Origin of the sequence: Halomonas sp. B23F22_3 (genome assembly GCF_043496965.1) — a bacterium.
In the GTDB taxonomy this organism is placed as follows: domain Bacteria; phylum Pseudomonadota; class Gammaproteobacteria; order Pseudomonadales; family Halomonadaceae; genus Halomonas.
The window spans coordinates 335,739-390,687 of sequence record NZ_JBIEKG010000004.1 but is presented as its reverse complement, the minus strand read 5'-3'; the positions used below and the strand labels follow the sequence as shown (position 1 = coordinate 390,687).

At 67.8% G+C, this 54,949-nt stretch carries 54 protein-coding genes and 8 tRNA genes (1 of these 62 running past the window's edge); 27 read left to right on the top strand and 35 right to left on the bottom strand.

Annotation, left to right across the window (positions count from 1 at the left end; translation table 11 throughout):
* Positions 1-11 precede the first annotated feature (11 nt).
* The 10 genes from ACGTNG_RS11035 to ACGTNG_RS10990 form a co-directional block, all read right to left on the bottom strand.
* Entirely contained in the window at positions 12-467 is a 456-nt protein-coding gene (locus tag ACGTNG_RS11035) for a DUF3429 domain-containing protein (RefSeq protein WP_394577053.1), read from the bottom strand.
* Positions 468-546: 79 nt separating this feature from the next.
* The gene (locus tag ACGTNG_RS11030) at positions 547-1,947 is read right to left on the bottom strand and encodes a DASH family cryptochrome (RefSeq protein WP_394577052.1); all 1,401 of its coding nucleotides are present in this window, start codon (positions 1,945-1,947) and stop codon (positions 547-549) included.
* Positions 1,944-2,096, bottom strand: a complete 153-nt coding sequence (locus ACGTNG_RS11025) for a DUF2256 domain-containing protein (RefSeq protein WP_394577051.1) — start codon at positions 2,094-2,096, stop codon at positions 1,944-1,946. Before ACGTNG_RS11025 ends, ACGTNG_RS11030 begins: the two co-directional genes overlap by 4 nt.
* A 206-nt stretch (positions 2,097-2,302) precedes the next feature.
* Positions 2,303-2,707 (bottom strand): monovalent cation/H(+) antiporter subunit G, encoded by a 405-nt coding sequence (gene mnhG, locus ACGTNG_RS11020; protein WP_394577050.1) that lies wholly within the window; start codon positions 2,705-2,707, stop codon positions 2,303-2,305.
* Positions 2,700-2,969, bottom strand: coding sequence for a cation:proton antiporter (locus ACGTNG_RS11015; protein WP_394577049.1), 270 nt, complete (start codon positions 2,967-2,969; stop codon positions 2,700-2,702). Before ACGTNG_RS11015 ends, mnhG begins: the two co-directional genes overlap by 8 nt.
* A gap of 53 nt (positions 2,970-3,022) precedes the next feature.
* Positions 3,023-3,496: a Na+/H+ antiporter subunit E gene (locus tag ACGTNG_RS11010; protein WP_108445048.1), complete on the bottom strand. Its 474-nt coding sequence runs from the start codon at positions 3,494-3,496 to the stop codon at positions 3,023-3,025.
* Positions 3,493-5,010, bottom strand: a complete 1,518-nt coding sequence (locus tag ACGTNG_RS11005) for a Na+/H+ antiporter subunit D (protein ID WP_394577048.1) — start codon at positions 5,008-5,010, stop codon at positions 3,493-3,495. The genes ACGTNG_RS11010 and ACGTNG_RS11005 overlap by 4 nt, the downstream gene beginning before the upstream one ends.
* Positions 5,007-5,354 (bottom strand): Na+/H+ antiporter subunit C, encoded by a 348-nt coding sequence (locus tag ACGTNG_RS11000; protein ID WP_394577047.1) that lies wholly within the window; start codon positions 5,352-5,354, stop codon positions 5,007-5,009. The genes ACGTNG_RS11005 and ACGTNG_RS11000 overlap by 4 nt, the downstream gene beginning before the upstream one ends.
* Before the next feature lie 9 nt (positions 5,355-5,363).
* Complete coding sequence (locus ACGTNG_RS10995) at positions 5,364-5,798, bottom strand: Na+/H+ antiporter subunit B (RefSeq protein WP_394577046.1); 435 nt, start codon at positions 5,796-5,798, stop codon at positions 5,364-5,366.
* Positions 5,791-8,136, bottom strand: a complete 2,346-nt coding sequence (locus ACGTNG_RS10990) for a putative monovalent cation/H+ antiporter subunit A (protein ID WP_394577045.1) — start codon at positions 8,134-8,136, stop codon at positions 5,791-5,793. Before ACGTNG_RS10990 ends, ACGTNG_RS10995 begins: the two co-directional genes overlap by 8 nt.
* A gap of 264 nt (positions 8,137-8,400) precedes the next feature.
* Here ACGTNG_RS10990 and ACGTNG_RS10985 point away from each other — a divergent pair, with 264 nt between their 5' ends.
* The 6 genes from ACGTNG_RS10985 to ACGTNG_RS10960 are packed head-to-tail and all read left to right on the top strand — an operon-like array spanning position 8,401 to position 14,237.
* On the top strand, positions 8,401-11,229 hold the full coding sequence (locus ACGTNG_RS10985) for a monovalent cation/H+ antiporter subunit A (protein ID WP_394577044.1): 2,829 nt from the start codon (positions 8,401-8,403) through the stop codon (positions 11,227-11,229).
* Positions 11,229-11,567 carry a Na+/H+ antiporter subunit C gene (locus ACGTNG_RS10980; RefSeq protein ID WP_089847482.1) on the top strand — a complete coding sequence of 113 codons (339 nt, stop codon included), beginning with the start codon at positions 11,229-11,231 and terminating at the stop codon, positions 11,565-11,567. Before ACGTNG_RS10985 ends, ACGTNG_RS10980 begins: the two co-directional genes overlap by 1 nt.
* Complete coding sequence (locus ACGTNG_RS10975) at positions 11,564-13,075, top strand: monovalent cation/H+ antiporter subunit D (protein WP_394577043.1); 1,512 nt, start codon at positions 11,564-11,566, stop codon at positions 13,073-13,075. The genes ACGTNG_RS10980 and ACGTNG_RS10975 overlap by 4 nt, the downstream gene beginning before the upstream one ends.
* Complete coding sequence (locus ACGTNG_RS10970) at positions 13,072-13,569, top strand: Na+/H+ antiporter subunit E (RefSeq protein ID WP_394577042.1); 498 nt, start codon at positions 13,072-13,074, stop codon at positions 13,567-13,569. The genes ACGTNG_RS10975 and ACGTNG_RS10970 overlap by 4 nt, the downstream gene beginning before the upstream one ends.
* Positions 13,563-13,832, top strand: a complete 270-nt coding sequence (locus tag ACGTNG_RS10965; RefSeq protein WP_394577041.1) for a K+/H+ antiporter subunit F — start codon at positions 13,563-13,565, stop codon at positions 13,830-13,832. The genes ACGTNG_RS10970 and ACGTNG_RS10965 overlap by 7 nt, the downstream gene beginning before the upstream one ends.
* Before the next feature lie 21 nt (positions 13,833-13,853).
* Positions 13,854-14,237: a Na+/H+ antiporter subunit G gene (locus ACGTNG_RS10960; RefSeq protein WP_394577040.1), complete on the top strand. Its 384-nt coding sequence runs from the start codon at positions 13,854-13,856 to the stop codon at positions 14,235-14,237.
* A 16-nt stretch (positions 14,238-14,253) separates the two neighbouring features.
* Here ACGTNG_RS10960 and hemH read toward each other — a convergent pair whose 3' ends face one another.
* Complete coding sequence (gene hemH / locus ACGTNG_RS10955) at positions 14,254-15,342, bottom strand: ferrochelatase (protein ID WP_394577039.1); 1,089 nt, start codon at positions 15,340-15,342, stop codon at positions 14,254-14,256.
* A gap of 132 nt (positions 15,343-15,474) precedes the next feature.
* On the opposite strand from hemH, the gene ACGTNG_RS10950 reads away from it, so the two are divergent.
* Positions 15,475-17,097, top strand: coding sequence for a cryptochrome/photolyase family protein (locus ACGTNG_RS10950; RefSeq protein ID WP_394577038.1), 1,623 nt, complete (start codon positions 15,475-15,477; stop codon positions 17,095-17,097).
* A complete protein-coding gene (locus ACGTNG_RS10945) occupies positions 17,094-17,489 on the top strand; it encodes a thiol-disulfide oxidoreductase DCC family protein (RefSeq protein WP_394577037.1) in 396 nt (131 codons plus the stop codon). Before ACGTNG_RS10950 ends, ACGTNG_RS10945 begins: the two co-directional genes overlap by 4 nt.
* Positions 17,490-17,521: 32 nt before the next feature.
* On the opposite strand, the gene ACGTNG_RS10940 is transcribed toward ACGTNG_RS10945, so the two are convergent.
* The 9 genes from ACGTNG_RS10940 to rnr form a co-directional block, all read right to left on the bottom strand.
* On the bottom strand, positions 17,522-17,824 hold the full coding sequence (locus tag ACGTNG_RS10940) for a DUF6482 family protein (protein WP_394577036.1): 303 nt from the start codon (positions 17,822-17,824) through the stop codon (positions 17,522-17,524).
* Positions 17,825-17,953: 129 nt separating this feature from the next.
* Entirely contained in the window at positions 17,954-18,247 is a 294-nt protein-coding gene (locus tag ACGTNG_RS10935) for a hypothetical protein (protein ID WP_108445063.1), read from the bottom strand.
* A gap of 70 nt (positions 18,248-18,317) precedes the next feature.
* On the bottom strand, positions 18,318-19,706 hold the full coding sequence (gene dnaB, locus ACGTNG_RS10930) for a replicative DNA helicase (RefSeq protein ID WP_394577035.1): 1,389 nt from the start codon (positions 19,704-19,706) through the stop codon (positions 18,318-18,320).
* Between the two features lie 146 nt (positions 19,707-19,852).
* A complete protein-coding gene (gene rplI / locus ACGTNG_RS10925) occupies positions 19,853-20,299 on the bottom strand; it encodes a 50S ribosomal protein L9 (RefSeq protein ID WP_108445065.1) in 447 nt (148 codons plus the stop codon).
* A 16-nt stretch (positions 20,300-20,315) separates the two neighbouring features.
* A complete protein-coding gene (locus ACGTNG_RS10920; protein ID WP_394577034.1) occupies positions 20,316-21,167 on the bottom strand; it encodes a hypothetical protein in 852 nt (283 codons plus the stop codon).
* A 12-nt stretch (positions 21,168-21,179) separates the two neighbouring features.
* Positions 21,180-21,407, bottom strand: a complete 228-nt coding sequence (gene rpsR, locus ACGTNG_RS10915) for a 30S ribosomal protein S18 (protein WP_016853668.1) — start codon at positions 21,405-21,407, stop codon at positions 21,180-21,182.
* Between the two features lie 33 nt (positions 21,408-21,440).
* Positions 21,441-21,812 carry a 30S ribosomal protein S6 gene (gene rpsF / locus ACGTNG_RS10910; protein WP_089847456.1) on the bottom strand — a complete coding sequence of 124 codons (372 nt, stop codon included), beginning with the start codon at positions 21,810-21,812 and terminating at the stop codon, positions 21,441-21,443.
* Positions 21,813-21,984: 172 nt separating this feature from the next.
* Entirely contained in the window at positions 21,985-22,809 is an 825-nt protein-coding gene (gene rlmB, locus ACGTNG_RS10905; RefSeq protein WP_394577033.1) for a 23S rRNA (guanosine(2251)-2'-O)-methyltransferase RlmB, read from the bottom strand.
* The gene (gene rnr / locus ACGTNG_RS10900; RefSeq protein ID WP_394577031.1) at positions 22,809-25,169 is read right to left on the bottom strand and encodes a ribonuclease R; all 2,361 of its coding nucleotides are present in this window, start codon (positions 25,167-25,169) and stop codon (positions 22,809-22,811) included. The genes rlmB and rnr overlap by 1 nt, the downstream gene beginning before the upstream one ends.
* Before the next feature lie 236 nt (positions 25,170-25,405).
* Between rnr and ACGTNG_RS10895 the strand changes: the two genes are divergently transcribed.
* From ACGTNG_RS10895 to ACGTNG_RS10885, 3 genes are all read left to right on the top strand, one after another.
* Positions 25,406-25,492: transfer RNA gene (locus tag ACGTNG_RS10895), tRNA-Leu, on the top strand.
* A gap of 78 nt (positions 25,493-25,570) precedes the next feature.
* A tRNA-Leu gene (locus ACGTNG_RS10890) sits at positions 25,571-25,657 on the top strand.
* A gap of 41 nt (positions 25,658-25,698) precedes the next feature.
* Positions 25,699-25,785, top strand: a tRNA-Leu gene (locus ACGTNG_RS10885).
* A gap of 81 nt (positions 25,786-25,866) precedes the next feature.
* Here the strand turns inward: ACGTNG_RS10885 and ACGTNG_RS10880 are convergent.
* The gene (locus ACGTNG_RS10880; RefSeq protein WP_394577030.1) at positions 25,867-26,733 is read right to left on the bottom strand and encodes a DNA/RNA non-specific endonuclease; all 867 of its coding nucleotides are present in this window, start codon (positions 26,731-26,733) and stop codon (positions 25,867-25,869) included.
* Positions 26,734-26,792: 59 nt separating this feature from the next.
* On the bottom strand, positions 26,793-27,068 hold the full coding sequence (locus ACGTNG_RS10875) for an Lrp/AsnC family transcriptional regulator (protein WP_138180968.1): 276 nt from the start codon (positions 27,066-27,068) through the stop codon (positions 26,793-26,795).
* A gap of 422 nt (positions 27,069-27,490) precedes the next feature.
* Here ACGTNG_RS10875 and ACGTNG_RS10870 point away from each other — a divergent pair, with 422 nt between their 5' ends.
* The gene (locus ACGTNG_RS10870; protein ID WP_394577029.1) at positions 27,491-27,805 is read left to right on the top strand and encodes a high-potential iron-sulfur protein; all 315 of its coding nucleotides are present in this window, start codon (positions 27,491-27,493) and stop codon (positions 27,803-27,805) included.
* 141 nt (positions 27,806-27,946) lie between these two features.
* Here ACGTNG_RS10870 and ACGTNG_RS10865 read toward each other — a convergent pair whose 3' ends face one another.
* The 10 genes from ACGTNG_RS10865 to ACGTNG_RS10820 form a co-directional block, all read right to left on the bottom strand.
* The gene (locus ACGTNG_RS10865; protein ID WP_394577028.1) at positions 27,947-29,497 is read right to left on the bottom strand and encodes a SpoVR family protein; all 1,551 of its coding nucleotides are present in this window, start codon (positions 29,495-29,497) and stop codon (positions 27,947-27,949) included.
* Positions 29,498-29,516: 19 nt separating this feature from the next.
* Complete coding sequence (locus ACGTNG_RS10860) at positions 29,517-30,800, bottom strand: YeaH/YhbH family protein (RefSeq protein ID WP_394577027.1); 1,284 nt, start codon at positions 30,798-30,800, stop codon at positions 29,517-29,519.
* A 15-nt stretch (positions 30,801-30,815) separates the two neighbouring features.
* Positions 30,816-32,738 carry a PrkA family serine protein kinase gene (locus ACGTNG_RS10855; RefSeq protein ID WP_394577026.1) on the bottom strand — a complete coding sequence of 641 codons (1,923 nt, stop codon included), beginning with the start codon at positions 32,736-32,738 and terminating at the stop codon, positions 30,816-30,818.
* 326 nt (positions 32,739-33,064) lie between these two features.
* Positions 33,065-35,077, bottom strand: coding sequence for an oxidoreductase (locus tag ACGTNG_RS10850; RefSeq protein WP_394577025.1), 2,013 nt, complete (start codon positions 35,075-35,077; stop codon positions 33,065-33,067).
* Between the two features lie 204 nt (positions 35,078-35,281).
* A tRNA-Asp gene (locus tag ACGTNG_RS10845) sits at positions 35,282-35,358 on the bottom strand.
* Between the two features lie 3 nt (positions 35,359-35,361).
* A tRNA-Val gene (locus tag ACGTNG_RS10840) sits at positions 35,362-35,438 on the bottom strand.
* A gap of 42 nt (positions 35,439-35,480) precedes the next feature.
* Positions 35,481-35,557: transfer RNA gene (locus ACGTNG_RS10835), tRNA-Asp, on the bottom strand.
* Between the two features lie 28 nt (positions 35,558-35,585).
* Positions 35,586-35,662: transfer RNA gene (locus ACGTNG_RS10830), tRNA-Asp, on the bottom strand.
* 42 nt (positions 35,663-35,704) lie between these two features.
* Positions 35,705-35,780, bottom strand: a tRNA-Val gene (locus tag ACGTNG_RS10825).
* A gap of 136 nt (positions 35,781-35,916) precedes the next feature.
* Complete coding sequence (locus ACGTNG_RS10820; protein WP_394577262.1) at positions 35,917-36,510, bottom strand: alpha/beta family hydrolase; 594 nt, start codon at positions 36,508-36,510, stop codon at positions 35,917-35,919.
* A 304-nt stretch (positions 36,511-36,814) separates the two neighbouring features.
* On the opposite strand from ACGTNG_RS10820, the gene ccoN reads away from it, so the two are divergent.
* The 11 genes from ccoN (at position 36,815) to fnr (ending at position 47,782) form a co-directional block, all read left to right on the top strand.
* Complete coding sequence (gene ccoN / locus ACGTNG_RS10815; RefSeq protein WP_394577024.1) at positions 36,815-38,239, top strand: cytochrome-c oxidase, cbb3-type subunit I; 1,425 nt, start codon at positions 36,815-36,817, stop codon at positions 38,237-38,239.
* A 23-nt stretch (positions 38,240-38,262) separates the two neighbouring features.
* Positions 38,263-38,871: a cytochrome-c oxidase, cbb3-type subunit II gene (ccoO, locus tag ACGTNG_RS10810; protein WP_394577023.1), complete on the top strand. Its 609-nt coding sequence runs from the start codon at positions 38,263-38,265 to the stop codon at positions 38,869-38,871.
* Between the two features lie 2 nt (positions 38,872-38,873).
* Positions 38,874-39,086, top strand: coding sequence for a cbb3-type cytochrome oxidase subunit 3 (locus tag ACGTNG_RS10805; protein WP_394577022.1), 213 nt, complete (start codon positions 38,874-38,876; stop codon positions 39,084-39,086).
* Positions 39,083-40,012 (top strand): cytochrome-c oxidase, cbb3-type subunit III, encoded by a 930-nt coding sequence (gene ccoP / locus ACGTNG_RS10800; RefSeq protein WP_138181381.1) that lies wholly within the window; start codon positions 39,083-39,085, stop codon positions 40,010-40,012. Before ACGTNG_RS10805 ends, ccoP begins: the two co-directional genes overlap by 4 nt.
* Positions 40,013-40,154: 142 nt before the next feature.
* The gene (gene ccoG / locus ACGTNG_RS10795; RefSeq protein WP_394577021.1) at positions 40,155-41,588 is read left to right on the top strand and encodes a cytochrome c oxidase accessory protein CcoG; all 1,434 of its coding nucleotides are present in this window, start codon (positions 40,155-40,157) and stop codon (positions 41,586-41,588) included.
* Entirely contained in the window at positions 41,588-42,100 is a 513-nt protein-coding gene (locus tag ACGTNG_RS10790; protein ID WP_394577020.1) for a FixH family protein, read from the top strand. The genes ccoG and ACGTNG_RS10790 overlap by 1 nt, the downstream gene beginning before the upstream one ends.
* Complete coding sequence (locus tag ACGTNG_RS10785; RefSeq protein WP_394577018.1) at positions 42,101-44,581, top strand: heavy metal translocating P-type ATPase; 2,481 nt, start codon at positions 42,101-42,103, stop codon at positions 44,579-44,581.
* The gene (gene ccoS, locus ACGTNG_RS10780) at positions 44,578-44,826 is read left to right on the top strand and encodes a cbb3-type cytochrome oxidase assembly protein CcoS (RefSeq protein ID WP_394577017.1); all 249 of its coding nucleotides are present in this window, start codon (positions 44,578-44,580) and stop codon (positions 44,824-44,826) included. Before ACGTNG_RS10785 ends, ccoS begins: the two co-directional genes overlap by 4 nt.
* A complete protein-coding gene (locus ACGTNG_RS10775) occupies positions 44,826-45,524 on the top strand; it encodes a sulfite exporter TauE/SafE family protein (RefSeq protein WP_394577016.1) in 699 nt (232 codons plus the stop codon). The genes ccoS and ACGTNG_RS10775 overlap by 1 nt, the downstream gene beginning before the upstream one ends.
* A gap of 91 nt (positions 45,525-45,615) precedes the next feature.
* Positions 45,616-46,971 carry an oxygen-independent coproporphyrinogen III oxidase gene (gene hemN, locus ACGTNG_RS10770; protein ID WP_394577015.1) on the top strand — a complete coding sequence of 452 codons (1,356 nt, stop codon included), beginning with the start codon at positions 45,616-45,618 and terminating at the stop codon, positions 46,969-46,971.
* A 67-nt stretch (positions 46,972-47,038) separates the two neighbouring features.
* The gene (gene fnr / locus ACGTNG_RS10765) at positions 47,039-47,782 is read left to right on the top strand and encodes a fumarate/nitrate reduction transcriptional regulator Fnr (protein ID WP_394577014.1); all 744 of its coding nucleotides are present in this window, start codon (positions 47,039-47,041) and stop codon (positions 47,780-47,782) included.
* A gap of 130 nt (positions 47,783-47,912) precedes the next feature.
* On the opposite strand, the gene ttcA is transcribed toward fnr, so the two are convergent.
* From ttcA to ACGTNG_RS10750, 3 genes are all read right to left on the bottom strand, one after another.
* Positions 47,913-48,824, bottom strand: coding sequence for a tRNA 2-thiocytidine(32) synthetase TtcA (gene ttcA / locus ACGTNG_RS10760; protein ID WP_394577013.1), 912 nt, complete (start codon positions 48,822-48,824; stop codon positions 47,913-47,915).
* A 95-nt stretch (positions 48,825-48,919) separates the two neighbouring features.
* Positions 48,920-49,546 (bottom strand): 3'-5' exonuclease, encoded by a 627-nt coding sequence (locus ACGTNG_RS10755; protein ID WP_394577012.1) that lies wholly within the window; start codon positions 49,544-49,546, stop codon positions 48,920-48,922.
* Positions 49,547-49,608: 62 nt separating this feature from the next.
* Entirely contained in the window at positions 49,609-51,432 is a 1,824-nt protein-coding gene (locus tag ACGTNG_RS10750; protein ID WP_394577011.1) for a putative nucleotidyltransferase substrate binding domain-containing protein, read from the bottom strand.
* A gap of 526 nt (positions 51,433-51,958) precedes the next feature.
* On the opposite strand from ACGTNG_RS10750, the gene ACGTNG_RS10745 reads away from it, so the two are divergent.
* The 4 genes from ACGTNG_RS10745 to ACGTNG_RS10730 form a co-directional block, all read left to right on the top strand.
* A complete protein-coding gene (locus tag ACGTNG_RS10745) occupies positions 51,959-52,219 on the top strand; it encodes a DUF4212 domain-containing protein (protein ID WP_108445087.1) in 261 nt (86 codons plus the stop codon).
* Positions 52,220-52,225: 6 nt separating this feature from the next.
* On the top strand, positions 52,226-54,022 hold the full coding sequence (locus ACGTNG_RS10740; protein ID WP_394577010.1) for a sodium:solute symporter family protein: 1,797 nt from the start codon (positions 52,226-52,228) through the stop codon (positions 54,020-54,022).
* A gap of 115 nt (positions 54,023-54,137) precedes the next feature.
* Entirely contained in the window at positions 54,138-54,653 is a 516-nt protein-coding gene (locus ACGTNG_RS10735) for a hypothetical protein (protein WP_394577009.1), read from the top strand.
* 69 nt (positions 54,654-54,722) lie between these two features.
* Positions 54,723-54,949, top strand: the start of a protein-coding gene (locus ACGTNG_RS10730; RefSeq protein WP_394577007.1) for a hybrid sensor histidine kinase/response regulator. It continues 3,721 nt past the right edge of the window; 227 of the gene's 3,948 nt are visible here — the first part of the coding sequence; its start codon is at positions 54,723-54,725; its stop codon lies off the right edge, out of view.

The window sequence follows — 54,949 nt, the reverse complement described above, 5'->3', positions numbered from 1 at the left end:
GGAAAGCCCGATCAGGCGCCGGTGAGCCGCCAGATCACGAGGCCATGGCAGGCCAGCACCACCAGGGTCAGGAGCGTGCGCAGGGATTGGTACCAGTCGGGCAGCTGGATCCGGCCGTCACGGGAGCCTTCGTGGAAGCGCACCAGCAGAAAGCCCGCGCCCAGCACCCAGGCGCCGGTGAGCGGATGCAGCAACAGCGCCGGCCAGGCCAGCAGGCTCGGCACCATGGCGAGCAGCATGCGTGCCCGGAAGGGCGCCTCGCCGGGGCGCTCCCGGGACATGGCCACGCCCCACTGCACGCCGCCCAGGAAGGAGAGGATCACCGCGGCGTAGCCGAGAAAGGCGCGGATCGCGACGACCTGCCAGGCGATCGGCGCCAGCCAGGTGGCCGCGGCGGTCGCCACGAAGGGGATCAGGCCCGCCAGGCCCAGCATCCAGGGCAGGCGGGGCGCGGCGTTGAGCATCATGTCGACTCCTTGTGCGGGTGAAACGCGAGGGGATGGGGAGAGCGAGAACGGCGTCGATGAGAGGCGCGGGATGCTGCCGCTAGTCCTCCGCCGCGCCACGGGGCAGCAGCCAGTCGCGCCAGCCCGGCGCCTCCACCACCGGCGAGGCAAAGCGCGTGGGCGCTACCCGCCAGGGCTGGTGCCGGGCCTGACCGGGCGGCAGCTCGGCGAGCTCGGGCTGCCAGTGGGCGACGTAGCGACCCGCGGGGTCGTAGTCCCGCGCCTGCTTGAGGACGTTGAACCAGCGGTCGCGGGTGTCGCGCCCCACGCCCGCCACGTAGCGCCAGTTGCCCCAGTTGCTGGCCACATCGTAATCGACCAGGCAGGCCTCGAACCAGGCCGCCCCCAGGTGCCAGTCGCCCTCGAGCTCGTTGACCAGGAAGCTCGCCACGTTCTGACGCGCACGGTTGGAGAGCCAGCCGGTAGCGGCCAGCTCGCGCATCGCCGCATCCACGAAGGGCACCCCGGTGCGGCCCTCGCACCAGGCGCGAAAGCCGTCGTCCGGCGCGGGGAGGCGGCGAGCACCGAAGAGCGCCGCGCCCTCCTGGCGCGCCGCCCAGTGGAAGTACTCGCGCCACAGGAGTTCGAAGACGACCCAGTAGCTCGACTCGTTGGCGCCGTGCCGGGCCTCCCAGGCGCCTACCGCATCGTGCACCTGGCGCGCCGACAGGCAGCCGTGGGCGAGCCACGGGGAGAGCCGGGTGGAGAAGTCGGCGCCGACCAGGCCGTTGCGGGTCTGCTTGTAGCGGGCGATGGCCCCGCTCTGCCAGAGGTAGTGATCGAGGCGCGCCCGGCCCGCCGCCTCGCCGCCGGCGAAGGCGAACTCGCCGCGCTCGTCCGGGGCCCAGGCGGCCGCCCGGGCGCACACCTGACCGAGCGGCGGAAAACCACGCGGCGCGCCCTCCGGCCAGCCGGGTAGGGTCACCGGTGCCGGGACGGCCTCGGGGATCGTCCAGGCCCGCTCGACCCGGCGGCGAAACGCCGAGAAGCTCCCCGGCAGGTCGGCGAGCGGCGTGGGCAGCGAGGCCTCGTCGAGCAGCGTTCCGGTGTCGAAGCGGCGCAGCGTCACCCTCTCGTCCAGCCGCGAGGAGAGCAGCGCGTGGGCCTGCTGCTCGTCCCAGCCGGGGTCGGCACGCACCCGCACCTCGTCGATGGCGTATGCGTCGACCAGCGCCGCCACCGCCTCGACGGGATCCCCGATGCGCACCAGCAGGTCGCTGCCGCGCCTGAGCAGCTCGCCGCGCAGCGCGATCAGGCTCTCCCACAGGAAGCGCAGCCGAGCCGGCCCGATGCGCGGGGTCTCGAGCCCGGGCGGCGGCTCGAGCCAGGCCTCATCCAGCGCGACGACGCAGAGCAGTGCCTCCGGAGGCGTGGCGAAGGTGAACAGCGGGTTATCGGCCAGGCGCAGGTCCCCGCGCAGCCATATCAGTGTCCGACTCATGACGATCGCTCCTGGCGCCGGGCCTCGCGGCGGCAGCGTTCGCTGCAGTGGCGTACCTCCTCCCAGCAGCGTGCCCACTTGCGTCGCCAGGCGAAGGCGCGTGCGCAGTGGGCGCAGACCTTGTGCGGGAGATGCGGCTTGCGGTGCATGGGGGCAGCCTCATAGGTGGACAGAGTTATTTAATAGTACAGCATTTGTACAAATAAATACGCTCCGCCACCACCGTCGAGGCGTGCGAGCGCCCCGCATCCCTCACTGACGCTCAGGCCTCGTCCCGGCGGCCATGACTCCGAGGCCCGACGAAAAGGAGCCGCCCGAAGGCGGCCCCATGGCGAATCGGGCACGGGGGCGTGCCTCAGGAGGCGTCGGGCTCGTCTGGGCGGCGGCGCTCCTGCTCCTCGGCCGGCGCGCCGCTCTTCAAGTCGCGGGTCAGGGGGTCGAAGTGGGGTTTCAGCTCGTCCTTGACGGTGCCTGCCCACAGCCGGGCGCCGACGATGTAGCCCGCCCGGCCGATCACGTGAGCCGCCACCGGGGCGGTCATCATGATGAAGAGGATCACCCCGAAGGCGCGCGCCACCACCGCCACCTCGGCGAAGTGCAGCGCCACCGCCAGCATGATCAGGGCGGTGCCCAGGGTCGCGGCCTTGGTGGTGGCGTGCATGCGGGTGAGCAGGTCGGGCAGGCGCAACACGCCCAGCGCCGCCAGGAACATGAAGCATGCGCCGGCCAGCACCAGGCCGCCCTCGAGGTGTTCAATCATCGCGGGGCCCTCCGCGCTCCAGGAAGCGGGCGAAGCCGATGGTGGCCATGAAGGCCATCAGCGCCATGACGATGGCCACGTCCAGCAGGCTCGGCACGTCGGTGGCGATGGCGACCACCCCGATGGTGCCGACGAGGATCGACGAGAAGAGCTCCAGGGCCACCACCCGGTCCGGCAGGCTGGGACCACGAAACAGGCGCACGAAGGCCAGGCAGAGCGCCAGGACCATCACCGCCAGGCTCACAAGGATCACGGGGGACACCGAGCACCTCCTTTATTCGCCACAGAAATATTCGCCACAGAAACGGGCATTCGCTAGTGAAACAGGGCCAGCGCCCGTCGCTCGAGCTCCGCCAGGCTGCGCCGCAGCGCCGGCTCGTCGTCCAGGAACATGGCATGAATGTAGAGCACCCGGCGGTCATCGGAGACGTCGAGGCTCAGGGTGCCCGGGGTCAGCGAGATCAGGTTGGCGACCAGGGCGATCTCGAACTCGGTGGTGGCCCGCAGCGGCATGGCGATCACCCCCGGCTTCATGTACCAGGTCGGGGTGATGATGTCGTAGGAGACCTTGAGGTTGGCCATCACCAGCTCCTTGAGGAAGAAGCCGATGAAGCGGATCAGCCGCGGCAGGCGCTGGGCATGCCCGGCCAGTGCCGGCACCTGGGGCTGGATCAGCGCCAGCACCAGGTAGCCGAAGAGCAGGCCGGCCAGCAGGTTGCGGCCGCTGAAGTCGCCGGTCAGCACGATCCAGGCGAAGCCGAGCATCAGGTTCCAGGCGGCGCCGATCATGGCGTGTCCTCCCCCGCCGTGCCGAGCACGGCCTCGATGTAGCGCTCGGGTGCCAGCAGCTGGCCCGCCGAGGCCTCGGCCAGGGCGTAGATCGGCCCGGCATTGAGGCCGATGAACAGGGTGCAGAGCGCCAGGCCCGCCACCGACGCCGACATCAGCCACATCGCTCGCGGCTCGACCGCCGGCACGGCATCGGCGGACTCCTCCTCCGGCGCCGCCTTCCAGAACACCTCGGCCCAGATCTTGATCATCGAGTAGAGGGTGAGCAGCCCCACCAGCAGCGCGATGAAGGTCACGCCGTAGGCCTCTGCCTCGATGCCGGCGCGGATCACGATGAACTTGGCGAAGAAGCCCGACAGCGGCGGCATGCCGGCCAGCGACAGCGCCGGGATCAAAAACAGCACGGCAAGCCAGGGGTGGCTGCGATAGAAGCCCCCCAGGGACTTAAGCTGGTAGGTGCCGCGCAGTCGATGGACGATGCCGCTGACCAGGAACAGGTTCGTCTTCACGATGATGTGGTGAATGATGTAGAAGACCCCGCCGATGATCGCCAGGGGGGTGAACAGCGCCAGTCCCAGGATCATGTAGCCGATCTGGCTGACGATGTGAAACGACAGGATGCGGCGGAACTCGAACTGCGCCGCCGCGCCGAGCACCCCCGACAGCATGGTGAAGCCCGCCCCCCACAGCAGGATCTCGTGGGTGTAGCCGGGGCTGTGGTGGAAGATCAGCGTGAACACCCGGTAGAGCGCATAGACCCCGACCTTGGTCAGCAGGCCGGCGAACAGCGCCGAGACGGCCACCGGCGGGGTGTGGTAGGAGGCCGGTAGCCAGAAGAACAGCGGGAAGGCCGCCGCCTTGATACCGAAGGCCACCATGAACATCATCGCCAGGACGTCGACCATGCCGTCGTCCTCGAGGGTCGCCAGGCGACGGGCGATGTCGGCCATGTTGAGCGTGCCGACCATGCCGTAGAGCAGCCCCACGGCGACCAGGAAGGTCACCGAGGAGACCAGGTTGAGGGTGACGTACTTGATCGCCCCCTCCATCTGCGCCTTCTCGCTGCCCAGTATCAGCAGCGCGAAGGAGGCCACCAGCATCACCTCGAACCAGACGTAGAGGTTGAAGATGTCGCCGGTTAGGAAGGCGCCGGCGACCCCGGCCAGCAGCAGGTGCATCAGCGGGAAGTAGCCGTAGGCCTCGTGGCCGCGCCCGACCGTGGCCAGCGAGAAGAGCGCCACGGCGAAGCCGATGATGCCGGTGAGCACCACCATGATCGCGCCGAGCAGGTCGGCCACCAGGCTGATGCCGAAGGGCGCCGTCCAGCCCCCCATGTGCATCACCTGGATGCCGTCGCGCTGGACCGTGGCCAGCAGCCACAGGCTGGTCAGCAGCAGGCTCGCCGTGCCGGCCACGGCGATGAAGCGCTGCATGCTCCGGGAGCGCCAGAACAGCAGTGACACGGCCCCCGCCATCAGCGGGATGAGGATGGGCAGCGCGATCTGGGGCGTCACGTGTCGGTATCCCTCATCTTGTCCAGGTCATCGGCGCCCACGATCTCCCAAGCGCGCCGCACCAGCACCACGGCGAACGACAGCACCCCGAAGGCGATGACGATGGCCGTGAGTACCAGCGCCTGGGGCAGCGGATCGGCCACCGCGCCCGCCGGTGCGGAGAGCCCCTCGGGGACCAGCGGCGGAGCGCCGCGCTTCAGGCCGGCCGTGGCGAAGATTAGCAGGTTGGCGGCGTTGGAGAGCAGCATCAGCCCGATCACCAGCTTGACGATGGAGCGACGCAGCATCATGTAGACGGCGGCGGCGAAGAGAATGCCGATCGCGACGGCTATCAGGGGTTCCATGGCGCCTCCTCAGCGTTCGTCGTCGTGCTGGTCGGTCTTGACCAGGGCGGTGATCGCCGTGAGCACCGAGCCCACCACCACCAGGTAGACCCCGATATCGAAGATCAGCACCGTCGAGGCCTTGAAGTCGATGATCGGGATGGTCCACCACTGGGCCGTGAAGAAGGGCTCACCGACCCACCACGCGGGCAGCGTCGAGCCCACCCCGAGCAGCAGCCCCATGGCCACCAGGTCGCGCGGCGACACCGCGAGCATCCGGTTGAGGGGGCGGCGCCCGAAGGCAAACAGATAGAGCGCGAAGGCCGCCGCCGCCACCAGGCCGGCGATGAAGCCGCCGCCCGGCTCGTCGTGGCCGCGCAGCAGCAGGAACAGCGAGAAGAGCAGCTGCAGCGGCAGCAGCAGCCGCGCCGCGGCATTGAGGATCAGGGTGCCCGATCTAGCCATCGTCGCGCTCCTTCGGCGGCGCGATGCGCCGGGCCCCCTGATGCCGAGCATGATCGTCCCGGGCGTGGAAGCGCAGCATGGCATAGACGCCGATGGCCGCCAGCGCCAGCACGAACATCTCGCCCAGGGTATCGAGCGCCCGGAAGTCGACGAGGATGACGTTGACGATGTTGTGGCCGTGGCCGAGCGGCTGGCTGTTGGCGACCATGTAGTCCGAAATGCGCGGCAGGCGCTCCCCGGAGAGCACCGCAAGCATCAGCAGGGTGATCAGCCCGCCGGTGAGCACGGCCACCACGAGGTCGCGTAGCCGCTCCAGCGGCGAGGAGAGGGTGGCGAAGCGCGGCAGGCGAAACAGCACCAGCACCAGCAGGATGACCGTCAGGGTCTCGACCAGCAGCTGGGTGATCGCCAGGTCCGGGGCGCTGAACAGCACGAAGGTCAGCGCGATGGAGAAGCCCATGGTGCCGAGCGCCGCCACCGCCGCCAGGCGCGAGCGCATCACGCAGGCCGCCAGGGCCCCGGCGACCATCAGGCCGGCGACCCCGGCCTCGTGCAGGTAAAGGTCCAGGGCAACGTCGAACTCGAGGGTGTGGCGAAAGAAGAGCGCATGGCCGACCAGGCCGACCAGCACCAGCAGGGTCATGGCCAGGTAGTGGCGGATGTGGCCGTTCTGCAGCAGCCGCGTCTGCCAGTCGGCGAAGGCCACCATGCCGGCCATCAGCGCCTCGTAGCCGGCCTCGGGGCCGCGCGCCATGATCGGAGCGAGACAGCTCAGCCGCGACCGCAGGCGATCCCAGTGGCGGAAGGTCAGAAGCCCCAGCGCCAGGCTCCCAAGCGACAGCGCCAGCGGCAGGTTGAGCCCGTGCCACAGCGCCAGATGCACCTCGGCTTCGGGCGCACCGATGCCGGCCAGGGTGGCGGCCACCAGCGGGTCGAGCAGGCCCGGCGCCAGACCGAAGACGAGCGACAGGGCGGCCAGCAGCGCGGGCCCCGCGAGCATGGCCAACGGCGCCTCATGAGGCGTCTTCGGGGTCTGACGCGGCGCGCCGAAGAAGGGGCGCAGGGCGACGATGGTCGCGACGGCGAGGGTCAGGAAGGCAGCCGTGAAGGCGAACAGCAGGATCAGCGGCCGCCAGTTATCGACGGAGAGCACCGAGGCGAGCATCGCCTCCTTGCCCACGAAGCCCAGCAGCGGCGGCAGCCCGGCCAGCGACAGGGCCGCGACGCAGGCCACGATGGCGGTGCGCGGCATCGCCCGGCGCAGCCCACCCATGAAGGTGACGTCCTTGGTGCCGGTCTCGTGATCGAGGATGCCGGCGACCATGAACAACGCGCCCTTGTAGAGCGAGTGGGCCAGCAGGAAGACCACGAAGGCGGTGAGGGCCTCGGGGGTGTCGTGACCGAGCAGCATGGTCAGGGTACCCAGCGCCATCACCGTGGAGTAGGCCAGCAGCGTCTTGACGTTGGTGTGCTGGATCGCCAGGAAGGCGCCGGTGACCATGGTCACCGCGCCGACCAGCGACAGGCTGGTGACCCAGAGTTCGGTGCCGCCCAGCGCCGGGTGCAGGCGCGCCAGCAGGTAGATGCCCGCCTTGACCATGGTCGCCGAGTGCAGGTACGCCGAGACCGGCGTAGGCGCGGCCATGGCGTTGGGCAGCCAGAAATGGAAGGGGAACTGCGCCGACTTGGTGAAGGCACCCACCAGCACGCAGAGCAGCAGCGGCGTGTAGAGCGCATGGGCGCGCAGCGTCTCGCCACGCTGGGCGAGCTCGGCAAGCGACCAGCTGTCACCGGCCTCGGCGAGCATGACGAAGCCGGCCAGCAGCGCCAGCCCGCCCCCCACGGTGACGAAGAGCCCCTGCAGGGCCGCCTTGCGGGCGGCGGGATCGGTGTGGTTGAAGCCGATCAACAGGTAGGAGGTGATGCTGGTGAGCTCCCAGAAGACGAAGAGCGTGACCAGGTTGTCGGCGAGCACCAGGCCGAGCATCGACATCATGAAGGCGGTGATCACCACCAGGAAGCGCGGCAGGTCGCGATGCCCGCGCAGGTACTCCCCGGTGTAGACCAGCACCAGGGCACCGATCCCGGTGATCAGCAGGGCGAACAGCCAGGCGAGGCCGTCGATCAGGAAGGTCAGGGTGATATCGAGCCCCGGCACCCAGGCCCACTCCAGCAGCAGGACCTCGCCGCCGGCGATCGCCGGCCACTGGCCGATCAGCCAGGCCGCGATCGCCGCGGGCAGCAGGGCCATGACCCGCGGCGTGTGGGCCCCGAACCACTGATGCAGCAGTGGGGCCAGGCTCGCCATCGCGAAGCCTCCCAGCACGGCAAGTTGCATCGGCCACCCTCCCTGTGACGATGGGACGCGCGACAGCGGCGTGCCCCGTCGATGAGGTTTACCCACTCTAGAGAGACAAAGTGTTGAAAGGCAAGGAGGCAGCGAGGGAATTCGCTTTGCGGTAAAGTGGCAAGGAGCCAAGCCATGGGGGGCCTTGACCCAGGGACGGGGGGTGCGATCGTGTGTCGCTTGCCTCATCCTGTTCCCCGGGCGCGTGATTCAGACGCCCTCCCCGTTTCCGAACCCGCGCAGGATGACCGATCGATGACACTGCTGTGGATAGCCCTGCTGCCCCTGCTGGGGGTTCTGGTGCCCGCGTTCACCGCGCAACGTGGGCGACGCTTCTGCTCCCTGGCCACCGCGGCGCTGCCCGCGCTGGCGCTTGCGATGACCCTCGGCCAGCTGCCGACCCTGGCGGCCGGCGAGACGCTGCGCGTCGCCGTCGACTGGGTGCCCGCCCTCGGCCTGGAGCTCGCCTTCCGGCTGGACGGCCTGTCGGTGCTCTTCAACCTGCTGATCATGGGCATCGGCCTGCTGATCCTGCTCTACGCGCACTTCTACCTGTCGCCGGAAGAGCCCTTTGGGCGCTTCTACGCCTACCTGATCCTCTTCATGGCCTCCATGGTCGGCATCGTGATGGCCGACAACCTGCTGCTGCTGTGGCTCTACTGGGAGCTGACCAGCCTCTCCTCCTTCCTGCTGATCGGCTTCTGGTCGCACCGGAGCGACGCCCGCAAGGGCGCGCGCATGGCGCTGACCGTGACCGGCGCCGGCGGCCTGGCGCTGCTCGCCGGCCTGCTGCTGCTGGGCGATATGGTCGGCAGCTACGACATGCAGGTGGTACTCGAGAGCGGCAGCGCGATCCTCGCCGACCCGCGCTACCCCTGGATGCTCGGGCTGGTGCTGCTCGGTGCCTTCACCAAGTCGGCGCAGTTCCCCTTCCAGTTCTGGCTGCCCCACGCCATGGCCGCCCCCACGCCGGTCTCGGCGTACCTGCACTCGGCGACCATGGTCAAGGCGGGCATCTTCCTGATGGCCCGCCTGCATCCGGCCATCGCCGGCAGCGAGCTGTGGACGGTGATCGTCTCGCTCATCGGCATGGCGACGATGCTCTACGGCGCCTGGTTCGCGCTGATGAAGACCGACCTCAAGGGCATCCTGGCTTTCTCCACGGTGAGCCACCTCGGCCTGATCACCGTGCTGCTGGGGATCGGCAGCCCCATGGCGGTGCTCGCCGCCCTCTTCCATATCCTCAACCACGCCACCTTCAAGGCGGCGCTGTTCATGTGCGCCGGGATCATCGACCACGAGACCGGCACCCGGGAACTCAAGCGCCTGGGCGGGCTCAGGCGCGCCATGCCGATCACCGCCCTGCTGACCACCCTGGCCGGCGCCGCCATGGCCGGGGTGCCGCTGTTCAACGGCTTCCTCTCCAAGGAGATGTTCTTCACCGAGACCCTGGAGACCCCGGTGCTCGGCGGGCTGAGCTGGCTGCTGCCGGTGCTCGCCACCCTGGGCGGCGTCCTCTCGGTGGCCTACTCGCTGCGCCTGGTGCATGCGGTGTTCTTCAAGCCGGCCCGCGAGGCGCCGCCGAAGTCGCCCCACGAGCCGCCCTGGCTGATGCGCGCCCCGGTGGCGCTGCTGGTGGTGATCTGCGTGCTCGTGGGCCTCGCCCCGGTCCTGGCCGAGGGCCTGCTGGGCCTGGCACTGATGCCGGTGCTCGGCGAGGCGATGAGCTTCCACCTGGCGATCTGGCACGGGTTCAACCTGCCGCTCGCCATGAGCGGGGTGGCGCTGGTCGCCGGCGTGGCGATGTACGCCCGCCATGCCGACCTGCAGCGCTTCCTCAAGGGCTTTCGTCCGGTGGACGCACGCCTGGTGTTCGAGGGCGCCGTGCAGCGGCTCTCCGCCTGGGCCGAGACGACGCTGCGCATCATCGACAACGGCTCCCAGCAGCGCTACGTCGGCCTGCTGCTGCTGGCCTCGCTGGTGGTGGCGGGGCTCGGCCTTTCCGGCATGCCGCTGCTCACCGGCGACCAGGGCAACCAGCCCGTCGACGGCGTGCTGCTGGTGGGGGCCGGGCTGCTGATCTTCGGCGGCATCGCCACCGCCGCCACCCACCGCTATCGCCTGATCTCGCTGCTGATGCTCTCGGTGGTGGGGCTCGTGGTGTCGCTGACCTTCGCGCGCTTCTCGGCGCCCGACCTGGCGCTGACCCAGCTGTCGGTGGAGGTGGTGACCATGATCCTGCTGATGCTGGCGCTCTATTTCCTGCCCCAGCGCACCTCCCGCGAGACCTCGGCGACGCGCAACGTGCGCGACATCGTGCTGGCCGGCGCCCTGGGCATGGCCGTGGCCAGCCTCAACTACGCGGTGCTGACCCGCGACACCGCCAGCCTCTCGAGCTTCTTCCTGGAGAACAGCGTGTCCGGCGGCGGGGGCCACAACGTGGTCAACGTGATCCTCGTCGACTTCCGCGGCTTCGATACCCTGGGCGAGATCACCGTGCTGGCCCTGGCGGGCCTCGCCATCTTCAAGCTGCTGCGTCGCCTGCGCCTGTTCATGCCCCACAGCGACACCGAGGGCCGGCTGTGGTCGCCGGACCGCTACCCGGCGATCCTCACCTCCATCTCCATGGCCCTGCTGCCGCTGGCGCTGCTGGTCTCGGCGTTCATCTTCCTGCGCGGCCATAACATGCCCGGCGGTGGCTTCATCGCCGGCCTGGTCACCGCGGTGGCGATGATCCTGCTCTACATGGCCCGCGGCGTGGAGTGGGCCCAGGAGCGGCTGCAGTTCGAGTACCAGCCGGTGGCGATCGCCGGCGTCGGCATCGCGACCCTGACGGGACTCGGCAGCTGGCTGTTCGGCGAACCGTTCCTGACCTCGGCCTTCGGGCACTTCCACCTGCCGGTGATCGGCGACTTCGAGCTGGCGACCGCCCTGCTCTTCGATCTGGGGGTCTACCTGGCGGTGGTCGGGGCCACCCTGATGATCCTGGCCAACCTGGGCAAGGTCACCACGCCGCACAGCCCGGCCAAGGGCGCCCCGGCCAGCGACGAGAACCTGTCCCGTTCCAGCAAGGAGAAACACTGATGGAAAGCCTCTACGCCATCACCACCGGCGTGCTGACCGCCTGCGGGCTCTACCTGACGCTGCGCGGTCGGACCTTCCCGGTCGTCGTCGGGCTGACCCTGCTCTCCTATGCGGTCAACCTCTTCCTGTTCTCCATGGGAGGCCTGACGACCGGCGGTGCGGCGATCATCGATGGCCAGTCCCACTTCGCCGACCCCCTGCCCCAGGCGCTGGTGCTGACCGCCATCGTGATCGGCTTCGCCATGACCGCCTTCGTGGTCATCCTGGCCATGCGCGCCCGCAGCGAGCTGGGCAATGACCACGTCGACGGTCGCAAGCGAGAGGAGCCTCACCGGTGATGCAGCACCTGATCGTTCTCCCCGTCGTCCTGCCGCTGGTGGTGGGACTGATCCTGCTGCGCAGCCGACACGGCGCCATGCGCACCCACCGCCGGGTGGGCGTCGCCGCGACCGCCCTGCTGGTGGCGGTGGCGACGCTGATGCTGGCCCTCGCCGCCGGCGGCGAGGTCACCTACTACGCGCTGGGCGGCTGGCAGCCGCCGTTCGGCATCGTGCTGGTGCTCGACCGCCTCTCGGCCCTGATGATCATGGTCACCTCGGTGCTGGCGCTGGGCTGCGTGATCTTCGCCTGCGCCGGCGACGACGAACGCGGCAGCAACTTCCACGGCCTCTTCCAGCTGCAGCTGATGGGCATCAACGGCGCCTTCCTGACCGGCGACCTGTTCAACCTCTTCGTGTTCTTCGAGGTGCTGCTGCTGGCCTCCTACGCGCTGCTGATCCACGGCGGCGGCAAGTCGCGGATCCAGTCGGCGGTGCACTACGTGGTGCTCAACCTGGTCGGCTCGTCGCTGTTTCTGATCAGCGTCGGCGTGCTCTACGGTGCCACCGGCACCCTCAACATGGCCGACATGGCCGTGCGCCTGGGGGAGCTGCCCGCCGAACGCGCGGGCCTGGTCACGGCGGGCGGCCTGATGCTGCTGGTGGTGTTCGGCCTCAAGGCCGCCATCCTGCCGCTCTACTTCTGGCTGCCGCGGGCCTATGCCGCCGCCCCGGCCCCAGTCGCCGCGCTCTTCGCGATCATGACCAAGGTCGGCATCTACGCCATCCTGCGGGTCTATTCGCTGATCTTCGGCGAGCAGGCCGGGGGACTGGAGGCCCTCGAGCGCCCCTGGGTATGGTGGCTGTCGCTGGCGACGATGGTGGTGGCCGGCATCGGCGTGCTGGCCGCCCGCGACCTGCGCCTGATGGTCGCCTACCTGGTGGTCATCTCGGTGGGCACGCTGCTGGCCGGCATCGGCATGGGCTCGCCGGAGGCCGTCTCCGCCCTGCTCTACTACCTGGTGCACAGCACCCTGATCACCGGCGCGCTCTTCCTGCTGGCCGAGATGATCGGCCTGCAGCGGGGCAAGGCGGGCACGCGACTGGTCAAGGGGCGTCCGCTGCGCGACGGCCATTTGCTGGCGGGGCTGTTCTTCGTCGGGGCGATCGCCGTGGCCGGGCTGCCACCGCTGTCGGGCGCCATCGGCAAGGCCCTGCTGCTCGATGCCGCCGCGCCCTGGCAGCAGCCGTGGCTGTGGCCGATCCTGCTCGGCACGGGCCTGGCCACGCTGGTCGCCCTCTCGCGCGCCGGCTCGACGCTGTTCTGGCGCAGCCATGACGGCGAGGCCGGCGGCGAGGCGCTCTCGCGCACGCGCTGGCTCGGCGTCGGCGGGCTGCTTGCCGCCTCGCCGCTGCTGGTCGCCCTGGCGGGCCCGGTCAGCGACTACACCCGCGCCACCGCCGACCAGCTGGCCGACCCGGATGTGCTGGTGCGCGCCGTCCTGTCTGATGCCGGAGAGTCCCCATGATCACGCCTCGTCGCTGGCTCCCCCTCCCCCTGCTGTCGATCCTGCTGCTGGTCGTCTGGCTGCTGATGGCCCGCAGCATCGCGCCGGGGCAGATCCTGCTGGGTGGGGTGCTGGCCCTGCTCATTCCGATGGCCACCTACCGCTTCTGGGACGCCCAGCCCCACGTGGCGCGGCCCTGGCTGCTGCTGCGCTTCGTTGCGCGCGTGCTCGGCGACATCCTGATCGCCAACATCCAGGTGGCCTGGCTGATCATCAATCCGCGCCAGCGCATGCGCCCGGCCTTCGTCGTCTACCCGCTGATGCTGGAGGAGCGCTTCACCATCACGCTGCTGGCCAACACCATCAGCCTCACCCCGGGCACGGTATCGGCCAACCTGCGCATGGACGGCAAGTCGCTGCTGATCCATACCCTCGACATGGAGGACGAGGACGCGCTGATCGAGACGATACGCGAGCGCTACGAGCGGCCGTTGAAGGAGATCTACGAATGCTAGACATCGCCCTGAAGATCAGCATCACGCTGATCCTGATATCCATCCTGCTGAACGCCTATCGCCTGACGGCCGGGCCCGACATGCCCGATCGCATCCTGGCGCTGGACACCATGTACGTGAACTCCATCGCGCTGATCGTGCTGATGGGGCTGTGGCTGAACACCAAGATCTATTTCGAGGCCGCACTGCTGATCGCCATGCTCGGCTTCATCAGCACGGTGGCGGTCTGCAAGTACATCCTGCGCGGCGACATCATCGAATAGGCCAGCAACGTCGGAGCCACCATGAACGTCTACGTCATTCTCGAGGGCGTCATCGCCTTCTTCCTGATCGCCGGCGGCATCTTCGCCTTCATCGGTTCGCTGGGCATGGCCCACCTGCGCGACTTCTACATGCGCCTGCACGGACCGACCAAGTCGACGACGCTGGGGATCGGCTGCATCCTGATCAGCTCGATGCTCTACTTCTCGACCATCCAGGGCGCCCCCATCATCCAGGAGATGCTGATCACGCTGTTCCTGTTCATCACCGCACCGGTGAGCGCCCACCTGCTCGCCAAGACGGGCCTTCACCTCAAGCTCAAGCACGTGCCCAAGACCGTCGGCAAGCCCGTGGAGCTCTATCGCGAGGAGGTCGGCGAGAAGCCCGTCCCGCACCCGGAGCGGTGACCGTTCCGGCGCGACGCTAGACCCAGCCGCCGAGCTCGTTCTCGATCACCGCGAGCAGCGCGGCGATGTGGTCGTCGCGATCGTTCAGGCAGGGAACGTAGGTGAAGGTCTCGCCGCCGGCCGCGAGGAAGGCGTCGCGGATCTCCTCCTCGATCTCCTCGAGGGTCTCCACGCAGTCGGCCGAGAAGGCCGGCGAGACCACCGCGATGTGCTTCCTGCCCTGGCGGGCCAGCTCGGCGACATGCTCCACGGTGGCCGGCCCCACCCACTCCTCGGGCCCGAACTTCGACTGGAAGGCCGTCTGGATGGATGACGCCTCCCAGCCCAGGCGCTCGCGCAGCAGGCGCGTGGTCTTCTGACACTGGCAGTGGTAGGGGTCGCCCTCCAGCAGGTAGCGCTTGGGCACGCCGTGGTAGGAGGCCACCAGCACCTCCGGCGGCGTCTCGGCGGCCTCATAGGCCTCGCGCACCGAGTTGGCCAGGGCGTCGAGATAGGCGGGATGCTCGAAGTAGGCCGGCACGGTGCGCAGGGAGGGCTGCCACTTGAGCTTCATCATGGTGCGGAAGGCCTGATCGTTGGCGGTGGCCGTGGTCGGCGAGGCGTACTGGGGATAGAGCGGGAAGAACAGGATCCGTTCGCAGCCCTCGGCCTGCAGGCGGCGCAGCACGCTGTCGGTGGAGGGATTGCCGTAGCGCATGCAGAAGTCCACCACCACCCGGTCACCAAAGCGCTCGCCCAGCCCCTCGGCCACCTTGCGGGTCTGCTCCCGGGTAATGGTCAGCAGCGGGCTCTCGTCCTTTTCGGTGTTCCAGATGCCGCGGTAGGCCTCGCCGGACTTGAAGGGCCGACGCGAGAGGATGATCAGCTGCAGCAGCGGCTGCCACTTCCAGTCCGGGTAGTCGACCACCCGCTTGTCGGAGAGGAACTCGCTCAGGTAACGGCGCATCGACCAGTAGTCGGTGGCATCCGGCGTGCCCAGGTTGGCCAGCACCACGCCCACCTTGCCCCGCGGGACGGCGGGGTGGTCGGCGGGCGCGTGGGGCGGGCGATCCGCCCGGGGCTGGTCGTGGTCGGAGGCGGCGAGCGACGTCTCGGGGGCGGCCATGAAGTCATCCTTGTGAAAGCACGAGTGAACGGGATCGCTGAGTGCGAGGCAGGCTAAAGCCTACCATCGACGGGCACCATCGCGGAATCGAGTTATACTATGACAATCATTTGTATAACTCCTGGTCAATTTATGCCCAAACCGCTGATCCTGATCCTCGGCGACCAGCTGAGCCACGACCTCGCCAGCCTGCGCGACCTGCCGGACGAGGCGGTCATCGCCCTGTGCGAGGTAGGCGCCGAGACGAGCTACGTGCCCCACCACCCCCAGAAGATCGCGCTGATCTTCTCGGCCATGCGCCACTTCGCCGATGCGCTGCGCGAGCGCGGCTTGTTCGTGCATTACAGCGCCCTGGAGGACGCCGACAACGCCCAGGACCTGATCCGTGAGGCCGAGCGCCTGGCCGCCCACTACGGCTGCGACGAGATCCGCGCCGTGCGCCCGGGCGAGTGGCGACTATGGCAGGCGATGCGCGAGCGGGCCGAGGCCGAGCCGCCCTGGCGGCTCATCGAGGACGATCGCTTCTTCGCCACCCCCGAGGCCTTCGACGCCTGGGCCCGCGAGCGCAAGGCCCCGCGCCAGGAACACTTCTATCGCCTGCTGCGCCGCCAGACTGGGCTCTTGATGGAGGGCGACGAGCCCGCCGGCGGCCGCTGGAACTTCGATCACGACAACCGCGAGCCGCTGCCCGACGCGATACACCCGCCCGCGCCGCCCGAGCACCGTCATGACGCCACCACCGAGGCGGTGCTCGCCCTGGTGGCCGAGCGCTTCGGCGATCACTTCGGCACCCTCGCGGGCTTCCATTGGCCGGTCACCCGCGACCAGGCGCTGGAGGAGCTGGCGCATTTCCTCGAGCACCGGCTGGCGGAGTTCGGTCGCCTGCAGGACGCCATCAGCGATGCCGAGCCGTTTCTCTACCATTCGCGGCTCTCCGCGGCGCTCAACCTCGGGCTGCTCTCGCCCCGGGAGGTGTGCGAGGCGGTCGAGCGCGAGTACCACGAGGGGCGCGCGCCGCTGAACGCCGTGGAGGGCTTCATCCGCCAGGTGCTGGGCTGGCGGGAGTACGTGCGCGGGATCTACTGGACGCGCATGCCCGACTACAAGCGCGGCAACGCCCTGGGCGCCCGACGGGGCCTGCCGAGCTTCTTCTGGGACGGGAACACCGAGATGCGCTGCCTGCGTCGCGCCATCGAGATGACCCGCGACCACGCCTACGCCCACCACATCCAGCGGCTGATGGTCACCGGCAACTTCGCGCTGCTCTGCGACGTGGCCCCCGAAGCCCTCTGCGACTGGTACCTGGCCGTCTACGCCGACGCCTGCGAGTGGGTGGAGCTGCCCAACACCCTGGGGATGGTGCTGCACGCCGACGGCGGGCTGATGGGCTCCAAGCCCTACTGCGCCTCGGGCAAGTACATCGATCGCATGTCGGATCACTGCCGGCACTGCCGCTTCGACCCGAAGCAGGCCACGGGCCCCGACGCCTGCCCCTTCAACAGCCTCTACTGGGACTTCCTCGAGCGTCACGCCGACACCCTCGGCGCCAACCCGCGCATGAAGCTGATCTACGGCAGCCTGTCGCGCATGAGCGATGACAAGCGTGCGGCCCTGCGTGACCAGGCCGGGGCCTTCCTCGAACGGCTCGATGCCGGACCCGCCTACGGCCAAGGGGTACATCGTGCGGGCTATGGCGATGCCGAGACGCATGACGCCAGCGAGGATCCCACCACCGCCAAGGAGACGACGCCATGACCCGACGCGCCACGCTCGCCGCCCGCGCCCCGGTGACCCTCTTCCACGACGGCCACTGTCCGCTGTGCCAGCGGGAGGTCGCCTGGCTGTCGCGCCATCCGCGCCGCGAGCGGGTCAGGCTGGTGGACATCCAGGCGACGGATTTCGATGCCGCGCGTCTCGGCGCCAGCTTTTCGGCAATGATGGGCCGATTGCATGTTCGCGACGAGGACGGACGCTGGTACGTGGGCATGGACGCCAGCCGCGCGCTCTATGCGGTGCTGGGCTATCGACGGCTGGTCTGGCTGAGCACCCTGCCGGGGATCGGCGGGGTGATGGACGCGGGCTATCGCGGGTTTGCCCGCCGTCGTCTGCGCCTGGGTCGCTGGCTGGCACGGCGGGGGAAGCGCTAGCTCGGGGAGGGAAGTCGCTCGGAAGCGCGGGGTCAGAAGACCAGCGGCATGCGCGAGGTCAGCGGATCGTGATAGTGCGCCTCGCGCCCGACGACCTCGTCGTGGGGCACGTGCTGAACCAGGTAGGCGCGGTGGATGCCCGCCCGGCGCAGCTCGAGGTAGACGTCGTCCAGCGAGCGAAACAGGATCGGCTTGCCGGCGCGGGTCAGCATGTGGCGGCCGCCCTCCACGTCCTCGAGTTCGACCTGGTAGAAGCGGCTGCCGGCATGGCCGATCACGCGCATCTCGAAATTGTCGTGGTCAGCCACGAAGGCCTTCAACGCCTGGAAATCCATGGGCCATCCTCCTGATGTCCGGTCGGTGGTGTCGGTACACGTTCGGGACAGCCTGGAGCGCCCCGATGACGATCACGTGTCGCCGATGTTACCTTCCAGTGACCCTGGCTCCCGCGCGAGGTTCCAGGCCTACTGATATTCGGAGGGGTCGATGGCCTTGCCCAGGGAGTTACGGTCGACCCACTTGCCGGCCTTGGTCTCCTTGTAGCGGAACACCACCTTGTCGCCGACCTTCACCGGAAGCTCGGAGTCCTCGGTCTGATAGCTGTACGCCTCGCCATCCACCTGCAGGTGGTAGCGATAGAGGTCGGGCATCCCCAGCCACTCCTTGAAGGGACCTTCACGCTCCATCGACTGGAGCTCGCCGCGCCCCTCGAGTTTCGGGGTCCGCTGGCGATTGCCGCGTCGAAATCCGCCTGCCATGGTGTCTCCTGCCTGTGGGGTTCAAGGGAACGGCATTATACGGGGCCGAGGACGGGACTCAAGGCCGCCGTCACTCGCCGAAGGCCTCGCGATAGCTGTCCGGCGCCAGGTCCTCGAAGCGCGTGTACTTGCCGATGAAGGCCATGTGCACCGTGCCGATGGGACCGTTACGCTGCTTGCCGATGATCACCTCGGCCAGCCCCTGGTTGTCGGGATTATCCGGATTGTAGACCTCGTCGCGATAGACGAAGCCGATGATGTCGGCGTCCTGCTCGATGGCGCCGGACTCGCGCAGGTCCGACATCACCGGGCGCTTGTTGGGACGCTGCTCGAGGGAGCGGTTGAGCTGGGAGAGCGCCACCACCGGGCAGCCGAACTCCTTGGCCAGCCCCTTGAGGGAGCGCGAGATCTCCGAGATCTCGCCGGTGCGGTTCTCCGAGAAGCCCGGGATCTGCATCAGCTGCAGATAGTCGATCATGATCAACCCCAGGTTGCCCTGTTCGCGCACCACGCGGCGGATGCGCGAGCGCATCTCGCTGGGCGACAGCGCCGCGGTGTCGTCGATGAACAGCTGCTTGTCCTTGAGCAGGTTGACCGCCGAGGTGAGGCGCGGCCAGTCCTCGTCCTCCAGCTGGCCGGTGCGCACCCGGGTCTGGTCGATACGCCCCAGCGAGGAGAGCATGCGCAGCATCAGCGACTCGGCGGGCATCTCCATGGAGAACACCATCACCGGCTTGTCGCTCGAGATCACCGCGTGCTCGACCAGGTTCATGGCGAAGGTGGTCTTGCCCATCGAGGGGCGCCCGGCAATGATCACCAGGTCCGAGGGCTGCAGGCCCGAGGTCATCTCGTCGAGGTCGCGAAAGCCGGTCGAGAGGCCGGTCATCTCGCCCTGCATGTTGAACAGCTCGTCGATGCGATCGACCGCCTTGGTCAGCAGCTCGCTCATGCCGATGGGGCCGCCCGACTTGGGCCGCTCCTCGCTGATCTGGAAGACCAGCCGCTCGGCCTCGTCGACCAGCTCGTCGGCGGGGCGTCCCTGGGGGCTGAAGGCGCCGTCGGCGATCTGGCTGGCCGCGCGGATCAGCTTGCGCAGGGTGGCGCGCTCGCGAACGATGTCGGCATAGGCGCGGATGTTGCTGGCCGAGGGCGTGTTACGCGCCAGCTCGGCGAGGTAGGCCAGCCCCCCCACGGTATCCAGCTGGTCGCGCCCCTCCAGGGCCTCGGAGAGGGTCACCACGTCCAGCGGCCGCCCCGACTCGGCCAGGCCCGCCATGACGTTGAAGACCAGCCGGTGCTCGTAGCGATGGAAGTCGTCCGCCACCAGGCGGTCGGCCACGTTATCCCACGCCTGGTTGTCGAGCATCAGCCCGCCGAGCACCGACTGCTCGGCCTCCACGGAGTGGGGCGGCACCTTGAGGGCGGCGGTTTCCTGGTCGATGGCGACGGGTTCGTTCATGGTGCGCGGACCTTCAGGAGGGAAAGGGGCAGGCTCATTCTACCCGATGGCGGGCGAGGCAAGAAAAGGGACAAAAAAGGGGCGAGGATTCGCTCCTCGCCCCCTCTTGACGCGGCACGCCCCGAGGCGCGTGCCGGGCAGCGACCTTACTCGGCCACCACCACCACACGCACGGTGGCGTCGACTTCGGCATGCAGGTGCAGGTCGATGTCGTACTCGCCGGTCTGGCGAATCGGACCCTGCGGCATGCGCACTTCGCTCTTGGCGACCTCGATCCCGGCGCTGGAGATGGCCTCGGCCAGATCGCGCGGACCGATGGAACCGAACAGCTTGCCCTCGTCGCCGGCCTTGGAGACCAGAGAGAGCTCGATGTCGTTGAGCTGTTCGGCACGCGCCTCGGCCTCGGCCTTGCGCTCGGCGGCCTGGGCCTCGAGCTCGGCACGCTGCGCCTGGAAGGCCTCGATGTTGTCCTTGGTGGCCGGCACGGCGAGGCCGTAGGGCACCAGGTAGTTGCGGCCGTAACCGGGCTTGACGGTGACCTGGTCACCCAGACCGCCCAGCTTGCCAATCTTGTCGAGCAGAATGACGTCCATTCTCGTAAACCTCTTGTCAGTGGCTGCGGGCCAGTCGTCCACGGAAGTCCGTGAACGTGTCGATGAAGGCCATGAGCAGCACAATGAGAATCATGGGCCAGGTGGTGATCAGCAGCACATAGAAGGCGACCAGCCACAGCCCGTTCATTCCCTTCAATCCGATAACACCATGCACCAGCGCGATGCCGGCCACCAGCAGCGGCACCCAGGCCAGCATGCCCAGGGCCGGGAGCCCCAGCACGGCGCCGAGCACCCCGAGCATCACCAGCATGGCGAGCTCGCGGGGCAGCAGGCGCAGCGCGTGGAACTCCTCGCGGAACCCGCCCGGGTTGTAGAGCCCGGCCTGCCAGCCGCGCGCCAGGGCCAGGCAGGCCACGGCGGCGAGCAGCACGATCAGCGCGGTCACGCCGCTGATCATCAGGCCGGCCAGATGCTCGGTATCCATGCCCTGGGCCGAGAGCTCGCTGAGCATCGCCGCGATATCCGGCGAGCCCTGGCGCAGCTGCTCCAGCACGAAGGCGGCCCCGCCCGGTGGCAGGAAGATGCCCAGCTGGATCATGCCCGCCCCGGCCAGGGTGCCGGCGATGATCGCCTCACTCCAGCTCAACCGGGCGCGCAGCACCACCGCCATCAGCGTCACCAGCAGCACGCTGGCGAGCGGGATGACGTCTCCCTGGGTCCACCAAAGGCCGGCGGGTGCCGCCGCGGCGAGGATCACCGGCAGCGAGGCGGCCATGCCCTGACGCAGCGTGACCAGGCCCACCACGGCGGCACCCAGCCAGAAGAGCCAGGGAATGGCGGTGCCCGCCGCGGCCCCCAGGGCCGCGTAGGGCGTGCCGCGCATCATCCAGCGGGCGACGGGCAACATCACGCGCAGTGCTTACTGGTGGCTGTCGGTGTAGGGCAGCAGCGCCAGGTAGCGTGCCCGCTTGATGGCGGTGGACAGCTGGCGCTGGTAACGGGCCTTGGTCCCGGTGATACGGCTGGGAACGATCTTGCCGGTCTCGGTGATGTAGGCCTTGAGCGTGTCCAGATCCTTGTAATCGATCTGCTTCACGCCTTCAGCGGTAAAGCGGCAGAACTTACGGCGACGGAAAAAGCGTGCCATGGGAAGACTCCTTCAGAGGTGCGATGGGTGTGCTCAGGCGGATTCGGTGCTGCGCGGCTTCTCGTCGCGACGAACACGCTTCTCTTCCACCGGCTTCATCATCGGAGAGGCCTCGGTGACGGCTTCCTTGGCGCGAACCACCAGGCTGCGGATGATGGCATCGTTGAAGCGGAAGATGTTCTCGATCTCGTCGAGGGTCTCGCCGCTGCACTCGACGTTCATCAGCACGTAGTGAGCCTTGTGGATCTTGTTGATCGGGTAGGCCATGTGGCGACGGCCCCAATCTTCGAGGCGATGCACGGTGCCGCCGTTCTCGGTGACGAGGCCGGTGTAGCGCTCGACCATGGCCGGGACCTGCTCGCTCTGGTCCGGGTGGACCATGAAGACGATCTCGTAGTGACGCATGGGATCTCCTTGCGGTTTGGCAGCTTCCACAGTGACGACCTCGGGTCGCTCAGGGGAAGCAAGGAGTGATTGTCAAAAGACGGGTTGTCAGAAGACAGGAATGCCCGCTCGCAGGACGAGCGGGCGCAGGTATTCTAGTGATATGTGCCGCGCCTGGCAAGGCAAGGGCGATTCAGCCGCCCTTGCCTGCACCCTGGCGCTGGCGCACCGCCTCGAAGAGGCAGATCCCGGTGGCCACCGAGACGTTGAGGCTGGAGACGCTGCCGGCCATGGGCAGCTTGACCAGGGTGTCGCAGGCCTCGCGGGTCAGCCGCCGCATGCCCTTGCCCTCGGCGCCCATCACCAGGGCCGCGGGGCCGGTGAAATCGGCCTCATAGAGGCTCGACTCGGCCTCGCCGGCGGTGCCGGTGATCCAGACCCCCAACTCCTTCATCTTGGCCAGCGTCCGCGCCAGGTTGGTGACCTGGTAGACCGGCATGCTCTCGGCGGCCCCGCAGGCGACCTTGCGCACCGCGGCGTTGAGCGGCGCCGCCTTGTCCTTGGGCACGATGACCCCGTGGACCCCGGCGGCATCGGCGCTGCGCAGGCAGGCGCCGAAGTTGTGCACGTCGGTGACGCCGTCGAGCACCAGCAGCAGCGGCGGCGCCGCGTGGGGCCAGCCCTCGAGCCGCAGCCACAGCGACGCCTCGCCCTCGAAGGCGAGCGGCGTGGCGAAGGCGATGATGCCCTGGTGAGAGGCGCCCTGGGCGAGCTGGTCGAGCTCGTCACGGGGGCGCGACTGCAGGCGCGCGCCGCCCTGGCGCGCGGCCTCGACCAGCTCGGCCAGGCGAGCGCCGGCGCTGCCCTCCTGCACCCAGACCTCACGGGGCGTCTCGCCGCGATCGAGCAGCGCCCGCACCGCGTGGACGCCGAACACGGCCTCGAGCCCGCCGGGCGTCGACGGGGCCCGACGCGGCGCCCCGCGCGACGCGCGCGGCTTCCTGTGCCCTGCCGCCATCAGCCGCGGCCCTTCGACCGCCGCGGGCCACGGCGACGCTTGCCGCCCTTGCCCGACTTGTCATCGCCGCCCTTGTCGGCGCCGCCGCGAGGCTTGCGCGGCTGACGCTTGGGACGCGGCTTCTCGTCGGCCAGCTCGAAGTCGATCTTGCGATCGTCCAGGTCGACGCGGGCCACCTGCACCGAGACACCATCGCCGAGGCGATAGCTGATGCCGCTGCGCTCGCCCTTGAGGCGATGCTTCTCGGGCTCGTAGTGGTAGTAGTCGGAGGGCAGCGAGGTGACGTGCACCAGCCCCTCGACGTACACCTCATCGAGGCGCACGAAGATGCCGAACTGCGTCACCGAGGCGATGCTGCCGTCGTAGACCTCGCCGAGCTTGTCGGACATGAACTCGCACTTGAGCCAGTCCTCGACGTCGCGGGTGGCATCGTCGGCACGGCGCTCGGTCATCGAGCAGTGCTCGCCGAGCTCGAGCATCTGCTCGAAGGTATAGGGCGACCACTTGCTCGGCGGCTCGACCGCGGCGCCCTCGGCGCGCAGCACGGTGTTGGTCTGGCGCGGCCCACGGATCACCGAGCGGATGGCGCGGTGGACCAGCAGATCCGGATAGCGGCGGATCGGCGAGGTGAAGTGCGCATAGGCCGGATAGGCCAGGCCGAAGTGGCCGTCGTTCTGCGGCGAGTAGACCGCCCGGCTCATCGAGCGCAGCATCACGGTCTGGATCACGTCGGCGTCGTCGCGGCCCTTGATCGCCTCGGCCAGGTCGCGATAGTCCTGCGGGCTCGGGTCATCGCCGCCCGGCAGCGACAGGCCCAGCTCGTTGAGGAACAGGCGCAGCTTGTCGAGACGCTCCGGCGAGGGCTTCTCGTGGATGCGATAGAGCGCCGGCAGGTCGTGCTTGTCGAGGAAGCGCGCCGTGGCGACGTTGGCCGCCAGCATGCACTCCTCGATGATCTTGTGGGCGTCGTTGCGGCTGCGCGGCACGATCTTCTCGATCTTGCGCTCGTCGTTGAAGACGATCGCCGTCTCGGTGGTCTCGAAGTCGATGGCCCCGCGCTCCACGCGAGCCTCGCGCAGCAGCCGATAGAGCGAGTGCAGGTTCTTGAGCGACGGCACCAGCTCGCTGTACTCCTCGCGCAGCGCCTCGCCCTGCTCCCCCTCGTCGTCGAGGATGGCGGCGACCTTGTTGTAGGTCAGGCGCGCATGGGACTGGAACACCGCCTCATAGAAACGGTAGCGGCTGATCGCCCCGCTCTGGGAGATGTTCATCTCGCAGACCAGCGCCAGGCGATCGACGGCCGGGTTCAGCGAGCAGAGCCCGTTGGAGAGCAGCTCCGGCAGCATCGGCACCACCTGCCCCGGGAAGTAGACCGAGTTGCCGCGGGTGATCGCCTCCTGATCCAGGGCGCTGCCGGGACGCACGTAGTGGGAGACGTCGGCGATGGCCACCAGCAGCTTCCAGCTGCCCGACTTGGTCTTCCAGGCACAGACGGCGTCGTCGAAGTCCTTGGCGCTCTCGTCATCGATGGTCACCAGCGGCACATGCCGCAGGTCGATGCGATTCGCCTTGTCCGCCTGGGCCACCTCGGCCGACATGCCGGCGATCTGGTCGTGCACCTCGGGCGGGAACTCGGCGGGAATCTCATAGCTGCGAATGGCGATATCGATCTCCATCCCCGGGTCCATGCGCTCGCCGAGCACCTCGATCACCTCGCCCACCGGCTGCACGCGGGTCTCGGGCTGCTGGGTGATCCTCGCGGAGATCACCTGGCCATCCTGAGCGCCACCGCAGGCGCTGTGGGGGATGATGATCTCCTGGGTGATGCGCGAGTTCTCGGGGATCAGCACCCCGAATTCCGGGGTGTTGGCCCGGTAGACGCCGACGATCTCCTGGGTGTTGCGCGCCAGCACCTCGACGATGGTCGCCTCGTCACGCCCGCGGCGATCGCGGCCGCTGACCCGCACCAGCACGTGGTCGCCGTGGAAGACGCGGCGCATCTGGCGGGGCGGCATGACCAGGTCCGGTTTCTTGCCGTCATCGCGCAGCAGGAAGCCGAAGCCGTCACGGTGCCCCAGCACCTTGCCCTTGATCAGGTCGAGCTTGTCGATCAGCGCATAGGCATTGCGACGGTTGCGCAGCACCTGGCCATCGCGCTCCATCGCCGCCAGGCGACGCCGCACCGCCTCCTGGAGATCCTCGTCCTCGAGACCCAGCTGCTGGCTCATCGCCTCGTGGGTCATCGGTTTGCCGGCCTCTTCGAGGCGCGCCAACAGGTATTCTCGGCTGGGGGCAGGCTTGTCGTACTTGTGGGCTTCGCGTTTCGCGTGCGGATCGTCGCTGAGCGTCCAGTGGGTCATGCGGAGGGCATCCTTGGCGGCATCATGAGCAGCGTGATCGAATGGGCGCGGGGACGGCGTCCGGCGCGTGTCTTCTGGCGTTTCGAGTCGTTTGTCATGCGCGCAGTATAGCGCTGGCGCCCCCATCACCCAACCATGGCGGCACCACGAACCCCCGGCCGGCAACAAAAAAACCGCCTTTTTCATCGCCCGGGCGCTTGCATCATCGAACGAATCCGGTACCATACGCCTCGCCTGCCCAGATGGCGGAATTGGTAGACGCGCTAGCTTCAGGTGCTAGTGTCCTTACGGACGTGGAGGTTCAAGTCCTCTTCTGGGCACCATCGATATCCCCTCGCTCGCCGATCGGATATCCGGGAGTTCTCTCCCACGCTCTTTGTCAGCTCGAGTCGCACGTGTTCGCCCAGGTGGCGGAATTGGTAGACGCGCTAGCTTCAGGTGCTAGTGTCCTTACGGACGTGGAGGTTCAAGTCCTCTCCTGGGCACCATCGTTCACGCGATACGCCCGAACACGACGACCGCATGATGCGCCCAGGTGGCGGAATTGGTAGACGCGCTAGCTTCAGGTGCTAGTATCCTTACGGATGTGGAGGTTCAAGTCCTCTCCTGGGCACCACTTCTCGCGTCATGCAGACGAGCCTTACATCGATGCCTTATCAAAAAACCGCGACATGGATCGCGGTTTTTTTGTGCCCGCTCAGAAGCGCCCGGGCAACCTGGCCACCGCCTCGAGGCCCCAGCCGGCGGTGTTGACCCGCCCCTCCAGGTCCTCGGCCGCCGCCGGCGCGAGCCGCGGCAGGAAGTCCAGGCCGGTGCGCGCCTCCACCTCGTCGATGCTCACCAGGAAGTCGTCCAGCGGCTCGTCGCCCGAGACCCGCTGCGGCATGATGAAGGCCAGCGCCCGGGGCTCATCCCCCGGCACCACCAGGATCTTGTAGAAGGCCTCGGGCACCTCCACCAGCCCGACGCGGTTGAGCACGTTGTCCCGGAAGCGCTCGGGGAAGATCGGCCCGGTGATCACCTGCAGGGCGGTGAAGCGCGGCACGAAGTGATCCATCACCACCTCCTCCAGCCGCTGCCAGAGGCGGCGATTGAGCTCGGGCCGCTGGGGGGTCATGTTGCTCATCAGGAAGGTATCGCGCTGGGCCCCGCTGCCGTGAACCGCCGCGATGGCATAGTTGGGCGCGAGATGACCACGGTCGTAGCCGCTGCCGAAGTAGCTCTCCGGGGCGATCGGCCACAGGGCCCGCCAGTCGCGGCGAAAGGCGGGGCGCGGCCCGGCCTCGGGATCCTCGACCCGCCGCAGCTGGTAGCCGACCCAGAGCGGATTGACGCGCACGTCGGACCAGCCCACCAGGAAGCCGTCGTTACGCAGCACGCGATGAAAGGTCAGCGGCGTGAGGTCCTGCCAGGTGGTGACACCCTGCCAGCTCAGCTCGTCGCGAAGCTCACGCTCCTGGAGGTGCCAGAGCCCCGTGGCGACCGCCAGGAACAGGGCCGTGATGCCGAAACGACGCGCCCGGTGTCGCCAGCGCTGGCCACCGCGCCTTCGTCTTGCTGCCATGCCTGCACCATCCCTGTCCGTTCACGACGAAGCCGGCGGTCGTCGGGTCACCGCACCTCTCACCAGCCCAGCGAGAACATGGTCTCCAGGTCATGGCGGGAGTGAACCTGCATGGCGTTGAGGGTTTCGGTGTCGCGGATGCCCTCGACGGCATTGAGGCGCCCGGTGACCAGCTCCGCGAGGCTTTCGAAGTCGCGGGTCCGCGCGATGGCCACCAGGTCATAGCGGCCGCAGGTGGAATAGACCTCGCTGATCCCCTCCACGTCGGCCAGCCGCTCGGCCACGGCCTTGACCTGGCCCTGCTCGGCATTGATCAGAATCACGGCATTCTGCATCGCACTTCTCCCTGCTCAAGGCGCTCTCGCGCGCATAGGTTCCGGTCGGCCGGGGGCCACCGCAGCTGGCGCGAGTATAGCAGCGCCGGCGCGGGCACTGCACCGGCGCCGGGCCGACCGTCGCCTCGCGCTTCGCCCCCGCCCGGCCGCGCGGCGGATTGCCGCATGGCCCCCGTGCGATTCGCGATGCCTCATTGAGTTGACTACCATGGAACGGTCGAACTCCGCCGGCGAACGCCGGTCGGAACAAGGGTGGTGCAAGGCGCCATCCGTCGCGCCAGACGCGACACGCAAGACCCGAGCCGCACGGCTTGGCAAGCAAGACACCGAACAGACAGCGCTCGAAGCCAAGAGCGCACAGAGCGCGGGCACCAAGCATGCCCCGCCACGATTCGTCCCTACCGTGATGACAAGGAGAGACCATGGCCGACCGCAATCGTCGTGACTTCATGCGTAACAGCCTGCTGGGCCTCGCTGCCCTGCCCCTGGGTGCCGGTATCCTGTCGAAGAGCGCCTTCGCCCAGGACCTCCCCGCCCTGGACCCGAGCGCCGAGCAGGCCAAGGCCCTGAACTACGTCAAGGTCGCCAGCGAGGCCAGCGACCACCCCGCCTACGAAGAGGGCGAGGAGTGCCAGAACTGCATGTTCTACCAGGCGGATAGCCAGGGCTGTCAGCTGTTCCCCCAGAACAGCGTCGAGCCCGGCGGCTGGTGCCAGTCCTGGACAGCCAAGGCCTGATACCCCGTCGTCCGCCGAGACCCAAAGACCCGCGCCGAGGCGCGGGTCTTTTTCGTTGGGGCCATTCACGTCAGGACCGTTCGCTGCCTCTCCTTTCGCTGCCCGGCCGTGGCGCCTGTTGGCGCGACGATCCGAGCGCCGTCACTCGCGGTGCTCCTCATCGGCCAGGGGCCAGTGGTAGCGGCGCACCACCTCGTCATCCTCCACCGACTCCAGCCGCACCGGGAAGCCCCACAGCTGGTGGAGATGACGGATGACCGGATAGACGCTGCGCGCCAGCGGACGGCGACCGTCCTGGACGTGGCGCAGGGTCAGCGAGCGGTCGCCGCGGATATCCGCCGCGTAGATCTGGATATTGGGTTCGCGCACCGCCAGGGCGTACTGGGTGGCCAGGGAGTCGCGAATGCGCCGGTAGCCGCGCTCGTCGTGGATCGCCGCCACCTCCAGCATCTCCTCCTGATCATCGTCGACCACCATGAACAGCTTGAGGTCACGCATCACCTTGGGCGAGAGGAACTGCTGGATGAAGGACTCGTCCTTGAAGTTGCGCATCGCGAACTCCAGGGTCTCGCGCCAGTCGCTGCCGGCGGTATCGGGAAACCACTCGCGATCCTCCTGGGTCGGGTCCTCGCAGATGCGCTTCAGGTCGGTGAAGATGGCAAACCCCAGGGCGTAGGGGTTGATGCCGCTGAAGTAGGGGCTGTCGAAGGCCGGCTGCTGGACCACCGAGGTGTGCGACTGCAGGAACTCCAGCATCAGCCCCTCATCCACCAGCCCCTCGTCGAAGAGCCGATTCATCAGGGTGTAGTGCCAGAAGCAGGCCCAGCCCTCGTTCATCACCTGGGTCTGGCGCTGGGGATAGAAGTACTGGGCCAGCTTGCGCACGATGCGCACCACCTCGCGCTGCCAGGGGGCCAGCAGCGGGGCATTCTTCTCGATGAAGTAGAGCAGGTTCTCCTGGGGCTCCGGTGGATAGCGGCCACCCTCGTGCAGGCCCAGCGGGTCCTCCTGGTCGACCATGCCGGGCAGGGCGTCCGCGGGCAGCTGCCCGGGAATGGTCCGCCACAGCATGTTGACCTGGGCCTGGAGGTGCGCCTCACGCTCCGCCTGGCGGCGCGACTCCTCCGCCGCGGAGATCGGCGAGGGCCGCTTGTAGCGATCGACCCCGTAGTTCTGCAGGGCGTGACAGGCATCCAGCAGCTGCTCCACCGCCTCCACGCCGTGGCGCTCCTCGCACTCGCTGATGTACTTCCGGGCGAACACCAGGTAGTCGACGATGGAGGAGGCGTCCGTCCAGGTACGGAACAGGTAGTTGCCCTTGAAGAAGGAGTTGTGGCCATAGCAGGCGTGAGCCATGACCAGCACCTGCATCATCAGGGTGTTCTCCTCCATCAGGTAGGCGATGCAGGGGTCGGAGTTGATGACGAGCTCGTAGGCGAGCCCCATCTGGCCGCGCCGATAGGCCTGTTCCACGGCCAGGAACTGCTTGCCGAACGACCAGTGGTGGTAGCCCACGGGCATGCCCACGCTGGCGTAGGCATCCATCATCTGCTCGGTGGTGATGACCTCGATCTGGTTGGGATAGGTATCCAGGCGGTACTCATCGGCCAGGCGAGCGATCTCGTTCTCGAAGGCGTCGAGGATCTCGAAGTTCCAGTCGGAGCCGGTGGCGATGGGCTGACGTCGGGTCATGCTGCCTCCTCAGGCCGCCTCAGAAGGCGGCTCGGCGCTTGAACAGCTCGCGAAAGACCGGGTAGATGTCGCCGGCCTCGACGATCTGGCGCATGGCGAAGCGGGCGTCGTACTCGGCCTCGACGCGCTCGTACTCCTCCCACAGCGCCTGGTGGGCATGGGGCGTGATCTCCACGTAGGTGAAGTACTGCAGCCGCGGCATCAGTCGCTCGACCAGCAGCTTGCGACAGGCGACGGAGTCGTCGTCCCAGTTGTCCCCGTCCGAGGCCTGGGCCACGTAGAGGTTCCACTGCCCGGAGGGATAGCGCGCCTCGATGATCTCGTCGACCAGCGTCAGGGCGCTGGAGACGATGGTGCCGCCGGTCTCCCGGGAGTAGAAGAACTCTTCCTCGTCGACCTCCTTGGCCGCGGTGTGGTGGCGCACGAAGACCAGCTCGACCTTCTCGTAGTTGCGCTCCAGGAACAGATAGAGCAGCAGGAAGAAGCGCTTGGCGATGTCCTTGTGGGCCTGGGTCATCGAGCCCGAGACGTCCATCACGCAGAACATCACCGCCTTGCTCGACGGCTGGGGCTGGTCGATCAGGTTGTTGTAGCGCAGGTCATAGGTGTCGATGAAGGGCACCGCCTCGAGGCGTTTCTCCAGCCGCTCGATCTCCTCCTTGAGGGCACTGATGCGGGCCGGATTGCGCAGCACCGGGTCCTTGCGCTCCTCCTCGGCCAGCGCCTCCGTGGCCTCGCGCAGGGCCCGGCGAATCGGTGCACGCATGGCGATGCGCCGCGCCTGGGCCTCGCGCATGGAGCGCACGATGTTGATGCGTGCCGGCGTCCCGTCCCGGGAGACCCCCGCCCGCACCTGGCGCACCTCGTCGAGGTCCACCAGGTTCTTGCGCTCCAGATGGGGCAGCTCCAGGCCGTCGAAGACGAAGTCGAGGAACTCCTCCCGCGACAGGGTGAAGGCGAACTCGTCCATGCCCTCGCCCTGATTGGAGGCGCCGCCCTCCCCCGCGCCGTCGCCGCCGCCTCCGCCGCCGGGGCGACGCAGCCGGTCCCCTTCGACGAACTCCTTGTTGCCAGGAGCGACGATGGCGCGCTTGCCCCCTGGGCCGTGCTGGAAGACCGGCTCGGAGATGTCCCGCGCCGGGATCGAGACCTTCTCGCCCCGCTCCATGTCGGTGATCGAGCGGCGATTCACCGCCTCCTCGACCGAGCGCTTGATATGGGTGCGATAGCGGTCGAGGAAGCGCTGGCGGTTCACCGCGCTCTTGTGCTTGGCATTGGCTCGTCGATCGATGAAATAGGTCATGGCGACCTCCTCGCCCTACTGCGACTTGCGCACCCGCAGGTACCACTCGGAGAGCAGCCGCACCTGCTTCTCGGTGTAGCCACGGTCGACCATCCGCGCCACGAAATCCTCGTGCTTCTTCTGGTCCGAGGTCGAGGCCTTGGCGTTGAAGGAGATCACCGGCAAGAGCTCCTCGGTATTGGCGAACATCTTGTGCTCGATCACGCCCCTGAGCTTCTCGTAGGACTGCCAGCTGGGGTTCATGCCGTTGTTCTGGGCGCGGGCCCGCAGCACGAAGTTGACCACCTCGTGACGGAAGTCCTTGGGATTGGAGATGCCGGCCGGCTTCTCGATCTTCTCCAGCTCCTCGTTGAGGGCCTGGCGGTCGAGGAACTCGCCGGTCTCGGGATCGCGGTACTCCTGATCCTGGATCCAGAAGTCGGCATAGGTGACGTAGCGGTCGAAGATGTTCTGGCCGTACTCCGAGTAGGACTCGAGATAGGCGGTCTGGATCTCCTTGCCGATGAAGTCGACGTAGCGCGGCGCCAGGAACTCCTTGATGAAGCGCAGGTAGCGCTCGAAGGTCTCCCTGGGCAGCTGCTCCTGCTCCAGGCGCTGTTCGAGCACGTAGAGCAGGTGCACCGGGTTGGCCGCCACCTCGTGGTTATCGAAGTTGAACACCTTGGAGAGGATCTTGAAGGCGAAACGCGTCGAGAGCCCCTCCATGCCCTCGTCGACGCCGGCGCTGTCGCGATACTCCTGGATCGACTTGGCCTTGGGGTCGGTGTCCTTGAGGTTCTCGCCGTCGTAGACTCGCATCTTGGAGTAGATGCTCGAGTTCTCGGGCTCCTTGAGCCGCGAGAGCACCGTGAACTGGGCCAGCATGCGCAGGGTATCCGGGGCGCACGGCGCCTCGTTGAGCGACGAGTGCTCGAGCAGCTTCCTGTAGATGTTGATCTCTTCGGTGACCCGCAGGCAGTAGGGCACCTTGACCATGTAGACGCGATCGAGGAAGGCCTCGTTGTTGCGGTTGTTGCGGAAGGTCTGCCACTCGCTCTCGTTGGAGTGCGCCAGCACCACCCCGTCGAAGGGGATCGCGCCCATGCCCTCGGTGGGGTTGTAGTTGCCCTCCTGGGTCGCCGTCAGCAGCGGATGCAGCACCTTGATCGGCGCCTTGAACATCTCGACGAACTCCATCAGCCCCTGGTTGGCACGACACAGCCCGCCGGAGAAGCTGTAGGCGTCCGGGTCATCCTGGGAATAGAGCTCGAGCTGGCGAATGTCCACCTTGCCGACCAGCGAGGAGATGTCCTGGTTGTTCTCGTCGCCGGGTTCGGTCTTGGAGATGGCGATCTGGTTGAGCCGCGAGGGGTAGAGACGCACCACCCGGAACTGCGAGATATCCCCGCCGTTCTCCTTGAGTCGCTTGGCGGCCCAGGGCGACATCACGCTCCTCAGGTAGCGCCGGGGGATGCCGTACTCCTTCTCCAGGAGCTCACCGTCCTCCTCGGGGGAGAACAGCCCCAGCGGGGACTCATAGACCGGGGAATCCTTGATGGCATAGAAGGGCACCTTCTCCATCAGCAGCTTGAGGCGCTCGGCCAGCGACGACTTGCCGCCGCCTACCGGCCCCAGCAGGTAGAGGATCTGCTTGCGCTCCTCGAGCCCCTGGGCGGCATGGCGGAAGTAGGCGACGATCTGTTCGATGGCCTCTTCCATGCCATAGAACTCGGCGAAGGCCGGATAGCGGCGAATCACCTTGTTGGAGAAGATGCGCGAGAGTCGCGGGTCCTTGGCGGTGTCGATCACCTCCGGTGCGCCGATGGCCTCCAGCATCCGCTCGGCGGCAGTGGCGTAGGCCACCGGTTCTCGGCGACAGAGTTCCAGATACTCCTGCAGGCTCATCTCTTCCTGCTGGACGCGAGAGAAGCGGTTCTGCACATGGTCGAAGATGCTCATCGATGCCTCCTTAAAGCCCGATTCCCCGGCCACGACGACATGGTGATGATAAAGCCGGGATGGGGTCTCTTCAGCGTAGACAGCATCAGCGGATAACGGTTTAGCCCACCAATCAACGCTCCCGAGCCCTCAACACTGAGAGCCCGTGAGCGCCCGTCGGTTCATGAAGATTGTCGAGAGATTAAACGCTGCAACGACGCTTACCGCCGGCGACACCGGCGGCCAGTGGACAGTAAGCGACGCGGAGACGCCGATCGGGGGCGGAGCGAGAGAAAAGCGGCGAAGCGCGGCCGAGCGGCCCGCGAGGGCGGGCGCCGCTCGGCGCCTCAGAGGCCCGCGGCGAGGCGGGTGCCCTGGGCGATGGCCCGTCGGGCATCGAGCTCGGCGGCCTCGTCGGCGCCGCCGATCACATGCACGCCAACACCGGCCGCGCGCAGCGGCTGGAGCAGTTCGCGCACCGACTCCTGACCGGCACACACCACCACGGTATCGACCTCGAGCCGGCGCGGCTCACCCGCGACGCGCAGCGCCAGGCCGTCGTCGTCGATGCCGACATACTCGCAGTCGGCGATCGCCTCGACCCCGCGGTGGGCCAGCGAGGCGCGATGCACCCAGCCGGTGGTCTTGCCGAGTCCCTTGCCGGGCCGGGAGGCGCGGCGCTGCAGCAGGAAGACCCGGCGCGGGGTCGCGGGCGGCTGCGGCGCCTTGAGCCCGCCGCGCTCGGCCATGGCCAGGTCGACGCCCCATTCGTCGCACCAGGTCGCGACATCCTGCGAAGGATGACCGACATGCGTCAGCAGCTCCGCCACGTCGAAGCCGATGCCGCCGGCGCCGATGATCGCCACCCGCGCCCCGACCCGCTCGGGATGGGTGATGGCCTCGGGGTAGCTCATCACCATGGCATGCTCGATGCCCGGCAGCGCGAGCCGGCGGGGGCGCACGCCGGTGGCCAGCACCACCGCGTCGAAGCCCCCTAGGTCCTCGACCCCGGCCTCGACGTTCAGCCGCACCTCCACGCCGTGCTTGTCGAGCATCGTCCGGTAGTAGCGCAGGGTCTCGTCGAACTCCTCCTTGCCGGGGATGCGCCGCGCGTGGTTGAACTGGCCGCCAAGTTCGCCGGCCCGCTCGAAGAGCGTCACCGCATGTCCCCGCTCGGCGGCGGTCACGGCCGCGGCCAGCCCCGCCGGGCCGCCACCCACCACGGCGACGCGCCGCGCGTGCTCGGCCGGGGTGACGACCAGCTCGGTCTCGTGACAGGCGCGGGGGTTGACCAGACAGGAGGTCAGCCGCCCCTCGAAGACCTGGTCCAGGCAGGCCTGGTTGCAGGCGATGCAGGTATTGATCTCGTCGTCGCGCCCGGCGGCGGCCTTGCTCACCCAGGCCGGGTCGGCCAGGAAGGGGCGCGCCATGGAGACCATGTCGGCATGCCCCTCGGCCAATACCCGCTCGGCCACCTCGGGCATGTTGATGCGGTTGGTGGTGATCAGCGGCACGCTGAGCGCCTCGCGCATGCGCCGCGTCACCTCGGTGAAGGCGGCGCGCGGCACGCTGGTGACGATGGTCGGCACCCGCGCCTCGTGCCAGCCGATGCCGGTGTTGATCAGGTCGGCGCCGGCGGCCTCGACGGCGCGCCCCAGGGCCAGGACTTCCTCGCGACTGCTGCCCTCCTCCACCAGGTCGATCATCGACAGGCGGAAGATCAGCAGGAACGCCTCGCCCACCGCCTCGCGGATGCGCCGCACGATCTCCACGGCAAAGCGCTGGCGATTCTCGACGCTGCCGCCCCAGCCGTCATCGCGATGGTTGGTGCGCGGACAGAGGAACTGGTTGATGAGATAGCCCTCGGAGCCCATCACTTCGACCCCGTCATAGCCGGCCTGCCGAGCCAGGGTCGCACAGCGCACGTAGGCCTCGATGCGCGCCTCGACCTCCTCGGAGGTGAGTTCACGCGGCATGAAGGGGGTGATCGGCGACTGGATCGCCGACGGCGCCACCAGCTCCGGGGTATAGGCATAGCGGCCGGCATGCAGGATCTGCAGGCAGATGCGTCCGCCGGCCTCGTGCACGCCCTCGACCACGCGGCGGTGATCCGCCAGCTGATCCGGGCGCTCCAGGGTCGCGGCGCCCTGGAAGACGGCGCCTTCGGCGAGCGGCGCGATGCCGCCGGTGACGATCAGGCCCACCCCCTCCCGGGCCCGTTCGGCATAGAAGGTTGCCAGCCGCTCGAAGCCGCCGGGGGCTTCCTCGAGGTTGGTGTGCATCGAGCCCATCAGCACCCGATTGGGGAGCGTCAAGTGGCCGACCCTCAAGGGGCGGAACAGCTGGGGGTAAGCACTCACGGCGGGATCCTCATGGTCGAAACGGCGACGATTTCAAACAACTGTATGATAGTCGCAACGCAAGACGCAAAGATTCATCGCAGGAACAGGCGAAAAACAGGCGAACCGACGAGGGAGGGAAACCGAGCAACGAGAAAGATATCGCCGCAAAACGAAACAGCCCCGGGGCCAAAGGGCCTCGGGGCTGAAGAATTCGTGTGCAGATGGCGGACCGGACGGGACTCGAACCCGCGACCTCCGGCGTGACAGGCCGGCATTCTAACCAACTGAACTACCGGTCCGCGTGGTGGGTGATACCGGACTCGAACCAGTGACCCCCAGCATGTGAGGCTGGTGCTCTAACCAACTGAGCTAATCACCCACGCGTTACTGCAACTTTTGCTACTGCTGTCTCAGGCCATCGTGGCGGACCGGACGGGACTCGAACCCGCGACCTCCGGCGTGACAGGCCGGCATTCTAACCAACTGAACTACCGGTCCGCAAGACGACTTGCGACGAAGAAGATGTTGGCGGACCGGACGGGACTCGAACCCGCGACCTCCGGCGTGACAGGCCGGCATTCTAACCAACTGAACTACCGGTCCGCTGCTATCTTCTACTACGTAATCGGGTCATTGCCGTGGCAATGGTGGGTGGTACAGGGTTCGAACCTGTGACCCCCAGCTTGTAAGGCTGGTGCTCTCCCAGCTGAGCTAACCACCCCCGGTCACGTGGCGCTGCATTCTACAGGGGACCGGATCAATGTCAACGCTTTTTGCGCTGTCAGGGTGAACCTCGTCGCGAAGAAGAATCGCCGCGCTTTCATCCACTTGGCCACATCGCCCGCGCCGCGCGGCTTTCAGGAATGTTCGCTCATGAACGCGGCGATCGTATCGCACGCTTCGGTGATCAGCGCCGTCTGATCGCGGCCCGAGGCGCGCCTGGGTTTCCAGTCGTGGTCGCCATCCTCGAGCCAGTGCAGATGTGCCACCTCGGGCAGCGCATAGCCGGCGACCTGTTCGCGGGTGCCGAAGGGATCGCGACTGCCCTGTACCACCAGGGACGGACAGGCGAGTGATGGCCAGTGAGCGAGACGGAGTCGCTCCGGCTTGGCGGGAGGATGAAAGGGATAACCGCACAGTACCAGCCCTCGGGCGGACGCTCGGTGGCTGTCTCGCGCCGCCAGCATGCTGGCCACGCGGCCCCCCATGGACTTCCCTCCCAGCCAGAGTGGCGGAAGGTCGCGGTGCGACACACTGTCGCACCACCGGGACAGTTCATCGACCAGGCGCTCGACCTTCGGCGGGGGGCGACGACGCCCTTCACGGCGCATCGTCTGCAGGTAATCGAACTCGAAGGCGAGGGTCTGCACGCCGACAGTGGCGAGGCCCTGGCGCAACCGTTGCATAAAGGTTGAATCCTGGCCCGCTCCGGCTCCGTGAGCGATAAGCAATCGACCGACACGACCTTCGCCGCATACTTCCAGCGGGCCGAATCCCTCAATATTCCAGCATCCCTGCTCGCCATCGAGCAGTCGTCGGGAGAGGGTTGACCGGCCGATGGGCGGAAAATCCCGACAAAAACAGTCCGACAATTTAGGCCTCCTTGAGTTCATAAATCAACACATTGGCGTGTTCAGCTTGCCGGACGCCTGCGCTAGAATCACCCTTGGTTAAAGACCTGCATCATCCTGCGGAGGTCACCCCGAGGCAGAATGCCGCGGGACACCCCCAAACCGCGTTCGATGGGAACCTGACATGAGCACAGCATTTGAACACCCGACCTACAACTACAAGGTAGTTCGGCAGTTCGCGATCATGACGGTGGTGTGGGGCATCGTGGGCATGGCCCTCGGTGTCGTCCTCGCCTCGCAGCTGGTATGGCCGGAACTGAACCTGGGACTGCCGTGGACGAGCTTCGGCCGACTGCGCCCCCTGCACACCAACGCCGTGATCTTCGCCTTCGGCGGCTCGGCGCTGTTTGCCACCTCCTACTACGTCGTGCAACGAACCTGCCAGGTACGACTGTTCTCCGACAAGCTGGCCGCCTTCACCTTCTGGGGCTGGCAGGCGGTGATCCTTTCCGCGGTGGTCACCCTGCCGCTGGGCCTCACCAGCACCAAGGAGTACGCCGAACTCGAGTGGCCGATCGACATCCTGCTGGCCGTGGTCTGGATCAGCTATGCCATCGTCTTCCTGGGGACCATCAAGCTGCGCAAGACCTCCCACATCTACGTGGCGAACTGGTTCTTCGCGGCCTTCATCATCACCGTGGCCGTGCTGCACATCGTCAACAGCGCCTCGATCCCGGTGACCTCGACCTACTCGGTCTCCCTTTACTCGGGCGCCATCGACGCGATGACCCAGTGGTGGTACGGCCACAACGCGGTGGGCTTCTTCCTGACCGCGGGCTTCCTCGGGATGATGTACTACTTCGTGCCCAAGCAGGCCGAGCGTCCGGTCTACTCCTACCGTCTGTCCATCGTCCACTTCTGGGCGCTGATCATGGTCTACATGTGGGCCGGCCCGCACCACCTGCACTACACCTCGCTGCCCAACTGGACCCAGTCGCTCGGCATGGTGCTCTCGATCATCCTGCTCGCACCCTCCTGGGGCGGCATGATCAACGGCATGATGACCCTCTCCGGCGCCTGGCATAAGCTGCGCACCGATCCGACCCTGCGTTTCCTGGTGGTGGCCCTCTCCTTCTACGGCATGTCCACCTTCGAGGGCCCGATGATGGCGGTGAAGACCGTCAACGCCCTCTCCCACTACACCGACTGGACCATCGGCCACGTCCACGCCGGCGCCCTGGGCTGGGTGGCGATGATCACCATCGGCTCCATGTACCACCTGATCCCGCGCCTGTTCGGCCGCACCGAAATGCACTCGGTGAACCTGATCGCGGTGCACTTCTGGCTCGCGACCATCGGCACCGTGCTCTACATCGCCGCCATGTGGGTCAACGGCATCCTGCAGGGCCTGATGTGGCGCGCCGTGAACCCCGACGGCACCCTGATGTACACCTTCGTCGAGTCGGTGGAAGCCAGCGGCCCGGGCTACATCGTGCGACTGATCGGTGGCCTGTGCTGGGTGGCCGGCATGCTGATCATGGCCTTCAACGTGTACATGACCGTGCGGCGCGGTGAAGGCGCCCGTCAGCCGATTCCGCAGACCGCCTGAGCCAACCAGGGAACGAGACACCAATGAGACACGAGATAGTCGAAAAGAACGTCGGTCTGCTCGCCGTGCTGATCCTGGTAGTGATCAGCTTCGGGGGCCTGGCCGAGATCGTGCCGCTGTTCTTCCAGAAGAAGACCACCGAGCCGGTCGAGGGCCTCGAGCCTCTCTCCGCCCTGGAGCTCGCGGGCCGCGGCGTCTATCGCCGCGAGGGCTGCGTCGGCTGCCACTCGCAGATGGTGCGCCCCTTCCGCGCCGAGACCGAGCGCTACGGCCCCTACAGCGTCGCCGGCGAACAGGTCTACGAGCACAACTTCCTGTGGGGTTCCAAGCGCACCGGGCCGGACCTGGCCCGCGTCGGCGGCCGCTACAGTGACGACTGGCACCGTGCCCACCTCTACAACCCGCGTGACGTGGTACCGGAATCGATCATGCCGGCCTACCCGTGGCTGTTCGAGAACACGCTGAGCGGCGAGCGCATCGATGACGAGATGCGCGTGATGCAGACCCTGGGCGTCCCCTACACCGACGAGCAGATTGCCAACGCCAGCGAGGAGGTGCGCGGCGAGCGGGAGATCACCGCTCTGGTCGCCTACCTGCAGCAACTCGGCACCGTGCTCAAGGATTCGCGCTGATCATGGATAACGGGATCGTCAACGGGGTGATCATCATCCTGCTGATCATCGCCTTCGCGGGGCTCACGCTGTGGGCCTACTCGAAGCGACGCAAGCCGGATTTCGACGAGGCGGCCAACCTGCCCTTCGCCGATGAGGATGAACCGCCGCACCGTGACAAGAACGCCTCCCGAGAGGCCGATTCCCGACACGACAAGGGAGAGAGGAACACATGAACAATTTTTGGGGTGACTCCCTTTCCAGCTTCTGGAGCGCCTGGATCATCGTCATCACGCTGGGCACCATCGGCATCAGCGCCTGGCTGCTCTTCGCCAACCGCAAGACCGACAAGACCCCGGATGCCGAGGGTAACGTCGACACCACGGGCCATGCCGCCGACGGGATCGAGGAGTACGACAACCCACTGCCGCGCTGGTGGTTCCAGCTCTACGTCGGCACCGTGATCTTCTCGCTGGGCTATCTGGTGCTCTACCCGGGCCTCGGCAACTTCTCCGGCCTGCTGGGCTGGAGCCAGGAGAGCCAGTGGGAGGAGGAGGTCGCCCGCGCCGAGGAGCGCTTCGCACCGATCTTCGCCCAGTACCAGGAGGTGCCGATCCCGGAGCTGTCCCAGGACGGCGAGGCGATGCAGGTCGCCGAGCGCATCTTCCTCAACAACTGCGCGATCTGCCACGGCTCCAACGCCAAGGGCGGCTACGGCTTCCCCAACCTGACCGACGACGCCTGGCTGTATGGCGGTGCGCCGGAGAACATCGTCCAGACCCTCAACAACGGGCGTAACGGCCTGATGCCCTCCTGGCAGCAGCTCGGCAGCGAGAACATCGAGAACGTGACCCAGCACGTGCTCTCGCTCTCCGGCAACGCCGAGGATGCCGAGCGTGCCGAGCAGGGTGCCAGCGTGTTCGCCTCGGTGTGCGCCGCCTGTCACATGCCCGACGGCACCGGCAACCAGGCGCTGGGCGCGCCCAACCTGACCGACGATGCCTGGCTCTATCGGGCCCCCGGCCAGTCGCTGGCCGACTCGGTGCGCCAGACCCTGCGTAACGGCCGCAACGGCCATATGCCGGCACAGGCCGCCTACATCGGCGAGGACAAGGTGCACCTCGTCGCCGCCTACGTCTACGGCCTGAGCCGCCAGGACTGAGCCGGCGATCGATGACGGCATGCAAAGGGTGCGGCCTCCGGTCGCACCCTTTCTCGTTATGCGACCGCCCCGATACAATGTCGACCATCCGCAGCGGGTTACCCCCGACGGCCCTCCCCTCCTTGCCAGCCACGAGCCTGCCATGAGCGAGAAGATCCCGACCCACGATGTCACCCCGGATCCGGTGCAGCACCACGCGCCGAACGAGGCGGTCACCCAGCACATGTACGAGAGCCGGCGGCATATCTACGTCCGCGAGATCAAGGGCTTCTTCCAGCGCCTGCGGCGCGCGTCCAACTGGGCGCTGATGCTGGCCTTCTTCCTGCTGCCCTGGGTGCCCTGGGGCGACCGGCCGGCCATCTGGTTCGATCTGCCCGGTCGGGAGTTTCACATCTTCTCGGCGACCTTCTATCCCCAGGAGTTCATGCTGCTCTCCTGGCTGCTGATCATCTGCGCCTTCGGCCTGTTCTTCATCACGGTCTTCGCCGGGCGCGTCTGGTGCGGCTACACCTGCCCCCAGAGCGTCTGGACCTTCCTGTTCATCTGGGTCGAGCATCGCCTGGAGGGCTCGCGCAACCGCCGCATCAAGCTCGACAAGCAGCCGATGAACGCCGACAAGCTGTGGCGCAAGGGCGCCAAGCACGCCATCTGGCTCGCGATCGCGCTGGCCACCGGCCTCACCTTCGTCGGCTACTTCACGCCGATCCGCGACCTGGTCGTGGAGCTGCCGACCCTCGAGGCCCACGGCTGGTCCTACTTCTGGGTCGGCTTCTTTCTGGTCTTCACCTACCTCAACGCCGGCTGGCTGCGCGAGCAGGTGTGCATCTACATGTGCCCCTACGCCCGCTTCCAGTCGGTGATGTTCGACCGCGACACCCTGATCGTCTCCTACGACAGCGCCCGCGGCGAGCCGCGCGGCCCGCGCAAGAAGACGCTGAGTCATGAGCAGGCACAGGCCGCCGGCCATGGCGACTGCATCGACTGCGACCTCTGCGTGCAGGTCTGTCCCACCGGCATCGACATCCGCGACGGCCTGCAGTACGAGTGCATCACCTGTGCGGCCTGCATCGACGCCTGCGACAGCGTGATGGATAAGATGGGCTACCCTCGCGGGCTGATCCGCTACACCACCGAGAACGCCCTCGAGGGCCGGCCGACGCACATCCTGCGCCCGCGCCTGATGGGCTACCTCGCCGCCCTGCTGGTGATGATCGGCGTCTTCGCCTGGGCGGTGGCCGACCGCACGCCGCTGGGCTTCGACGTCGAGCGCGAGCGCACCCAGCTGTTCCAGATGACCCGCGACGGGCGCATCAGCAACGTCTACACCATCACCGTGCGCAACCTCGACAATCGCGCGCACGATTACCGGCTGGAGGCCTCCGGTCTGCCCGGCCTGACCCTCGACACCCAGGAGGTCAGCGTGCCGGCCAGCGAATCACGCCAGCTGGTGGTCCAGGCCAGCGCGCCGCCCGAGTCCATCGACCGGCCCAGCGCCGAGATCATCCTGCGCCTCGAGGCGACGGATGCCGACATCGCCATCGAACGTGACAGCCGTTTCCTAGGAGAGACCCGCTGATGAGTGCGGAGCCGCAAAGCATCCCCCCCTGGTACAAGCAGTTCTGGCCGTGGTTCCTGATCGGCCTGCTGGCCTCGTCGGTGACCTTCAGCGTCACCTACCTGGTGCTGTCGATTCACTTCTACGACGGCACGGTGGAACAGGACTACTACAAGCAGGGACTGGCCATCAACGAGCAGCTGGCCAAGCAGGAGCACGCCCGCCAGCTGGGCCTCGAGGCGGTCATGCGCGCCGACCCCCGCACCGGCGACATCGTCATCGACCTGGCGGGCGAGCGCCGGCCGGAGCGGCTCCATCTCGAGCTGATCTTCCCCACCGAGAGCAGCCGCGACCGCTCGCTGGTGCTCGAGCACGTGCGCGACGGGCGCTACGTGACCTCGATCGACCAGCCGCTGAACTACCGCTGGTACCTGCATCTGCAGCCCACCGAGGGCCGGGACGCCGAGTGGCGCCTGACCGGCGAGGCGCGCTTCCCGACGGAAGGCGAGATCTCGCTCTCCCCCGGCATCTAGATGACCGCGACCGCCACGCCCTCCCCGACGACCGACGCGCCCGGCTGCTACCACTGCGGCAGCCGGGTCCCCGTGGGCGCGCCCTGGTCGATCACCCTGGACGAGGAGCGCCAGCCGCTGTGCTGCCCCGGTTGCGAGGCCGTGGCCCACGCCATCATCGACGGCGGCCTCGAAAGCTACTACCGCTTTCGCACCGAGCTGCCCGAGCGGCCGGATGATCGCCAGGCGGTGCACGCCGAGACCTGGGCGGTCTTCGACGACCCCGGCCTGCAGGCGCGCTTCGTGCATCCCGACGCCGAGGGTGGCGGCGTGCACGCCACCCTGGCGGTGGACGGCATCACCTGCGCGGCCTGCGCCTGGCTGATCGAGCACCGCCTCAACGCCCTTCCCGGCATCGAGGCCAGCGCCGTCAACCTCTCCCACCATCGCCTGCGGGTCAGCTGGGACCCCGAGCGGGTGGCCCTGTCGCGGATCCTCGCCGAGATGGCCGCCATCGGCTACCCGGCCCAGCCCTACGAGCCCGATGCGGCCCAGAGCCGGCTGCAGCACGAGGAGCGCATGAACGTGCGCCGGCTGATCATCGCCGCGGTGGCGATGATGCAGGTGCTGATGTTCTCGATCCCGATCTACGTGGCGGATCCCGGCGAGCTCGGCGCCGACTTCGACGCCCTCTTCCACTGGCTCTCCTTCGCCCTGGCCACCCCGGTGGTGCTCTTCTCGGCTCAGCCGTTCTTCGCCAATGCCCTGCGCGACCTGAAGACCCGCACCCTGGGCATGGACGTGCCGGTGTCGCTGGCCATCGGCGGCGCCTACCTGGCCAGCGGCTATGCGGTGATCGTCGGACACGGCGACGTCTATTTCGATTCGGTGGCCATGTTCACCTTCTTCCTGCTGTTCGGCCGCTACATCGAGGTGCGCGCCCGGCGGCGCAGCGGCCACAGCGGCAACGCCCTCTCCGGTGCCCTGCCCCTCTCGGCGATCCGCCTCACCGAGGCGGGCGAGGAGCGCATCCTGCCCTCCAGCGAGCTCGCCGCCGGCGACCGGGTGCTGGTCAAGCCCGGTCACGGCGTGCCGGCCGACGGCGTGATCGAGAGCGGCGAATCGAGCCTCGACGAGTCGATGCTCACCGGCGAATACCTGCCGGTGACGAGACGCGTCGGCGATCGCGTCACCGGCGGCAGCCAGAACATCGAGAGCCCGCTGACGGTGCGCGTCACCCATGCCGGGGCCGAGGCCCGGGTCGCCGGCATCGTCGATCTCACCGACCGCGCCTTCGCCAGCCGGCCGCGCATCGCCCAGCTGGCGGCGCGCATGGCGCATCACTTCGTGCTGCAGGTGCTGCTGATCTCCGTCGGCGTGGCCGTCGCCTGGTGGTTCATCGACCCCGACCGCATGCTGTGGGTCACCCTCTCGGTGCTGGTGGTGACCTGCCCCTGCGCCCTGGCGCTGGCCACGCCCACGGCCCTGACCGCGGGGCACGGCCGGCTGCACCGCCGCGGGGTGCTGATCACCCGTGCCGACGCCCTGGAGGCGCTGTCGCAGCTCGATCGGGTGATCTTCGACAAGACCGGCACCCTGACCAGCGGCGAGATGAGCCTGGTGGAGACCCGGCCGATCGGCGACGCCCTGGAGGAGACGCAGGCGCGTGCCGTGGCGGCCGCCCTGGAGGCGCAGTCCGAGCACCCCATCGCCCGCGCCTTCCGGACCTTCCGCGAGGCCACCGTCACCGCCGACGAGGTACTGAGCCGCCCCGGCCAGGGCCTGGAGGGCCGCATCACCGGGCGTCGCTGGCGGCTCGGCACGCCGACCTTCGCCGCCCCCGAGGCAGTGCCCGCCCCGCCCGGCGAGGGCCAGTGGCTGCTGCTGGCCGAGGATGGCGCTCCCCGCGCCTGGTTCTGCCTTCACGATCGCCTGCGCGAGGATGCCCGGGAGACCGTCGAGGCCCTGAAGGCGCGCGGCCTCGCGGTGGAGCTGCTCTCCGGCGACACCGAGTCGGCGGTGGCGGCCCTGGCCCGGCGTCTGGGTATCGCGACCTGGCAGGCGGCGGCCTCCCCGGAGGACAAGCTGGCGCGCATCCGCTCGCTGCAGGCCGCCGGCGAACGAGTGGCCATGGTCGGCGACGGCATCAACGACGTGCCGGTGCTGGCCGGCGCCGACGTGGCCATCGCCATGAACGGCGCCACCGACCTCGCCCGCACCCGCGCCGACGCCGTCTTGCTCGGCCCGCGCCTGGGGCGTATCGTCGAGGCCATCGCGACCAGCCGCGCCACCCGGCGCATCATCCGCCAGAACCTGGCGTGGTCGCTGATCTACAACGTCTCGGCGCTGCCCCTGGCGGCGATGGGCTTCGTGCCCCCCTGGCTCGCCGCCATCGGCATGTCGGCGAGCTCGCTGGTCGTCGTCGGCAACGCCCTGCGCCTGACTCGCGCCGGACCCGATCGCCCCGCCGGCGCCGACTCCCCCAGGCTGGTGAACGCATGAACATCCTCTACCTGCTGATCCCCCTCTCGCTGATCCTGCTGGGACTGGCAGTCTGGGCCTTCTTCTGGGCCGTCCGCCACGATCAGTTCGAGGACCTCGAAGGCCCCGCCTACCGCATCCTCTTCGACGAGGACGAGAACGATCGCCCGCGCCAGCCACGCCAGCCGCGCGATTCGTCCGACGCCGATCCCGGTGCCGACGCGCCTCGCGACGAGGACCGCCGAGACGACGGCCGCCGCGACTGATGGATCCCACCGGCCTCGACCTTCCCCCGCTGGCGGCGGCCTTCGTCTTCGGCCTGCTCGGCGGCGCCCACTGCATCGGCATGTGCGGCGGCATCATGAGCGCCCTGACCTTCGCCGTGCCGCCCAGCATGCGAAGTCCGGCCCGCCTCTCGGGGCTGCTGCTCGGCTACAACCTGGGCCGCATCACGAGCTACATGATGGCCGGCGCCCTGGCGGCGGGGCTCGGCACGCTGATCGCCCTGAGCCCCCAGGCGCGCCTGGGACTGCAGGCGCTGGCCGCGGTGATGCTGATCCTGATGGCGCTCTACATCGCCGACTGGTGGAAGGGGCTACTCAGGGTCGAAGCGGTCGGCAGGCGCCTGTGGCGTCACCTCGAGCCCGTGGGGCGGCGCCTGATGCCGGTGGTGCGGGTGCCCCAGGCATTCGCCCTGGGCGCCGTCTGGGGCTGGCTGCCGTGCGGCCTGGTCTACTCGATGCTCGCCTGGAGCCTGGCGATCGCCGACCCCTTGCGCGGCGCGACCCTGATGGGCGCCTTCGGCCTCGGCACCCTGCCGGCCCTGCTGGCCACCGGCCTCGCCGCACGCCAACTCGGCGCCCTGATCCGCCATCCGGCCACCCGCACCCTGGCCGCGCTGTCGATCATCGCCTTCGCCCTCTGGCAGTTGTGGACGCTGCTGCCCGGCGCGTCGATGCACTGAGCGCCGATCGCGGCTTCGCTTGACGCAGCTCAACGCGCCGCGACGGGGGCCTCGCTAGCATGAAGGCATGTTTCCCTCCGGAGGGCCGACCATGCCCGCTCGCGCGTTTACCGCATCCGGTAGCGAGGCCCCCTTCGCGGCGGCCTCGCCGGCCCCCGCCTATGCCTTCTACCCCACGCCCCAGGCGATGGGCGAGCACATCGGCGCCGAGGAATATCGCCGGGCACTCGAGCACAGCAACGCCGCGGCGCGCCCACTGTCGCTCTACGTCCACCTGCCCTTCTGCCAGCAGGCCTGCTTTCACTGCACCCGCCGGCCGGTCACCACCTCGGATACCCGCCTGGCCGAGGCGTATCTCAGCCGCCTCGACCGCGAGATGGTGCTGACCGGTCGCCACCTGGACGCTGGCCGGGAGATCCGCGCCCTGCAGTGGGGCGGCGGCACGCCGACCTTCCTGACCCTGGACCAGATGGGCGACCTGATCGATCGTCTGGATGCCCGCTTCCGGCTGGCCGGCGATCGTGACCGGGAGTACCTGATCGAGATCGACCCCCGCGAGGCCGATGTCTTCACCCTGCGTCATCTCGAGGCGCTGGGCTTCAACCGGCTGAGCCTCGAGGTGCTCGACCTGGATCCCGAGGTCCAGCAGGCGATCAATCGCCAGCAGGGTCGCGACCTGACCGAACAGCTGCTCGACGAGGCGGACCGGCTGGGCTTCACCTCCGTCAACCTGAACCTGATCCTCGGCCTCCCCCGCCAGACCCGCGACGGCTTCGCCGCCACCCTGGAGCAGGTGATCGCCATGGCGCCGTCGCGGCTGTCGCTGTTTCACTACCACCACCAGCCCGAGCGCTTCCCCCGGCAGCGTCGGATCCGCCCCGAGGACCTGCCCGCCCCGCAGGAAGTTCAGGGGATGCTGCAGGCGGCCATCGAGAGGCTCGCGGCCGCAGGCTACGTGCACCTCGGCCACGACCGCTTCGTGCGGGGCGATGACCGCCTCGCCCAGGCCCTAGAGGCCGGGCGCGAGCGCCACGACCTGGTGGGGCTGGGGGTGATGGCGGTCTCCCGACTGGAGGCGCTGCACGTGCGCAACCCGCAGCGGCTCGAGGCGTACGAGGCGGCCCTGGACCGGGGCCAGCTGCCCACCGCCGGCGGACACCGCCTGAGCCTGGACGACCGGCTGCGCAGCGCCGCCATCGAGCAGCTGACGTGCGACCTCCATCTCGACCTGGCGTCCCTCGGCGACGCCTTCGGCCTTGACGCCACGGCCCACCTCGCCGAACCCCTCTCACGCCTGGCACTCGCCGAGGGAGAAGGGCTGGTGGAACGCCATGGCCAGCGACTCCTGGTCACATCCGCCGGTCGGCTGGTGGTCAGACAGCTGGCCAGCGCCTTCGACGCCTACCTCCCCGCGCCATCGCCACGGCAGGCATCGCCTACCTCCTAAGGGGTGCTTTGCCAGTGGGCGACAATCCCCCATACTATGACCTGAGTCATCATTCATGGAGGAGAGCATGCCCGACTCAGCGACCGTCAGGCGCCGTCCCCTGTTGAACGAGACACGCTGCCAGACCTGCAGCCTGAGCTCGCTCTGCCTGCCGCTGGCACTCGAAGTGAAGGACATGGACCAGTTCGAGGCCATCATCCGCCGTCGACCGCCGTTGAAGAAGGGCGAGGCGCTGTTTCGCCAGGGCACCCCGTTCACCAGCGTCTTCGCGGTGCGCTCGGGGAGCCTGAAGCAGGTGACCACCGAGGGCAGCGGCGAGGACCAGCTGACCAACTTCTACCTGCCCAGCGAGCTGGTGGGCCTCGACGGCATCGACGAGGAGCGCTATCCGGGCACGGTGGTAGCGCTGGAGACCACCACGGTCTGCGAGATCCCCTTCGATCGCCTCGATGCCCTCTCCGAGTCCCTGCCGGAGCTGCGCGGCCAGCTCTACCGCAGCATGAGCAAGGAGATGCGCGACGACCGCCGCATGATGCGCCTGCTGTCGCGCAAGACCGCCGACCAGCGGCTGGCGACCTTCTTCACCAGCCTCTCCGACCGCTTCCGGCGGCGCGGCTACTCGCCCTACAGCTTTCGGCTCTCCATGTCGCGGGCCGACATCGGCAACTACCTGGGGCTCGCGGTGGAGACCGTCAGCCGTATCCTGAGTCGCTTCCAGTCCCAGGGCCTGGTGGCCGTCTCCGGTCGCGAGGTCAACATCCTCGACCTGGAGGCGCTGATCGAGGTGGCCGAACAGGAGGGCTGCCGCTAGGCGCCACGCCCGTCCCGACACGAAAAACCCCGGCGACCGAAGAGGTCACCGGGGTTTTTTTCATGCTCGCCTATTGGGCGATCTCACGTTGCTGAAGCCCCTTGATGACACGAAGTGTCACCGCCGCGGATCAGGGCTCGTTGTGCAGCGCGATGCGATCGGCATTGACGCGCGCCTGCTTCTCCTCGAGGCCGGCGAAGTCGAAGAGTTCCCGGTCGGCCAGCTGGGAGGGTGCCACGTTGGTGACCGCCTTGAACATGCTCTCGAGCCGCCCCGGATGCTTGACCTCCCACTCGGCCAGCATCTCCTTGACCACCTGGCGCTGCAGGTTCGGCTGGGAGCCGCAGAGGTTGCAGGGAATGATCGGGAACGCCATCCAGCGGGCGAACTCGGCGATATCGGCTTCCCGGCAGTAGGCCAGCGGCCGGATCACCATGTTGCGGCCGTCGTCGGAGAGCAGCTTGGGGGGCATCGCCTTGAGGCTGCCGCCGAAGAACATGTTGAGGAACAGCGTCTCGAGGATGTCCTCGCGGTGGTGCCCCAGCGCCACCTTGGTGGCCCCGATCTCCTCGGCGAAGCCGTAAAGGGAACCGCGCCGCAGCCGCGAGCAGAGCGCGCAGGTGGTCTTGCCCTCGGGCGTCTTCTCCTTGACCACCGAGTAGGTGTCGCGCTCGAGGATGTGATACTCGACGTCGAGCCTGTCCAGGTACTCGGGCAGCACGTGCTCGGGGAAGCCGGGCTGCTTCTGATCCAGGTTGACCGCCACCAGGGAGAAGTTCACCGGCGCGTTGCGCTGCAGGCTGCGCAGGATCTCCAGCAGGGTGTAGCTGTCCTTGCCCCCGGAGAGGCAGACCATCACCCGGTCACCCTCGTGAATCATCCCGTAGTCGATGATGGCGTTGCCCACCTGGCGACGCAGCCGCTTCTGCAGCTTGTTGAACGCGCGCTTGTCCGACGCATCGAGCTCGTCGGGAGGGGTCGCGGGGTCGGCGACGGGGCGCGGGGCGGTCTCGCGGGGATCGAACATCAGGGCGTCTGGCATGGTATCGGCGCTGCCTGGGCGGCTGGAAAATGGCGGGCGCTATCCTACCATTCTCGCCGCCGACAGGCGACGAGGGCCCGCCCGTGCCGCGAGGATCAGCTGAAACGCTCGACCTCGGGCGGGCTGCGCGTCAGGCGCAGGTGGATCAGCGCCGTGGTCACGGCGTCACCGAGCGCCGTGTGCCGCCCCATCACCGGCACGCCCAGGCGCTCGGCCACCTGCTCGAAGCGCGGCCGGGTGGCGAGTTCGGGGTGGTGGCGGTTCAGCCGGCGATAGTAGGCCTGGGCCACGTCGATGCAGGCGTTGGGCAGGTCGAAGCCGAAGCGCGGCCGCAGGTAGCGGTTGAGCAGCGTCAGGTCATCGTCCAGGCGCCAGCCGATCAGTGGGCGATTGCCGACGAAGTCCAGGAACTGTGCCAGCGCCTCGTCGATGCCGGCCCCCTCGGCCAGGTCGATGCCGCGCAGGCCGTGCAGGCGGATCGAATCGCCAGAGAGACTGGCGGGACGGGCGAGCCGCAGGTCGAGGGAGTCGCTGGTCAGGACCCGGTCACCGCGCAGGCGCACCGCGGCCAGCGACACCAGCTCGGCCCGACGCGGGTCGGGACCGGTGGTCACGCAGTCGATGGCGACCAGCTCCTCGCCGGTATAGGGCGCGAAGAGCCAGCCGTGATCGCCGTCTACCTGACGGCGTCGATCGGCGGCGCGGCGCAGGGCCCTGAGCATCGGTCAAACCTCCTGGTGTCGTGGTGCGTCGGTGAGACATTCGACGGCGAGCGCGTCGCCGGTCAGGAATATTCCAGGTGAAAGCGGTGCGAGATCCGCTGCTTGAACTCCTTGACGATATGCAGGGCCTCGCGGAGCAGGTCCCGCTCCAGGGAGGAGAGCTCCTGCACCACCACCCGGTCGGGCTCCTCGCCCTTGCCCTCAGGGTCGTCGAGGCGCTCGAGCTGCTGGCGAAGCCTCAGCTCGGTGAACAGCGACAGGGCCTCGCCCAGGTCCTCCGCGAAGCGCTCCTCCAGGCGGCCATCGGCGACCAGCGCCTCGAGCCGCTCAAGCGTCGAGGTCGCCGTGATGCGCCGCTCGAGCGCCAGGGTGCGCACCCCGTGGACGATGGGGAAGATGCCGCCCTTCTTGATGTCCACGCCGTGCTGGGGCTTCTTCAGCGAGCCGAACAGGGTCAGCGGCGTGGAGAAGCGCAGCGCCGTGCGGGCGAAGTAGGAGAGCAGGATCTCGTCGCGGCTGCAGCGCTCGAAGAGCTCCTCGCGCAGCCGCGCGAGCAGCGAGGCGTTGCCGGCCACGGCATGGGCGTCGAGCAGGATCGCCAGGCGCATGAGGCTCTCGCCGTCGCGCTTCGCCGCCCACTGGGCGATGCGCCCGCGCCACTGGCTCTCGGTGCCCACCCACTCGGGGTTGGAGACCATGATGTCGCCGGGGCACGGCGGGTAGCCCAGTTCGATCAGCGTCTCGGTGAGGCGCTGCATCTGTTCCTGGCAGTCGGGCCAGTCGAGATCGTCGGCCAGTATCAGGCCGTTGTCCTGGTCGGTCTTCAGGATCTGCTCGCCGCGTCCCTCGCTGCCCATCACCATCAGGCAGCTCTCCGAGTGGTAACGCTCGTCGATCAGAAAGCCCCAGGCCTTGTTGATGATGCGCCCATTGAGGGCGGCCAGCAGCCCCATGGCGAAGCGCAACTTGACCCCCTGGGCCATCAGCGCCTTGACCAGCTCCGGCGTTCGGCGGCTGGCGGTGGCCAGCGACTCCAGGCTGTTCGCCTGCTCCACCTGCAGACTCACCACGTAGCTGCGGCTCGAGAAGTAGCTGAGCACGTCGGTCAGCTCGACCACGCCACAGGGCCGGTCGTCCTCCATGACCACGACCCGCTCCACCTTGAAGCGGGTCATCTGGACCAGCACCTCGAACAGGTACTGCTCGGGCGTCGCCGTGACCAGCGCGAAGTGCGCCACGTCCTGCACCGGGCTCTGCTGCGTCAGGCCCTCGAGGACCAGGGCGTTGAGCAGGTCGGTCTTGGTGACCATGCCCGGCCCCTGCTCGCCCTCGACCAGCAGGCTGTCGGCATGGCTGTCATTCAGGGTATGCACCGCCTCGGCCAGGCGGGTGCCGGCCGCCACCAGCAGGGGCGGTCGCATGCACTCCCTGACGCGGGCCAGCATGAAGCCCGCCATGGTCACGCCGCCCTCGGCGCGACGCTCGGTGAGCAGACGCGTCTTCTGGGCCAGGCGCTGGCGGAAGAACTCGGCGAAGGCCGGGTAGGCCGAGCAGAGCTGCTTGAACACGCCCTTGGGCAGCAGGTAGCAGAGACACTCCTGCTCGGCCCGGAAGCGATAGCGGCTCTTGCCGTTGAGGATGCTGATGGCGCCGAACAGGTCGCCGGCCGTGTAGTGGCCGATGTGCGACTGGGCGCCGGGCAGGGTCGGGTCCAGCTCGGCGACCTCGCCCTTGTGGATCAGGAACAGATACTCGCCGGCCTGGCCGGCATCGAGGATGATCTCCTCGCGGTCGTAATAGGCCAGGTCGATGCTGCGGCGAACGCGCTCGCGACCTTCCTCGTCGAGGAAGGTGAAGGGGGGGTGGGAGAGTTCTACATCGACCATGGGGCTGTCCTCGTTGCGCGGCGTTGACCACCCCGCTGACCTCGGCACACTCGGCGTCCAGCAAGCCTTAAAGATAGCAAAGTCGGAGTGGCCTAAAGACCTAGACAATCGTCCTAACCTGGCCGCCTTAGACCATGGTCAAACACCGCGCTCCGACGCCCCTCAACCCGGCGACATTTCCGGGCTATACCATCGTCCTATGCGCACCCCAAAGGGAACAAAAACGCTTTCTAAATAATGACGCAAGCCATTGATTAAAAAGTCTTTCAAAAAAAGACCCTGCATCGGTTTGACATCATGATACGAAAGTCTGGGATTTATTTTAGGCGTTTGCTGCCCAGACTTGTGCATGAGCCATACAGGGCATTCCCGCGTCGACACATTACGAGGACCGGCCGCGGGCCACCCGATGACAGCCGGTCCAGACTCCGCCATCGAGGCTGTTCCGTCGGCACGACTGTCCTGATGAGTGATGCAAACACTCCGGACAACTTTCCAATCTCAACAACAAGTGGAGAGCAACACTATGGCAGACGACAAGTCTAATGCCGCTGCTTACTGGAAGGCGAACGTACGCCTGATCACGGGGTGCCTGATCGTCTGGGCCTTCGTGTCGTACGGCTGCGCCATCCTGTTTCGCCCGCTGCTGGCTGGCATTCCAGTAGGAGGAACGGACCTGGGCTTCTGGTTCGCCCAGCAGGGATCGATCCTGACCTTCATCGGCATCATCTTCTTCTACGCCTGGAAGATGAACCGTCTCGATAAACAGTTCGGACTCGGGGAGTAAGCCAGCATGAGTCAGTTTGCCATCAACCTGCTGTTCGTAGGGGCCTCGTTCGCCCTCTACATCGGCATCGCGATCTGGGCACGCGCCGGGTCGACCAAGGACTTCTACGTCGCCGGCGGCGGCGTGCATCCGGTCACCAACGGCATGGCTACCGCCGCCGACTGGATGTCCGCCGCCTCCTTCATCTCCATGGCCGGCCTGCTGGCCTCCGGGGGCTACGCCAACTCCACCTTCCTGATGGGCTGGACCGGGGGCTACGTCATCCTGGCCATGCTGCTGGCACCCTACCTGCGCAAGTTCGGCAAGTTCACGGTGCCGGACTTCATCGGGGACCGCTTCTACAGCAACACCGCCCGCCTGGTCGCGGTCATCTGCCTGATCGTCGCCTCGATCACCTACGTCATCGGCCAGATGACCGGTGCCGGCGTGGCCTTCTCGCGCTTCCTCGAGGTCAGCAACACCTGGGGCATCTGGATCGCCGCCTTCATCGTCTTCCTGTATGCCGTGTTCGGTGGCATGAAGGGCATCACCTACACCCAGGTCGCCCAGTACGTCGTGCTGATCATCGCCTACACCATCCCGGCGGTGTTCATCGCGCTGGAGCTGACCGGTAACCCGATTCCGGGGCTGGGCATGTTCAGCACCCACACCGAGTCCGGCGTGCCGCTGCTCGAGAAGCTCGACGACGTGGTCAACGCGCTCGGCTTCCGCGACTACACGGCCGACGTCGACAACAAGCTGAACATGGTGCTGTTCACCCTGTCGCTGATGGTCGGTACCGCGGGCCTGCCCCACGTCATCATTCGCTTCTTCACCGTGCCGAAGGTGGCCGACGCGCGCTGGTCCGCCGGCTGGGCCCTGGTCTTCATCGCCCTGCTCTACCTGACCGCGCCCGCCGTGGGCTCCATGGCGCGCCTGAACCTGATGACCACCGTCTATCCGGACATGGCCGGCCAGGTCGAGAGCTATGAGGACGCCGCCACCAACCCGATCCGCTACGAGGAGCGTCCCGAGTGGGTGCGGACCTGGGAAGAGACCGGCCTGATCCAGTACGAGGACAAGAACAACGACGGTCGCATCCAGGTCTACAACGATGGCAGCGAGGCCTTCGCCGACACCGCCGAACAGCGCGGCTGGAACGGCAGCGAGCTCAACGTCAACAACGACATCCTGGTACTCGCCAACCCCGAGATCGCCAACCTGCCCAGCTGGGTCATCGGCCTGATCGCGGCGGGCGGCATCGCCGCGGCGCTCTCCACGGCCGCCGGTCTGCTGCTGGCCATCTCCTCGGCGGTCAGCCACGACCTGATCAAGACCATGATCAACCCGAAGATCACCGAGAAAGGCGAGATGCTGGCGGCACGCATCTCCATGGCCGGTGCCATCCTGCTGGCGACCTACCTCGGCCTGAACCCGCCCGGCTTCGCGGCGCAGACCGTCGCCCTGGCCTTCGGGATCGCCGGTGCCTCGCTGTTCCCGGTGCTGATGATGGGCATCTTCTCCAAGCGGGTGAACAACAAGGGCGCCGTCGCGGGCATGCTGACCGGTCTCGGTACGACCCTGCTCTACATCTTCACCTACCTGGGCTGGCTCTTCATTCCGGGCACCAACATGCTGCCCAACACGCCGGATAACTGGATCTTCGGCATCTCACCGCTCTCCTTCGGTGCGGTCGGCGCGATCTTCAACTTCGCGGTCGCCTTCACCGTCTCCAACGCCACCGAGGAGCCTCCGCAGGAGATCCAGGACCTGGTGGAGAGCGTTCGCTATCCCAAGGGCGCGGGTGTCGCTACCGGGCACTGACGTCTTAGGACCTTCTGGGCCATAATGGCCCCCTGGCCCGGCCAGTCCGGGCCTTGGAACCTCACCCGATCGGGCTTCCTCAGGGAAGCCCGATTGCTTTAAGGATGAATGATCTATGATTTGGCACCTGATTGCGGCGGTCTTCGCCGGCCTCGGCGCCGCGGGGGTCGGACTGATCCTGCGCCTGGCCAGCGGCAAGCGCCTGCCGCGCTGGATCGTCCCGGTCTGCGCCGGCCTCGGCATGCTGGCCTACCAGATCCACCACGAGTACTCCTGGTTCGAGCACAAGCGCCAGCAGCTGCCCGACTCGGCCGAGGTGGTCGACGTGGAGCAGAGCCAGGTCTTCTGGCGCCCCTGGACCTTCCTCTTCCCGATGACCACGGCCTTCACCATCGTCGAGCAGGACCAGCTGGCGGTCAGCCGGGCGAACGGCGAACGGCTGGTCGAGTTCCTGCTCTACCGCTTCGAGAAGGAGTACGTGGATCAGGTGAGCCACCAGGCCTGGCTGATGAACTGCGCGACCCGGGAGATGCTGCCCCTCGAGGGCGAGGCGCGCACTCCCGCCACCGAGGCGATGCGCCGCCTCGAGCCGTCCGCCCCGCTCTATGGGGTGCTCTGCCCACGGGCCTGAACCGTGAGACGGCTGCCCAGCGCACCGGCCTTGCCCTAGAATGGGCGCCTTCGGAAGGGAGTTGAGTGCATGTTCGCCGGCTGGCTGCTGATCGTCGTTTCGCTGCTCTACATCACCGTGCTGTTCGCCATCGCCTGGCGCGGCGACCGCCACGCCCGCCAGCACGGGGCGAGCCGACGCCGCCCGGTGATCTACAGCCTGGCGCTGGCCATCTACTGCACCTCCTGGACCTTCCACGGCGCCGTGGGCCAGGCGGCCACGTCCGGCTGGTCGTTCGCCAGCATCTTCGTCGGGCC

Coding starts and splice junctions, on each gene's coding strand:
- ACGTNG_RS10995 (WP_394577046.1), bottom strand. CDS start 5,798: ATGGCTAGATCGGGCACCCTGATCCTCAATGCCGCGGCGCGGCTGCTG.
- ACGTNG_RS11035 (WP_394577053.1), bottom strand. CDS start 467: ATGATGCTCAACGCCGCGCCCCGCCTGCCCTGGATGCTGGGCCTGGCG.
- ACGTNG_RS10880 (WP_394577030.1), bottom strand. CDS start 26,733: ATGGCAGCAAGACGAAGGCGCGGTGGCCAGCGCTGGCGACACCGGGCG.
- ACGTNG_RS10990 (WP_394577045.1), bottom strand. CDS start 8,136: ATGCAACTTGCCGTGCTGGGAGGCTTCGCGATGGCGAGCCTGGCCCCA.
- ACGTNG_RS11000 (WP_394577047.1), bottom strand. CDS start 5,354: ATGGAACCCCTGATAGCCGTCGCGATCGGCATTCTCTTCGCCGCCGCC.
- ACGTNG_RS10965 (WP_394577041.1), top strand. CDS start 13,563: ATGCTAGACATCGCCCTGAAGATCAGCATCACGCTGATCCTGATATCC.
- ACGTNG_RS10940 (WP_394577036.1), bottom strand. CDS start 17,824: ATGGATTTCCAGGCGTTGAAGGCCTTCGTGGCTGACCACGACAATTTC.
- ACGTNG_RS10860 (WP_394577027.1), bottom strand. CDS start 30,800: ATGACCTATTTCATCGATCGACGAGCCAATGCCAAGCACAAGAGCGCG.
- ACGTNG_RS10755 (WP_394577012.1), bottom strand. CDS start 49,546: ATGCTCAGGGCCCTGCGCCGCGCCGCCGATCGACGCCGTCAGGTAGAC.
- ACGTNG_RS10920 (WP_394577034.1), bottom strand. CDS start 21,167: ATGTTGCCCGTCGCCCGCTGGATGATGCGCGGCACGCCCTACGCGGCC.
- ccoO (WP_394577023.1), top strand. CDS start 38,263: ATGAGACACGAGATAGTCGAAAAGAACGTCGGTCTGCTCGCCGTGCTG.
- ACGTNG_RS10785 (WP_394577018.1), top strand. CDS start 42,101: ATGACCGCGACCGCCACGCCCTCCCCGACGACCGACGCGCCCGGCTGC.
- ccoP (WP_138181381.1), top strand. CDS start 39,083: ATGAACAATTTTTGGGGTGACTCCCTTTCCAGCTTCTGGAGCGCCTGG.
- ttcA (WP_394577013.1), bottom strand. CDS start 48,824: ATGCCAGACGCCCTGATGTTCGATCCCCGCGAGACCGCCCCGCGCCCC.
- ACGTNG_RS10935 (WP_108445063.1), bottom strand. CDS start 18,247: ATGGCAGGCGGATTTCGACGCGGCAATCGCCAGCGGACCCCGAAACTC.
- ACGTNG_RS10740 (WP_394577010.1), top strand. CDS start 52,226: ATGAGTCAGTTTGCCATCAACCTGCTGTTCGTAGGGGCCTCGTTCGCC.
- rlmB (WP_394577033.1), bottom strand. CDS start 22,809: ATGGCGGCAGGGCACAGGAAGCCGCGCGCGTCGCGCGGGGCGCCGCGT.
- rnr (WP_394577031.1), bottom strand. CDS start 25,169: ATGACCCACTGGACGCTCAGCGACGATCCGCACGCGAAACGCGAAGCC.
- hemN (WP_394577015.1), top strand. CDS start 45,616: ATGCCCGCTCGCGCGTTTACCGCATCCGGTAGCGAGGCCCCCTTCGCG.
- ACGTNG_RS10950 (WP_394577038.1), top strand. CDS start 15,475: ATGCCCAAACCGCTGATCCTGATCCTCGGCGACCAGCTGAGCCACGAC.
- dnaB (WP_394577035.1), bottom strand. CDS start 19,706: ATGAACGAACCCGTCGCCATCGACCAGGAAACCGCCGCCCTCAAGGTG.
- ACGTNG_RS10750 (WP_394577011.1), bottom strand. CDS start 51,432: ATGGTCGATGTAGAACTCTCCCACCCCCCCTTCACCTTCCTCGACGAG.
- ACGTNG_RS10775 (WP_394577016.1), top strand. CDS start 44,826: ATGGATCCCACCGGCCTCGACCTTCCCCCGCTGGCGGCGGCCTTCGTC.
- ACGTNG_RS10745 (WP_108445087.1), top strand. CDS start 51,959: ATGGCAGACGACAAGTCTAATGCCGCTGCTTACTGGAAGGCGAACGTA.
- ccoS (WP_394577017.1), top strand. CDS start 44,578: ATGAACATCCTCTACCTGCTGATCCCCCTCTCGCTGATCCTGCTGGGA.
- rplI (WP_108445065.1), bottom strand. CDS start 20,299: ATGGACGTCATTCTGCTCGACAAGATTGGCAAGCTGGGCGGTCTGGGT.
- ACGTNG_RS10875 (WP_138180968.1), bottom strand. CDS start 27,068: ATGCAGAATGCCGTGATTCTGATCAATGCCGAGCAGGGCCAGGTCAAG.
- ccoG (WP_394577021.1), top strand. CDS start 40,155: ATGAGCGAGAAGATCCCGACCCACGATGTCACCCCGGATCCGGTGCAG.
- ACGTNG_RS10735 (WP_394577009.1), top strand. CDS start 54,138: ATGATTTGGCACCTGATTGCGGCGGTCTTCGCCGGCCTCGGCGCCGCG.
- ACGTNG_RS10870 (WP_394577029.1), top strand. CDS start 27,491: ATGGCCGACCGCAATCGTCGTGACTTCATGCGTAACAGCCTGCTGGGC.
- rpsF (WP_089847456.1), bottom strand. CDS start 21,812: ATGCGTCACTACGAGATCGTCTTCATGGTCCACCCGGACCAGAGCGAG.
- ACGTNG_RS10865 (WP_394577028.1), bottom strand. CDS start 29,497: ATGACCCGACGTCAGCCCATCGCCACCGGCTCCGACTGGAACTTCGAG.
- ACGTNG_RS10805 (WP_394577022.1), top strand. CDS start 38,874: ATGGATAACGGGATCGTCAACGGGGTGATCATCATCCTGCTGATCATC.
- ACGTNG_RS10985 (WP_394577044.1), top strand. CDS start 8,401: ATGACACTGCTGTGGATAGCCCTGCTGCCCCTGCTGGGGGTTCTGGTG.
- mnhG (WP_394577050.1), bottom strand. CDS start 2,707: ATGATTGAACACCTCGAGGGCGGCCTGGTGCTGGCCGGCGCATGCTTC.
- ccoN (WP_394577024.1), top strand. CDS start 36,815: ATGAGCACAGCATTTGAACACCCGACCTACAACTACAAGGTAGTTCGG.
- ACGTNG_RS10945 (WP_394577037.1), top strand. CDS start 17,094: ATGACCCGACGCGCCACGCTCGCCGCCCGCGCCCCGGTGACCCTCTTC.
- fnr (WP_394577014.1), top strand. CDS start 47,039: ATGCCCGACTCAGCGACCGTCAGGCGCCGTCCCCTGTTGAACGAGACA.
- rpsR (WP_016853668.1), bottom strand. CDS start 21,407: ATGGCACGCTTTTTCCGTCGCCGTAAGTTCTGCCGCTTTACCGCTGAA.
- ACGTNG_RS10790 (WP_394577020.1), top strand. CDS start 41,588: ATGAGTGCGGAGCCGCAAAGCATCCCCCCCTGGTACAAGCAGTTCTGG.
- hemH (WP_394577039.1), bottom strand. CDS start 15,342: ATGGCCGCCCCCGAGACGTCGCTCGCCGCCTCCGACCACGACCAGCCC.
- ACGTNG_RS11030 (WP_394577052.1), bottom strand. CDS start 1,947: ATGAGTCGGACACTGATATGGCTGCGCGGGGACCTGCGCCTGGCCGAT.
- ACGTNG_RS10855 (WP_394577026.1), bottom strand. CDS start 32,738: ATGAGCATCTTCGACCATGTGCAGAACCGCTTCTCTCGCGTCCAGCAG.
- ACGTNG_RS10970 (WP_394577042.1), top strand. CDS start 13,072: ATGATCACGCCTCGTCGCTGGCTCCCCCTCCCCCTGCTGTCGATCCTG.
- ACGTNG_RS10980 (WP_089847482.1), top strand. CDS start 11,229: ATGGAAAGCCTCTACGCCATCACCACCGGCGTGCTGACCGCCTGCGGG.
- ACGTNG_RS10960 (WP_394577040.1), top strand. CDS start 13,854: ATGAACGTCTACGTCATTCTCGAGGGCGTCATCGCCTTCTTCCTGATC.
- ACGTNG_RS11010 (WP_108445048.1), bottom strand. CDS start 3,496: ATGATCGGCGCCGCCTGGAACCTGATGCTCGGCTTCGCCTGGATCGTG.
- ACGTNG_RS11025 (WP_394577051.1), bottom strand. CDS start 2,096: ATGCACCGCAAGCCGCATCTCCCGCACAAGGTCTGCGCCCACTGCGCA.